The following is a 57,671-nucleotide window of genomic DNA, read 5'->3' on the forward strand; positions in this document are numbered from 1 at the left end:
TAAAGGAAGGAGGCAGCAGATTGACTATCGCCTGTTGCTGACTGTTAAGGGCATTCTCATTCAGGATATTCTGTACGCTCAATGCGGACTCTTTGAAATACTCCGTCAGTTTAATGGCTCTCTCCACGGTCAGCAGGTCGATACACGTCTTGTCGCACTCTCCGCAAGTCCATCGTGCCAGTTGGATAATCAGGCAGAAGCGGATGATGTATATCTCCAGCTTGCAATAGATACTTACGATGGTGTCGTTTGTTTCCCGGTCGCACAATTCAGAGAAATGATGCTGCCACTCGTAAAGCCGTTTCTTTGCATCCTCTGAGAAAAGAAGAATTTGCGGTTCAATCTCTCCATGTTCATTGTGGCTACATTCCGATTGCATCAGTTTGTCAATGATGGCATTCCATTCTTGCTCTATATCTTCTGGTAGTTCTTTGTCATTCCACCGTGCTTTTTGTTGCAGATTAGGCATCACAAACAGGATGCGGTCAATAAATCCGTTGCTGGAGCGTTCACCTTTAGCCAACTCGTTCAGGATTTTCTTTTGGATAGTACCAATGACCGATATATACGGACGCTTGATGAAGATGGAACTCTTGGCATTCTTGCGGTCGGACATGGTAGTCTTGGCACTGAACACTGAGAGCCAAAATTGTTCTTCCGAACCGTTGTTATAGCGGTTGAAGTTCTTGAACCAAGCGGACAATTCATCAGCCCACAAGCATAGTCCACGTTTATTCTGTGCATGAATGAGGCTCAAACCTTCGGGCGTTACATCCGAAACCAAGAAGCGTTTGCGGATAGGCTCTTGTAGAAATTGCTCTCCACCGCTTTCCTCACGTTCCTTGCGGCTCATGCTCATCAGTTCATCGTACTTAGTAAGAGCCTTTTCAAATTCCTGATTCTGTCGGTAGTCATAATCAAGAAACGGCTTCATCGCAAAACTGAGCGGATGGCTTTTGTTAGCTCCCGGTCTTCCAATCAATGCCATATACAGGATGGGGCTTTCCGTCCAGCCTTGCTTGATTTGGGCAAGGTGCGTATTGCCTATGCCGACTGCTATTGCCGTAAGGATGGCTGCGGCAATGTAGTCGGTAGGGTAGTTATGGCATTCGTGTACCTCATGGATGATGCGTTGGATTTTTGTCGGGAATATGCTGACGGGGAATGCCGTACCAGACAACCTTGTGCTTAAATCAATCGCTTCATCAATGATGGATGCCGGATTAATAGAATATGTATCCATAACCCAATCCATTAAAATTGTACCGATGATTTGGGCTTGTGGCGGACACCGCTTTGCATATTGGCAAGCATCTCCTCGTATGTCTGCTCGGCAGTTTTTCTCCGTCCGTTCTCAATCCAAGCAAGAAGCTCGTCTTCATAGAAATAGAGTTTCTTGCCTTTCTTGTAAGCCGGAAGCAGCCCTTTGCGTACCAATGTATATATGGTAGGCTTGGCTTTTCGGATGATGCGGCAAGCATCATCAATTTCCACCAATACATGTTTGTCAGATGGCTGTGGCTGGAGTTCCGCTACCATCTTTTTCAACTCGATGACCTGTTCGGTCAGATAACCTACCGCTTCGGGCAGCTTATCAAATGTTACTGTTTCTTTTTGCATACGCCAATCGTTTTTAATTGTTCGACGGCAAAGGAAACAGGTGTTTCAATGGTGGAATCATTCACCAAAATATAACTGATGAATAACTTTTTGATGGTAATAAGTGATGATTACGAGTAATTTAAGTACCTTTGTGTCATGGAATACTAGTGGTTATTGAAGATATAAATTACTTTGATTAAATATATTAGAAGAGTAGATGCTGAGGACTTTGTAAAAACTGACATATAATGAAGAAAGTGGGTGATAATTATAATTTTCTAGATGCTTATCTGAAGATGATGGTGGCAAAAGAATATCATCGAACAATTGAGGAAATTGTCTACGATCTTAAGAAGGAACTTGTGCCAGTAAATGAGGAATCCTTCTTGATTCACGCTATGCGACTGATTATTGAACTGGATGCTAAAAAGGATTCGCCTCTATATATACATCTGCAATCACCTATGAGGCAGACCCTTTACCTAATAGATGTGTATTACTCAATTGATATGCGGGAAGCATCTGTTGATATGGATGGTGAACGTTGGGAGAGAATTGCCATTTTGCTAGATGAAATAGAAATGACTTATTTTGTTAATGTCGGCTTCCCAAATGATGGAGATTTGTACCATGATGAGCGCGATGAAAAGATAGAAGTATCATTACCAACATTCATGGGCTATTTTAGTAATGCAGTGTTAAGTTATGAGGAACAGACGTTAGATAGAATTGTCAGATATCTCAAGCCATATGACGAATATGTCAAATCACGTTGCGGTTTTGGACTAGATGAGGCAGTGAAATTTATTCTGCATGTGAGAGAATTGAATAATGGTAAATTAAATAGTATTTGCCAACCGTTTGCTGATAACTTACGTTTTTACAGTGCTCATCCAGAGGAGTGGTGCAAATTGACTCAAAAGTTTAAGGAAAGAGGATTGGATGACCCACGTGATTGGTGGTATCAACCTGAATTAAGGGGTATGCTGGATAGTTTAACTACAAATCCAGGAGAAGTTGCAGTCCATGAATCAAAGGAATTGATGAATGTAGATATAGCTGCTGAAAGCTTGTGCCAGATCCTGAAGTTCTTTTCTTATGACAAGGATTCACAGAAAGGTAAGACTATTTATTATGCCGGCAAACATCACTCGGAATCAAATCCACTTATTTCTGTGAGTGGAAAATATGTTTGTCCTTGTAGTAAGTTTTTGTTTGAGGGGTTGTTCTTCAGACTGGATGATATGCTAATTAAAGATGGATCTACGAAAAAATATAAGCAGAACAAGGATTTTGCCTTTGAAAAGAAGGTTGCAGAAGTGTTTCGAACTTTCTTCCCAGAAAAGGCAAAGATTTTTGCCAACTATAGCCTTGATGGTATTGCTGAGAATGATTTGTTGATTATCATCGGAAACACGTGCGTTATAGTAGAGATAAAGGATTGTAAATTTCGTGAACCATTTCGAGACCCATTAAAGGCATATGATAGGATAAAAAGAGATTATCAGAATGCTATCCAGTTAGGCTATGACCAATGTAGACGTGTTGAAAAAGTGCTCTTGGATGGTAAGGATGTTGATATTCTTGATGCAGATGACAAGAAAAAGGTGCTATATCATTTGAAAAATGGAAATATCGGTGAGATATGGTCTATTGTTGTTACGGATTTTAAGTATGGAACAATTCAAACCAATCTTGGGAACTTGCTGGAGAAAGATGAAGAAGCCTTATATCCTTGGTCGGTTTGTATTGATGATTTGGAGGCGTTTTTCTTATTGATGAAGAAGATACTTAAGGGTATTGCACCATCACGTTTCTTGGAGTTTCTTGATTACAGGGAAAGGTTACAAGAGCATATTGTGTGTGGTGATGAATTGGAAATTTGTGGTTGGTATTTGAATGATCGTGAACAATTCAAGGAATATGCGGATAAAGACACGATGATTAGTACGGATTGCAATATGGGAGCTATCTTTGATGCTTACTATCATATTGGACTTGGCTTTAAAAACGAATTGGATTTGGAGTATAAAAAGTATTATAAGATGCCAAACTATCCACGAAGTTTTGAATTGAATGAATTAAATGGCGATATCATTGAAAGGTGGGAGTAAAATTGCGAGAGTTCGGTGAAATACATAAAGGTTATTTTTTAGAGCTTATAGATGATATATTGTTCTATTTGGGGCATAAGATAAAGTCTGAGCCAGAGACTCTCAAACAATGGACCACGGGGATTCAATGGATAATGCCTAATAGTATTGCTGCTATGCAATTTTTCTATCAAGTTTAATCTTGTATTTAGATTCCGTATGTGACATTTTGCGTTCGATGGTAGATATTTCCGAATCACGGAGGGTATGAGCAAATACCCTCTTTATAAATGTGGCAGTCTGTAAACGTGGCTTGCCGAAAGCCTTACCAATATTCCATCCAAAGTGCATGATGTCAATGGTCTTTAACTGAGAATCAACCTTTATTGGTTCGATTTTAGGCAACGAGTCTGACAAGTAATATTCTGTCACATATCCACACAAGCGATTAAGTGTAGCTTCATCAAGATAGAGAACTAAGGTTTGTTTTGTGTAAGCAATGACCTTATCAAGTTTTTCTTGCGATGCTCGTTCTTTTTCAGCCATAGCGGTAGCATGGTATATCTCGTATTCTGTTGGCTGGCTGGATTCTTCTATGGGAGTATTATTGATAATAGAAGGGGTGGCTTCATTCTTTGGAAGCTCTGTACTGTTTTCATTGGATTCTGAAAGCGAGAGAGTAGAAACTTCTTCTGTGGTGTCAGATGTAGTTTCGATTTCTGGTTCAGATTCGGAAACGATAGGTTCTGTATCTATGGTGCTTTCAATAAGTTCCTGATGCACTATTGAGGGTTCAACTGCCACTGCCTTATTGCGGTAACACTCAAATCTCATAAAGCATCTTTCTATTGTTGGGGAAAGGAGTTGTCTGAATGCAATTTGCAGATTGAGATAGATTGCTCCAATGACAATAGAGCATACTACAAGAATAAGGTAGCTGCTGAACTCGTCCCAACCATAGTGAAGTACGGTCTGACGGGCTAAAACACCAATGATTGCGATTGTACCAAAAACAATCAGATGCAATGTTATATGTTCTATCTTTCTCTGTTCCATAGTGAGATGTATTAATCGTTTGTGTGCAAATATATAGGATTAATTTTTGAGAAAATCCATAGTTTTGCTTGTTAATGGGCTTTTGACGATATATTTCATCACTTTTCACCACGTTACACTCCTAATAATAAGCGTATTGCAAATTTCTTGTTTTTGAATGAAAATAGTTGGGTAAATAGACTTGTGTATCTTAAAAACAGAAATTATCTGCATCATTTGGGGTGAAACAATGCAGATAATCAATAGGGTATAGAGATATAGCTTATTAGCAATACAATGTATGGTTTGTACCCTTGTTGAGATATAAAAGGATGTTGTAATCTTGATTACGAGCGACTTTGTTTATTAGCCATTCTCTGAATACTATGGAATGTCCGGTGTCTATTTGATAAGATAAGGCTACAACCATATCGAGATTATACACATCGGCGTTGTTCCCATTCTCCAATTTGATGTACTTACAAACTTCGTGGCTCTTCAAAATATTGGTTTTCAAGATTCTCTTGATTGCTGTATGGATAGCTCCAGCCGTTGTATAAAACAAGTCTGCAAGTTCCCAAGTGGTCATCCATACTTCGCCATCAGAAATATGGATACCTTGCCCTTTGTTGGTTATGATTCCTCGTTTCATAGTTACAATTTACTTGAGTGATATTTTATTGGCTGTTTCTCGCTTCTTGGAATTGACCAAATCGGCATATATTTGAGTTGTGGACACGTTCTTATGCGTTAGCATCTTTGATACTGTGTAAATATCTGTACCTAAGGATATTTGTATGACCGCATACGAATGTCTGAATCCGTGGAAGGTTATCGGTTTCGTTATTCCTGCCTTTTTGAGCCAGCTTTTCAGTGGGTAATTAATCATACTTCGCTTCAAATCCTTGAAAACCTTGCCTGTTCCGGGTGTGCCGCATAGTTCGTAGGCTTCGTAACTGATGGGGAGTGTCGCTTCCGTCTGGGTTTTCTGTGTCCTGATACGCAAGCAATAGCCTTGGTCGGGAGCGATGGTAAAGTCTTCCCATTGCAGGTTGAGAATATCACTGATGCGTAAACCTGTCAGACAAGCGAATAGAGAAGCGGATTTCAGAACGGGGATGTCACAAGGAGTGGCTGCGAGTTGCTTCACTTCATCCAATGTCAGATACTCTTTCTTTACATCTTGTGGTTCAATCTTTTCAAGATAATCGTTGATGTTCTCACGAAACCATTTGTCCCGATAGGCAATCTTCAGCAATCCTCTGAAAGTAGAGTAGTAGCCGGATGCCGAATTGAGGGATATGGGGCGGTTGCTGTGTTTGAGTTGTTTGGCGTTCAACAGGTACTCACGGAACTTCTTGCATAAATCCACATTCACATCGCCAAAGGTACATTGCCCTTTAACGAAGTTGTAGAAATGCTGATAGACAAATTGCCATTTCTGGTCTTTATTCCGGCACATCTTCTTGAAGTAGGTAAGAAAGTCGGCTTTCTGTTTGGTCTTATCCAAGAAGCCAAACTCTTCATTGATGAGCGATTGCACTCTGATACAGCGGATAGCCTCTGCCTTGTTCAACATATCGTTGTTGAACTCACGCTCCATTTCGTTTTTCGGATGGGCATAGATGTAGATGCCGAGGTATTCCCTGCGGCTCATCTGCATCGTTTCGGGGTTGCGGACTGCCGGATAATAATCCAGATACAAGGAGATGCGATTATTCCGAATCGCTCTCTGACGAACTGTTACTTTTGTACATGTGTGTGACATACTGTTTAATATTTAGAGTTTTACATTTGTTTGGTGCAAAGGAATACGGTGATTCAATGGTGGGTACATTCACCGATAAATAACTTATTCAATCTTTGGGGCTGCAAGTAGTTTATCCAATTCAGACTTGGAGATAAGTGTGTATTTACCTTTCTTGCCCTTTGGGATATTATGATATTTTGCATAGTGATAGAGTTGGTCACGAGTGAGGTTGAACTTCTCCATTGCTTCGGCTACCGTATAATATTGCGGTTCTTCGGGTGCTGCAATGCCCTTCGCTATATCCACATGCTTCTTGGAATAGTACACCATGATTCCCTCTTTCTTCTTCGGAATGGCATTCTTAGAAGCGAAACAGTAGATGGCGGATAAGGTCATACCGAATTTCTCCTGCATATTCTGAGTACTATACCATTCGGTAATGTTTGGATTCGGGGCTTTCTTGGTAAAGTAAGCGTCTATATGTTTCTTGCTCCAGTAAGTTTTGCCACGATTGAAAGTCCGAGGGATATTGTTCTTCTTGGCTACTAAGAATATCCATGACTCGTTTACATGGTATTTCTCTTTCACTTCTGTTGTGGTATAGAAGTCGGTGATAGGAGCTTTCTCTTTTGTTGGTGTATGGAATTCTGTTGGATTATTGAATAACACATCAATATCCTCTTTCTTCAAAAAATATTTGAAGCCCAAGCGAATGACTTTTAATTCTCCTCGTTTAATGTAGCCGTAAACGGTTGGTCGGGTTACTCCGAGATAGATTGCTGTTTCGGTGATTGTAAGAAAAGGCTTGTCTTTGATTCTTTCAATAGGTTTTTCTTCAATCTTCTTTTCTACGACTTGATTGTTTGCTTTGATGGCTTCATCACGCTTCCTCTTTTTATAGAGTGCGTTGGCGCATTGCTTGGAACAACACGCAGTAGTTGTTTTCTGGGCGATAAACTCTTTACCGCACCAAGCGCAAATTCGTTTAATTTTCAAGTTGCTGCTCATTTTAATTCATCTTTATTTCTCCGTTATTTCTGTAAATTCCCGTAAAACCGTGTAAAATGGCGTATAGTTTCTCTACTACCTTTCCACTCGATTTTCAGACTTTAACAAGCGAGCAACAAATGCGGTACGAAAATGAGCTGAAAAAACCCTATAAACGATAACCATCGCTTATAAGGCTAAAAAGAAAGGCGCTCAAAATGAACGCCTTAATAATCGTTGATGATATATGCTAATCGTTGGTAATCACCACTTATTTGCCGATGCAGAAGTGCTGAAATATATTCTGTAATATCATATCATTCGTTACTTCTCCTGCAATATCACTCAAATGGAAAATACATTCCCGAATATCTTGTGATACGAAATCCCCAGAAATATTATTTGCCAAACCTTTCTGTACTCGGTGGATAGATTCCAATGCATTGTTTAACGCTTCATAATGGCGAACATTGGTAACTATAACATCATTTTGAGTAACAGTAGGAAGATGAGCAGATGTTATCAACATTTGTTGAAGTTCTTCAATATGTTCTCTATTTTTTGCGGATAGGATGATTGATTTTACATTGTCAGGAAAATCATTAGGAATACTATTTTGTATATTATCCACCAAATCGGCTTTGTTGTAAACGAGGATAAGCTGCTTTCTTTCACAACGAGGAAGAAGTTGACCGGCTAATTGGGTAATTTGAGTTTGGGCATCCGTAGCGTCAATTATCCAAAGAACGATTTCTGCTTGATCTAATTTTTGGAAAGTACGTTCAATACCGATACTTTCAATCGTATCGCTGGTTTCACGGATACCTGCCGTATCAATAAATCTGAAAGTGATTCCACCTATATTAACAGTATCTTCGATGATATCTCGTGTAGTACCATGAATATCACTGACAATGGCTTTCTCTTCATTAAGCAAAACATTGAGTAACGTAGATTTTCCTGCATTCGTTTCACCAACGATAGCTACAGGAACACCGTTTTTAATGGCATTACCTACACTGAATGAATTTACCAAACGAGCTATGACTTTTTCAATGTTATTCGCTAGTTGGCAAAGCTCGGAACGGTCGGCAAATTCCAGCTCCTCATGATCACTAAAGTCTAATTCCAATTCGATAAGTGAGGTAAAATGAAGCAATTGATCGCGTAAAGCAGTAAGTTCTTTACTGAAACCGCCCCGCATTTGGCTCATGGCAAGACGATGGGTCGCTGCAGAAGATGAGGCGATTAGATCGGCAACTGCCTCAGCCTGACTTAAGTCCATTTTCCCATTTAGGAACGCACGTTGAGTATACTCACCCGGGGCGGCCATACGACAACCGCTCTTGATAAGTAGTTGTAATACTTTTTGAAGAATATAGGCCGAACCATGGCAAGTGATTTCTGTGCTATTTTCACCGGTATAGGAGTGAGGTGCGCGAAATAAACTGACAAGTACTTCATCTATAATTTCAAGACCGTCATAAATGCGCCCAAAAGTAAGTGTATAGGGTTTGCCGTTCTCTAATTTTTTATTGGTAGCGGCGGGGATAAAAATGCGAGATGTGATCTCAATAGCTTCCGGTCCGGAAACACGAATACATCCAATAGCCCCTCCTTGGGCGGTCGCTATGGCGCAAATAGTATCTTGGTTCATTATTTCCAGTTTATTTTATTTGGCAAAGATAGTGGTTTCTCTTAATTTAATGTTTAATGCTATTAAAAATACTTCAAAAAGGACGTATTACATTGAGAAGGATTATTTGAAGGAAATACGTAATGGTAGAGTAGAAGAACTTAGCACCAGATGAATCAGAAATCGCAGTATTACAAATAGATGTCTTGCTGTAAAAAATGTGAGTAGCTATGGGTAAAGAATAACGAGAAAATGTAAATATAATCTTTATGCTTCCCTCTGATTTAGTATTGGCTAATCTGAAACCATCCCCAACAAATAGTATACAAATAATAGCCCTCCATAGCTATGCCTGCTGCTACTGTGACAAGACGCCCACGCATGCAAAACAACAGCAGGCATATCATGCAGGATGTAATAAATATAACAAAGCCTTATTCATTGTACTATCTGATAGAAATGATTAAAACTTTGTTATAAGATACTTAAATACGTTCGAGTACTTTAAGAATAAGCTGGTCTATTGTATTCTTATATCCGGTATTGGCTTCTTTAATTAAGCGGTTGGCAATTACCATGCAAACGGTCATAGCTTTATGCCCCATTAAACGGCTTAAACCGGCTAATGCTGAACTTTCCATTTCAAAATTAGTAATCCTATAATCGTTGTATTCGAATTTCTCAATTTTATCATTTTGATGTGGGTCTGCCAGAGGGACACGCAGTTCCCGCCCTTGCGGGCCGAAGAATCCTCCGGCGGCAATAGTGACGCCTCGTACCATATCATCTTCGGCTATACGATCTATCAATTCTGTATCTGCATCAATTACGTAAGGAGCAGGAGCACACATATTTCCCGACCATCCCATGTGATTAAGGAAAGCACGTTCGAAAGGCAAATCACAAACAGTATTACGTCCGGCATAGAAGTTCAGTAAGCCGTCGAAACCGATGGATTTGGCAGAGCAGACAAAAGTTCCTACGGGAGTGTAAGGCTGCAGACCGCCGCACGTACCGATACGAACCAATTCCAATTGGCGTAGCTGAGGCTTTTCCTCTCTCGTCTGAAAGTCGATGTTGGCAAGGGCATCCAACTCATTCATAACAATATCAATGTTATCACAACCGATACCGGTAGAAACAACAGTGATACGTTTACCTTTGTAAGTACCTGTAATCGTCTTAAATTCGCGGCTTTCTACTTCACATTCTTTAGTCTCAAAATGGGAAGCGACCAATGCTACCCGGCCGGGGTCGCCTACGAGGATTACTTTATCTGCCAGCCATTCAGGCTTTACGTGTAAATGAAAAACGGAACCGTCTTCATTGATAATAAGTTCGGAAGATGCAAAATACTTTTTCATGTTACGGGGTATTATAAGTTCGTTTATAAAGAGAAAACGCCGGTAACCGATTTCTGTTCACCGATTCCGACGTTTATATCGGCTGCTTTACCGGGTTATTTGCTCAATGGCTGGTTGGATGTACCGGTTGTCGGCTTGGCAATGTTCTCGCGCATTGAAGTGTCGGCCTCAATGTTTTTCATCCGGTAATAATCCATTATACCCAGATTACCGCTACGGAATGCTTCTGCCATAGCCTTAGGTACTTCAGCCTCGGCTTCGATAACTTTAGCACGCGCCTCTTGTGCTTTTGCTTTCATTTCCTGTTCACTGGCAACGGCCATAGCACGACGCTCTTCAGCTTTTGCTTGAGCGATATTTTTGTCCGCATTAGCCTGGTCTATCTGTAAGGCAGCACCGATATTCTTACCTATATCGATGTCGGCAATATCAATAGACAGGATTTCAAAAGCCGTACCGGCATCCAATCCTTTACGAAGCACTAACTTGGAAATGGAATCGGGATTTTCCAAAACCGATTTATGGTTTTCAGAAGAACCGATGGATGATACGATACCTTCGCCTACACGAGCAAGAATAGTATCTTCTCCGGCACCACCTACCAGCTGACGGATGTTGGCACGTACTGTTACGCGGGCTTTGGCAATCAGCTGGATACCGTCTTTTGCCACAGCTGTAACAGGCGGGGTGTCAATAACCTTTGGATTTACCGACATTTGAACAGCTTCAAACACATCACGTCCGGCAAGGTCGATGGCAGTTGCCATTTGGAAAGGTAATTCGATGTTGGCCTTAGAAGCCGATACTAAGGCATGCACTACTTTCTCGACGTGTCCGCCGGCCAGATAGTGTGCTTCCAGTTCATCGCGGGTGATGTTACTCAAACCGGCTTTATGTGCTTCAATCAGGCCCGGCACAATGATATAAGGCGGTACATTACGAATACGCATCAGGAATAGTTGAACCAGTGATATGTTAACCCCTGAAACTTTGGCAGACAGCCATAGGAAGAATGGTACATAGTGGAAAAACAGTACCAGAAAAATGATACCGCCTATGATAATAAAGGCGGTGAGATACATCGTGCTTGGATCCATGATTTTAGTTATTAATGATTACTTATTAGTGATTTGTAATTTACGATTTGTTCTTCTCCACAAGTATTACTCCGTCTGTAATGCGATTTACTATAACGGGAGTTTTTTCATTCAGAAAACCGTCTGTGGATTTTACTTCTACGATGTCACCGTTTATCTCGGCATATCCGATGAGAGCAAGACGGGTAGTGGTAATACCGGTATCACCTATCTTTACCTTCTCTTCGGCACTACGGTCTACTTTTGAAGTGATGTTTTTTTTCAAAGCTATCTTATCCAGGGTTTGGGAACGCATGAACCACACTAATGAACCAACGCAGGTTATAGCGGATATGGCGAGTGTGATAAATCCTGCTGTTGTTCCTAAATTGGCAAAAGCGTAGTAATTGGCGTAAATGATACAACCGCCCGCTAAAAAGCCGGCAATGCTGATACCCGGTATTATGAATAGTTCTACGAGGAACAGTATAACTGCTGCAACGATTAAAACTGCGATGATGAATATGTCCATGGCTGTTCTATTTAATGATTTGCTTTTCTAACTTCCGTACTTGGATAGCAGCACGGTCTATTTCGGTTACCAACTGTTGCACTCGTTTTTCTAAATCAAGTATGGCCGGAGCCATTTTATTTTTTTCGTTTTGATTGACACGTGAATATTGAGTACGCATATTTTCCAGTTTACCCAGTTGCAGATTATAGCTTTCTTCCAGTTGCAGATATTTTTTAAATTGCGCTTTTGCCTGCGGAGAGCGGAAATCGGCAGCATAATGATAAGTATTTCGATCATCAATCACGAACTCGAATTCATGGCGTTTTTTTGTTTCCGGCTTTTCCTGCATTATTTCCCGCAGGCGTTTTCTTGCATCAGTTACCAAACTTTCATCTGTCCAAGTATCTCTAATGGAATGGAGCCGGGCAAGCTTTATAAGCTTGTTTTTATCCATGCTTTCGTAGTTGTATACTTGTTTGGATGAGGCAGGAATGAATACATATACACAGACTTTACCATCCGGCTGATAGCGGTCAGATGCAAACCAACCGAGATTGTTGAACTCATCTATAACGTACATATAATCGTTGTAAGGCGAGTTGAACGGCATGCCTACGTTCTCCGGAGTTAAGTAAGTGTCTGCATTCGTGTTGTAGCGTGTTACGAAAATATCGTATCCGCCCATTGATGAAGGACCGTCTGCTGCGTAATAGATCGTGATGCCGTCTGCCAATACGTATGGATAACTGGCATTCACGGACTCGTTGATACTGCCGGGGAGCATACTGCCTTTCCCCCATTCGTCCATCATTTTGTTGCGCGACAGGATATTGAGCGTACTATCTTTCTGTAACTCGCTATAATAAATCTTATTTCCCAGCTCCGTTTCGTATACGGTACCGCCTGTACCATTGGAATTCTCAAAGTAGGCATCGTACATAAACAATTTCCCGGATTCGGGACTGATTTTATATGCTTCGAGAAAATCTTTCTTATCTACAACAAAACTGTCGATGAAGCACACTTCTTCTACGCCTTTCAGCAGACGAAGATTTGCTTTACTCTTTTCCAGAAGTTTTTCGGCCTCGGTGGTAGAACGTTTCCTTTTTGCCAGTTCGGCAATATAATCTTCATAGGTGTTAACGGCGTCTTCAAATCGGTAAGTGGCATTATAAGCTTGTGCCAGAAAAAGCTGCCCGCTGGTAGCCCGGCGCTTTACGGCTGTTTCCAAATACTTTATGGCTTCTTCCGCTTCTCCCGTATTCAGACAACATACTCCATACCACAAATTGTAATTTCCGTTATTGGGCTGTGATTTCACAAATTTCTTAAAAGCGGGCTTTGCTTGTTCATATTGGCCTTTTTCATAGAGCGCTTTAGCCTGGGCAAGGGCTTGCGCTGAAGCATGTATTCCCCAAAAAACAAAAAGTAAAAGCAGTATATATTTATTCTTCATACTAAAAATCTTTTTAATGAGTTCAAAAATACAAATTAATCGGGAATAAAGCTGTTTTCCGTGATTCTATTATGTTAATTCTTCTTTAAATGATTCTTTTCAGTTACTTTTGCAGCCGACTTTTAACTGATTTTTATGGCACGGTTTACAGAGGAAGAAAAGACATTGCGACGTATTGAAAAACGGTTCAGTAAAGGTATGGTGGAATACGGACTGATTGAAGACGGCGACAGGATTCTCATCGGGCTTTCCGGTGGGAAAGATTCTTTGGCGTTGGTTGAACTGCTGGCTCGTCGCGCCCGGGTTTTTAAACCGAAGTTTTCGGTGGTTGCCGTGCACGTAGTCATGAAGAATATTCCTTATCAGAGCGATGCGGAGTATCTTAGAAATTTTGCAGAATCATGGGGCGTACCTTTTGTTTTGTATGAAACAGAGTTTGATGCGAGTACTGATACTCGTAAATCCCCTTGTTTTTTATGTTCTTGGAATCGGCGAAAGGCTTTATTTACTGTAGCTAAAGAGCAGGGATGCAACAAAATTGCATTGGGACATCATATGGATGATATTTTGGAGACTCTGCTGATGAATATTACTTATCAGGGGGCATTCAGTTCAATGCCACCGCGGTTGGTAATGAAGAAGTTCGATATGACGATTATACGGCCGATGTGTCTTGTACACGAAGCGGACTTGATAGAATTGGCGAGGATAAGGGATTATCGGAAACAAATGAAGAACTGTCCTTATGAATCGCAGTCGGGTCGAAGCACGATGAAAGGTATTTTACATCAGTTGGAAGAGATGAATCCTGAAGCCCGGTATAGTTTATGGGGGAGCATGAGTAATGTACAAGATGAATTGTTGCCGAAAAGAACAGAGATAGGATAGACCATTAATAAGTAATTTCTAAATATTCAATTATTATATGAAAGCTTTTTATACCATTTTACTTTTAATTGTATCTAATGTCTTTATGACATTTGCCTGGTACGGACATTTGAAACTGCAAGAAATGAAAGTTATCTCTAATTGGCCGCTTTATGCCGTTATCTTGTTTTCATGGATGATAGCGCTGGCAGAGTATGCTTTTCAAATTCCGGCAAATCGTATCGGTTTTATCGGTAACGGCGGTCCTTTCTCATTAATGCAGTTAAAGGTTATTCAGGAAGTGGTAACGCTTATTATCTTTACTATATTTACTACTGTGCTGTTTAAAGGAGAATCTTTGCATTGGAACCATTTTGCGGCATTCGTATGCCTGGTCTTGGCAGTATATTTCGTTTTCTATAAATAATAAATTAGCGGGTTTTACCCGCTAATTTATTATTTTCCTGTCATATACTTTTCCATTCCTTTCGTATAGAACATCTGGAATTCTCCGTTTTCATCAGTATATATAAAACATGCGTCAAGGTCGGGATGGGCGTCGGCAAAACGTTCGGCTTCCTCCAATCCCATCACCATGAAGGCGGTGGCGTAAGCATCTGCGCTCATACAATCGCGGGCCACTACGGTGGCCGACAGAATGTTATGCTGTACCGGATATCCTGTACGCGGGTCGATGGTATGGGCGTATTTCTTGCCGTCTTTATAATAATAGTTTCGATAGTTGCCTGAAGTCGCTATACCCACATCGGTGACCTGTAATACCGTTTGCAATTCCTGATTTACGGCAAGCGAATCATCTATCGGTTTGTTGATACCGATTCGCCATAAACTTTTTTTCGGGTTTTCTCCGCGAACTACTACTTCTCCGCCTATATCTACCATAAAATTCCTGATACCTTTCTTTTCCAACAGCTGTGCAACGACATCTACTGCATACCCTTTGGCTACAGCACTGCACGAAAGCATGATACGAGGGTCTTGTTTGATTACCTTTCCGTCGGCGGATAATGAAACTTTTGTGTAGCCTGTAATATCCAATAGGCTGTCTATCATGGTGGAGTCGGGAAATGCCCCTTTCTTGAATCCGAATCCCCAAGCATTGGCTAATGGGGCTACTGTGATGTCAAAAGCTCCTTCGGTCTCCTGGGATATTTCCATACTGCGGTGGAATACGTTGACAAAGAATGTGTCGGGAATAATATTTTCGTTCCGGTTGATACGAGTAATGGTAGCTGTGTCATTGAATGGCGACAGCGAACCGTCAAATCGTTTGAGCTCGGTTTCTATTTCTGCTTTTAAATCACCGTCGTACTGGTAAGTTATGTTGTAGACGGTTCCAAAAATCAGTCCGCTGGCAGTCTGATAAGGAGCCGTGCGATTGTGACGCGCAAGTATTCCGATAGTACCTAATACGAGTAAGGCAATCCATAAAAAGTTCCGTTGTACTTTCTTATCCATAATGTCTGATACTAAAATAAATGAATCAAATTTTTCTTTCTCCGGTTTGCAACTCTTAACTCAAGAATAAGTGCTCTATCAATATCTTTGTACCGATAATGATAAGGATAATACCTCCCCAAAGTTCTGCACGCAGCTTGCGGGCAATACCACATCCGAATCGGATACCGAACATCAGTCCGATAAATGATAAAGCAAAAGACACAAACCCTATGATGCCGATAGGCGGCAGAATGGCTGCAAAATTACGGACACCCAGAAATGCAAACGAAATGCCTACCGCCAAAGCGTCGATACTGGTGGCTACCGCTAATGTGGAGACTACTTTCAGACTGGTTGGGTCGAATTCATGCCTGCAGCCTTCATCTTTAAAAGATTCCATGACCATGCGTCCACCAAGAAAAGCTAAAATGGCAAAAGCTACCCAATGGTCTATACTTTCAATGAGATGGCTGAAAAAACTGGCTCCTATCCAGCCAAGCAATGGCATGAGCGCCTGAAAAAAGCCGAAAGCCAACGCCATTATCAGCATCGGACGCAGCTGAACACGTTTTAATATAATCCCACTGGCTATAGATACGGCGAAACAGTCCATCGCAAGCCCTATAGCAAGCAGCCAGATTTCTAATCCTGTCATTGTCTCAGAATGGTAGTTTATAAGTTATTGTATAGGTAACCCCGGTTGTGTTTCCGTTGTATTTGCCGTAGCCCGGTACATACCACGGATCTCCGTGCCCGGCAACGGAAGAACTCAGACGGAATTTAAATCGTAGGGCCCAACCCATATACAGGTCTTTCCATACGTGCGCCCGTATGCCGACGCAAAATTCAGCCCACTGCATCGAGCCTTTCATTCCTTTATAATTAAAAGGCAGGCTGTTTCCCCAAATGCCGTCTACTAAATTCGGATTACCCAAACTACCGCCGTATTCAGGATCGTTGACTGCTAACGCTTCTACATCATATTTAAAACTGGTTGCCGCATAGCGCAGACCGACGAGAATCATATGCCCGTGTTTCTTGTTATAAAGTGCGTTATAGTCCATGCCGATGCGGAAATAGGGAGCGCCGGTTTTATAATGTACTCCTTTGTCACTCCAAGTATCGGTATTGCCGTATCCTAATTCTACAATGGGGAAAAAACGGTTTTTAAGATTTACATCGACAGCCACTTCACTGCTGAAGAAGTCGCTTCCAAGCAGTTTGCTTCCGGGACCCCATAAATCTACGCTGACAGAAATACCATTGTATAGCGGATAGTACACTTCCTCTTTGGCTTCCTTTTTCTCCTTTTTGGGCGGGTTGTTTGCCAGTGGGGAAGAAAGGTTGCTGTTTTGCGCCTGCAAGGGAAGAGACAACAGTAAACAGAGTGCCAGACTAATAGAATAGCTTAAGATTTTCTGCTCCATAAATTCCGGCTTCTTTATTTGCAATGCGAATAGAATCAAGGCTGTGACGACTATAACGGACACCTGTTATGGCTTGTTTCATTTGATAACCGCAATCCATTGACAGGAAGTAAGGCGTATTGGTCTGGTGGACTACAAGTGTGTCTGTCAATGTTTCGCTGTAACGAAATACCAGTACAGTGGAGTCGGCGGTATATCTCAATGGCAATGATAGGTCGTGCACTTTCTTTTGGTTGTTGATGATAATGGAATCCGTACCAAAGGCAGTAACCGTCAACGAATCCAGTGTATCATTAGATACCACTTTGGTCTCAGGATCTAATGTATATAGGTAACATTGCATCATGGCTCGTGTCGCCATTGAGCAGTCTGCTTCTTCCGAACAGGATATTACTACGCTGAAAACAGGGAAAAGAATAGCCCCGAATATTATGAATTTGACTAATGCTTTCATGGTTAAATCATTTTCTCAATTTGGTACTTGTTGCGCTCCGGTGCATTGCGGGATATCAGTTCTCCGAGGAAACCGGCCACAAATAACTGCGTACCGATAATCATGGATGTTAGTGACAGGTAGAAGTAAGGGGAGTCTGTCACAAGGCGGTATGGCATACCCTGATTCATGTAATACAGCTTGCTGGCGCCGACTATAATGACAGCGACGAATCCGATAAAGAACATCAGCGAACCCAATATGCCGAAGAAGTGCATAGGTTTGATGCCGAACGTGGAAAGGAACCAAAGCGATATTAAGTCCAGATATCCGTTGAAGAAACGATTCCACCCGCCGAATTTTGTTTTGCCGAATTTCCGTGCCTGATGATGTACGACTTTCTCGCCAATTTTCTTGAATCCGGCATTTTTCGCGAGATAGGGGATATAACGGTGCATTTCACCGTACACTTCTATGTTTTTTATAACGTCTCTGCGGTAGGCTTTCAGGCCGCAGTTAAAATCATGCAGGTTCTTTATGCCAGACACCTTGCGTGCCGTGGCGTTGAACAGCTTTGTCGGTATGGTCTTTGACAGCGGATCATATCTCTTTTGTTTCCAGCCGGATACCAGGTCGTAACCATCTTCCGTAATCATGCGGTATAGTTCCGGTATTTCGTCAGGACTGTCTTGCAGGTCGGCATCCATTGTAATCACGACATTGCCTTGGGCCTGTTCAAAACCGCAATAGAGCGCCGGTGATTTACCGTAATTGCGACGGAATTTTATTCCGCGCACTTTATCGGACTCTGCTTGTAATTGCTCGATTATTTGCCAGGAACGGTCGGTACTTCCGTCGTTGACGAAAATAACTTCATAAGAAAAGTTATGGGTTTTCATTACCCGCTCAATCCATGCAAACAATTCCGGAAGAGACTCCTCTTCATTATATAAAGGAACGACAACTGAAATATCCATTTGCTTATTTACGATTTTACTATTTACACTATACCTGAATTTATCTGAAATCCGTCTTTGCTTGTCATTCCTTCTTACGTCTCATTACAAATAAGGCGGTGGGAAGAGCAAGTAATGAGCCGCAAAATACATTCCATGACACCAATTGCATGGTGATGTCTATGGGAGTGAGCGATTTCACAGTCTCCAGTGTTTCTTGAAACATGTTTGCGTAGGCTTCTATGCCCGGTACGCCACTTTGATTTAAAATATCGATTTGCGACTCGTAGGCATTGATAACGAAACCATGATCGATGAAACGGAAATAAATGTAATGTGCCACAGCCGTCAGCAATGCGGCAAACATATACATAAATACTGTGAATATCCATGCATGCAGGAAGCTGATACCGCCACCGCATACAGTGTTACGATATATTCGTACATAATAATACCCCATGAAAGGAACACATAACGTGAGCCCTACGAAAAGGAAAGATAAAAACGGAATTGTCAGCCCCAGAGGAAAGAGAATGAATTTTAAAATCCAATATCCGCCCAAATAGGTGCCGAACAACATTGCGTATTGCATGTAACCTTTATTTTCTGCCATTTTTCTTAGAAATATGGCGCAAAGTTATAAATAATATTGGTTGTAGACCCTGTATTCTTGTTAAAGTTGAAAAAAGTTAGGGTAAGGTATTGCGGATTTAAAATTTTTATCTACCTTTGCACCCGCAAACATGGGTAAGTCCTATACGGCCAGCTCCCTTCAAATCCTCCAGGGCTTGATCGCAGCAAAGGTAGTTGGTTGTAGCGGCGCGATATAGAAAGCTTACCCGCCTGCCTCTTTAGCTCAGTTGGCCAGAGCACGTGATTTGTAATCTCGGGGTCGTTGGTTCGAATCCGACAAGAGGCTCAGAAAAGAGATGCATCAGTAATGACGCATCTCTTTTTTCTTTATAATATTGCTATAAAAGATGAGGGAGTACACTGTTTGGTGTACTCCCTTTAACTTTTTAATACCTGTCATTTACTGACTTTTACATGTACTTATTTTATTCTTCTGTATCCGTATACGGCGTTGTTTCCTAGCTCTTCTTCGATGCGTAACAGCTGATTGTATTTGGCCATACGGTCTGAGCGGCTTAAAGAACCGGTTTTGATTTGACCGCTGTTGGTCGCTACGGCAATGTCCGCAATCGTAGCATCTTCCGTTTCACCGGAACGGTGGGAAGTAACGGTTGTGTAGCCATGACGGTGCGCCATTTCGATGGCATTCAGCGTTTCTGTCAAGGAGCCGATTTGGTTTACCTTTATCAGTATGGAGTTTGCGCAACCTTTTTCGATACCCATGGCGAGGAAGTCCACATTGGTGACAAACAAGTCGTCACCTACCAGTTGGCAGCGGTTTCCGATGCGGTCGGTCAGTTTCTTCCAGCCTTCCCAGTCGTTTTCGCTCATTCCGTCTTCGATAGAATCAATAGGATATTTGTTAATCAGTTCTTCCAGATAATCAACTTGCTCGTTGGCTGTGCGTTTCTTGCCTTTCTCGCCTTCGAATTTACTGTAATCGTAAATGCCGTCGTGATAGAATTCGGAAGAGGCGCAGTCCATAGCAATCATTACGTCCTTACCCGGTTCGTAGCCGGCAGCCTTAATGGCGGCAATAATCGAGTCCAAAGCGTCTTCCGTTCCTGCCAGACCGGGAGCGAAACCGCCCTCATCGCCAACGGCGGTACTGAGGCCGCGGTCGTGCAATACTTTCTTCAGGGCGTGGAACACTTCTGCACCCATGCGCAGGCCTTCGCGGAAAGAATTGGCGCCTACCGGGCGTATCATAAATTCCTGAAAAGCGATAGGGGCATCACTGTGCGAACCGCCATTGATGATATTCATCATCGGAACCGGCATTACATACGTATTTGTTCCACCGATATAGCGGTAAAGGGGAACGTCGAGGTAGGCCGCCGCCGCTTTGGCTACGGCAAGTGAAACACCCAGAATGGCATTGGCGCCCAGATTGGATTTGGTCTTTGTGCCGTCCAGCGCCAGCATGGCATGGTCGATGCTCATCTGTTCGAGAGCAGACATGCCAATCAGTTTGGGAGCGATGATATTATTAATATTGTCAACGGCTTTCAGCACGCCTTTGCCGCCGTAACGTTTCTTATCGCCGTCGCGCAATTCCAGAGCCTCATGTTCGCCGGTGGATGCGCCGGAGGGTACGGAAGCGCGGCCGATAAAGCCTGACTCCAATATTACATCAACTTCTACAGTAGGGTTTCCTCTTGAATCGAGAATCTCACGTCCGATAATCTTTTCTATTTTCATCTTATTTTATTTTAAATGTAAATTCTATGACTATAACAAGCGAAAACGGAAAATTGTTCGGGCTTTCAGTCTTTTATTACGAGTCCCAACAGGCTGGTCAGGTCCATGGCTTGGTGGGTACTGACGATAGCTCCCCGTATGTCCGGCAGATTGACATGTATGCCCTCGATATGCGAATCACTCAAATCGATGCCTCTTAGCGGAGTATGCGAAAATTCCGCTTCCACCAGTTCGCAATCTGTAAAGGCGACGGAAGTCAGTTTGCAGTCGTTGAGGTCGCTGTTGCGCAAATCACAGGTGGCGAATTCCGCCTGGTTGATTTTACTCATGGACAGATTGAGATATCTTGCATTGCAATCCCGCATCCTGCAATGATTCAGAATCGTTTCGGGCAGGTTTGTCCCGACCAGCTTGCAGGAAATGAATTCTATCCGGAAAAGGGAGCTCTCCGCAAACGATATATTGGACAAATCGCAATGCTCGAAACGGACATCCGTAAAGTGGGTCGCCTTCAGTTTGCAGTTGTTGAACTGTACATGACTGAAAGTACAGTTGGTGATACTCTTATAAGAGCAATCGATAGACTCTTCCGTCTGTTTGTTGAAGCGCAACCCTCTGACGGTTTCTTCTGTCACGAACCATTCCTTGAGTGATTTGGAGCTCTCGGCCTGTCCTTCAAGAGTGGGCGAGACAATCCGTACGGGCGGCATGCTGAAAGGTTTGCTCGGTTTCATGGCTGCCATTTTAAAAGGTCTTTCCTAAAATACTTCCGCCCAATACCGCAAAAAATCCCAATAAAATACTTAATAAGGTATATAGGGCGAATAACCCGTAGAATCCTTGTTTTATCAGCATCAATCCGTCATTGGAGAATGTGGAAAAGGTGGTGAAGCCGCCGCACAAGCCGGTAGTCAGCAGCATTCTTACTTCCGTGGATAAGTTGAAGCGCGCGGACAAGGCATAGAACAATCCTATCAGGAAACTTCCGATGATGTTTACGGCAAATGTGGCCCAGGGAAAGGAGTAGGGTACTATCCGTTCGTGGAGCGCCATTTGCGCGCAATAGCGCAATACGCTGCCGGTGCCGCCGCCAAGAAATATGGCTATCAGTATTTTAGTCATAATAATCGAAGTCTGGTATTTGGTTGGCAAAGATAATGTTTTCATCCCATTTGTATTTTCGACTGGGCGTCTTTTCTTTAAAAAACAGGTTTATAATCACTTATGCAAACGTTTGCTTTTATTTCATATCTATTTTCATTTGATAACTTTAAATCAGGAGACTTTCCTGCTTATATTTGCATCAAATAAATTATAAACCATAGCATGAGAAACATGAAAGCAATTTGCACTAAACTAACCTGCTTCCTGCTCGCCCTTTTTATGGGTAGCACAGCAATGGCCGGGAGCATAACCTCGCCCAACGGCCAACTTCAATTAAACTTCTCCGTCAATCCTCAAGGTGAACCTGTCTATGAACTTTTCTATAAAGGAAAGGCCGTTATTAAACCTTCAAAGCTCGGTTTGGAACTGAAGAACGATCCGGGACTGATGAACGGATTCACTCTGACCGATACCCAAACTTCCACATTCGATGAAACATGGGAACCGGTGTGGGGTGAAGTGAAACAAATCCGCAATCACTATAATGAAATGGCCGTAACGCTGAACCAGAAAGCGCAAGACCGTAATATCATTATCCGTTTCCGTCTTTTCGACGATGGTCTCGGGTTCCGTTATGAGTTCCCCTTGCAGAAGAATCTGAATTACTTCGTTATCAAAGAAGAGCGTACCCAGTTTGCCATGGCGGGTGACCATAAGGCATTCTGGATTCCGGGTGACTACGATACGCAGGAGTATGACTTTACAGAGTCCAAACTCTCTGAAATCCGCGGCCTGATGAAAGGAGCCATTACCGGTAATGCGTCGCAGACGCAGTTCTCTCCGACAGGCGTACAGACTTCTCTTCAAATGAAAACGGCCGACGGCCTGTATATCAATCTGCACGAAGCCGCTTTGGTAGACTACTCTTGCATGCACCTGAACCTGGATGATAAGAACTTGATTTTTGAATCTTGGCTGACACCCGATGCGGTAGGTGATAAAGGTTATATGCAGGCTCCCTGCAAGTCACCGTGGCGTACGGTGATTGTAAGTGACGATGCGCGCGATATCCTCGCTTCCAAGCTGACTTTGAATCTGAACGAGCCTTGCGCTTATGAAGATGTTTCCTGGATTAAACCGGTGAAGTATGTAGGCGTATGGTGGGAAATGATTGCCGGTAAGAGCACATGGGCATATACGGACGATCTCCCTTCCGTTAAGTTGGGCGAAACGGACTATTCCAAAACAAAACCCAACGGACGTCATGGCGCCAATAATGAGAATGTGAAGAGATACATAGACTTTGCGGCCGCCAACGGTTTCGACCAGGTGCTGGTAGAGGGCTGGAACGAAGGTTGGGAAGACTGGTTCGGGCATTCCAAAGATTATGTTTTCGATTTTGTAACTCCGTATCCCGATTTCGATGTAAAGATGCTGAATGCATACGCCAAGAGCAAAGGTGTTAAGCTGATGATGCACCATGAAACCTCTTCTTCCGTCCGCAATTACGAACGCCATATGGATAAAGCCTATCAGTTTATGGTGGACAACGGTTATAACGCCGTGAAGAGCGGCTACGTAGGCGATATCATTCCCCGCGGCGAACATCACTACGGACAGTGGATGAACAATCACTATCTCCATGCCGTAAAGAAAGCCGCCGACTATAAAATCTGTGTCAACGGCCACGAAGCCGTACGTCCTACCGGGCTGTGCCGTACTTATCCGAACCTGATTGGCAACGAGTCCGCCCGCGGTACCGAATACGAGGCATTTGGCGGTAGCAAGCCGTTCCACACTACACTGCTTCCGTTCAACCGTCTTATCGGCGGTCCGATGGACTATACTCCGGGTATTTTCGATACAAAACTGGATTTCATGGGCGACCTGCCTCACGGACAGGTGCAAACCACGCTTGCCAAACAATTGGCTCTTTACGTAACCCTTTACAGTCCGCTGCAAATGGCTGCCGACCTGGTGGAGAATTACGAGAAGCACATGGATGCGTTCCAGTTCATCAAGGATGTAGCCGTAGATTGGGATGATAGCAAATATATCGAGGCCGAACCGGGAGATTACATTACCGTAGCCCGTAAGGCGAAAGGTACCGATAACTGGTTTGTAGGCGGTATTACAGATGAAAACGCCCGTACGGCCGACTTTACGCTTGATTTCTTGACATCGGGCAAGCAATATGTGGCTACCCTGTATGCCGACGGTAAGGATGCCGACTACAAAGAGAACCCCACTTCCTACCGGATAAAGAAAGGCATCGTAACCGCCAAAACCAAAATGTCCGTTAAGGAAGCGCGTAGCGGTGGCTTTGCGCTGAGCTTGATTGAAGCTACTCCGGCTGACAAGAAAGCTGTGAAGAAGTGGAAATAATCAGGGTAAAAAGAGTTTCCGATTAGGTATTGGTTGGCTCCCCGCCGGATTTTCGTTCGGCGGGGAGTCTTTTTATTATTTTTTTAGAGGTGGAAAATGGCGCTAACAAGGAAACTTCTTTGTACCTTTGCGGCCGTTAATAAAATAACTAATAACACAAGGAACTTATGGGAGGTTTTTTCGGAACAGTCGCCAAAGCAAGTTGCGTGGCAGATTTGTTTTACGGCACAGATTATAATTCGCACTTAGGGACAAAACGTGGCGGTATGGCTACTTACGATCAGGAAGAAGCGACTTTCAAGCGCTCTATCCACAATTTGGAAAGTACCTATTTTCGTACGAAGTTTGAAGATGAGCTGGATAAATTCAAAGGAAATTCCGGCATCGGCATCATCAGCGACACAGACCCTCAACCTCTTATCTTAAATTCCCATCTCGGTCGTTTTGCCATCGTCACAGTTGCCAAGATTGTGAATCTGGAAGAACTGGAAGCCGAACTTCTGGAGCAAAACATGCACTTTGCCGAATTAAGCTCCGGCAAAACCAACCAAACAGAACTTATCGCTTTGCTGCTGATACAGGGCAAGAATTTTGTAGACGGCATTGAGAATGTATATAAGCATATTAAAGGCTCATGCTCCATGCTTCTGCTCACTGAAGACGGCATTATCGCCGCACGCGACCGTTGGGGGCGTACTCCTGTTGTCATCGGTAAGAAAAACGGCGCTTATGCGGCCACCAGCGAGTCGAGCAGTTTCCCGAATCTGGGTTACGAGGTAGACCGCTATTTGGGTCCGGGCGAAATTGTCCGCCTGCATGCCGATGGAGTAGAGCAGATGCGCAAGCCCGATGAGGAGATGCAGATATGCTCGTTCCTGTGGGTTTATTACGGTTTTCCCACTTCCTGTTATGAGGGAAAGAATGTGGAAGACGTACGTTTCTCTTCCGGATTGAAAATGGGACAAACCGATACTTCGGAAGTGGATTGCACTTGCGGTATTCCTGATTCCGGTGTAGGCATGGCATTGGGATATGCCGAAGGAAAGGGAGTGCCTTATCATCGCGCCATTTCAAAATACACTCCGACATGGCCGCGCAGCTTCACGCCCAGCAGACAGGAAATGCGTTCGCTGGTGGCGAAGATGAAACTCATTCCCAACCGCGCCATGCTGGAAGGCAAGCGCCTGTTGTTCTGTGACGACTCCATAGTCCGCGGAACCCAGTTGCGCGATAATGTAAAGGTGCTTTATGAGTATGGAGCGAAAGAGGTACACATCCGTATCGCCTGTCCGCCGTTGATATATAGCTGCCCGTTTGTCGGCTTCACGGCATCCAAAGGCGATTTGGAGTTGATTACCCGTCGTGTCATTAAGGAGCTGGAAGGCGATGAAAACAAAAATCTTGAGAAATACGCCACTACCGGTTCGCCGGAGTACGAGAAAATGGTAGAAGTTATCCGCGAGCGTTTCGGTCTGTCTTCATTAAAGTTCAATACGCTGGAGACACTGGTTGAGGCTATCGGCCTGCCTAAATGTAAACTTTGTACCCACTGCTTTGACGGTAGCAGCCACTTTTGATTGACAAAATAGTTATCAAGGAATAAAAAAGGGTCGTGAATTGCTTGGCAGTTCACGACCCTTTTTTTAACTTTACGGCAGGAAAACAGTAAAATAGCGATTAGGGTTTAGTGATTAGTGATTAATGCCGTTCGGATAAAGAGGGAGGGCGCGGTTGCAGCCTACCGACCGTTAATCGTTCATCGCTAATCACTAATCACTAAACCCTAATCACTAATCATTATGACTTTAGTAGAACGTTTTTTAAAGTATGTAAGTTTCGATACGCAATCGAATGAGGAGAGTGGAGTAACTCCGAGTACTCCGGGGCAAATGGTATTTGCCAGGTTCTTGAAAGAAGAATTGGAATCTTTGGGTTTGGAAGATATTACGTTGGATGAAAACGGTTATCTGTTTGCCACCCTTCCTGCCAATACAGATAAGCCTGTGCCTGTTGTCGGCTTCATCGCGCACATGGATACAAGTCCCGATATGAGCGGAAAAGATGTTTCTCCGCGCATTGTGGAGAATTACGACGGTAAGGATATCGTTCTTTGCGCAGAAGGGAAAGTGGTTCTTTCTCCCGCCCAGTTCCCGGAACTGCTCGACCATAAGGGAGAAGATTTGATTGTCACCGACGGAAAGACTTTGCTGGGTGCCGATGACAAAGCGGGTATCGCGGAGATTGTTTCGGCGATAGCCTATCTGAAAGAGCATCCTGAAATCAAACACGGTAAAATCCGTATCGGTTTCAATCCCGACGAGGAAATAGGTTTGGGAGCGCATAAGTTCAATGTCGAGCAGTTCGGCTGCGAATGGGCCTATACCATGGATGGCGGTGAAGTGGGCGAGTTGGAGTTCGAGAATTTCAATGCGGCTTCCGCCAAGATTGTGTTCAAGGGACGCAATGTACATCCGGGATATGCCAAAAACAAGATGATAAACTCTATCCGCGTAGCCAACCGTTTTATTTCCATGCTTCCCGGCCACGAAACGCCGGAACATACCGAAGGTTATGAAGGATTCTATCACCTCATCGGCATTACGGGTGAAGTGGAGCGGACTACGGTTTCCTACATCATTCGCGACCACGACCGTGTTCGTTTTGAGAACCGCAAGAAAGAGTTTGAACACCTTGTCCGCAAGATTAACGCCGAATATGGCGAGGGTACGGCCGTACTGGAGCTGCACGACCAATATTATAATATGCGTGAGAAGATTGAACCGGTGATGCACATCATCGATACCGCTTTCAAGGCTATGGAAGCTGTCGGCGTAGAGCCTCACGTAAAAGCTATTCGCGGCGGTACGGACGGTGCGCAACTTTCGTTCAAAGGGTTGCCTTGTCCCAACATCTTTGCCGGCGGTCTGAATTTCCACGGACGTTACGAGTTCGTTCCCATTCAGAACATGGAGAAGGCCATGAATGTTATCATCAAGATCGCCGAACTCGTTGCCGCCCAATATAACTCATAACTTATAACTCATAACTCATTCCTCATACCATGAAAACCACTCCGTTTACAGAAACACACATCTCGCTGGGCGCTAAGATGCACGAATTTGCGGGATACAATATGCCTATCGAATATTCCGGTATCATCGACGAACATCTCACCGTTTGCAAGGGCGTCGGCGTATTCGATGTCTCCCACATGGGAGAGTTTTGGGTGAAAGGCCCGCATGCTTTGGACTTTTTGCAGAAAGTCACTTCTAACAATGTGGCCGCCCTTACGCCCGGTAAAGTACAGTACACTTGCTTTCCCAATGAGGATGGCGGTATTGTAGACGATTTGCTGGTCTATCAGTACGAACAGGAGAAATATCTGCTGGTTGTCAACGCTTCCAATATCGAGAAGGACTGGAACTGGTGTGTGTCTCATAATACGGAGGGGGCTGAATTGGAGAATGCTTCCGACCGTATGGCGCAGCTTGCGGTACAAGGACCGAAAGCTGTCGAGGCATTGCAGAAGCTGACGCCTGTCAATCTTTCCGAGCTTCCGTATTACACCTTTACGCATGGGGAGTTTGCAGGCGAGCCGGATGTCATAATCTCCAATACCGGCTATACCGGAGCCGGAGGTTTTGAGCTTTATTTCTATCCCGAAGCGGCGATGAAGATATGGAATGCCGTGTTCGAGGCAGGTGCGGAGTTCGGTATCAAGCCTATCGGTTTGGGTGCCCGTGATACGCTTCGTCTTGAGATGGGGTTCTGCCTGTATGGAAATGACCTGGATGATACCACGTCGCCCATCGAAGCCGGGCTGGGATGGATTACCAAGTTTGCGGAGGGTAAGAACTTTACCAACTGTCCGATGCTGGAGAAACAGAAAGCGGAGGGTACGGCGCGTAAATTGGTTGGCTTTGAAATGGTGGATCGCGGTATTCCCCGTCACGGTTATGAACTGCAGAACCCGGAAGGAACTCCCATTGGCGTGGTTACGTCGGGTACCATGTCGCCTACCCGTAAAATCGGTATCGGTATGGGATATGTGAAGCCCGAATACTGCAAGGTTGGTACGGAAATCTGTATCGATATGCGCGGGCGCAAGCTGAAAGCGGTGGTGGTACGTCCGCCGTTCCGGGGCAAAGTATAGGATTATGAAATAAAGATACCTTATTTTATTTCAAACAATAAAGGCTGAATTTTAATTCAGCCTTTATTGTTTGATAGCGGTAGGCCTGAATTTCTAAAACTCAATATTATTACATATCGGGAGTTAAAATGCTAAAATTGCTCTGACACAAAGACGCCCGTCATCGTTTTTGTAGGTTTGATTAATGTAGCTGTCAAGAAAATCACCATACCATGCGCGATTGAAATAATCTTGATTAGGATTTGCAGTGTGTTTCTCCGGAGCTTCCGAGCTCGACCAATAGCCTAAGTAGTTATTGGAAGGGTCATTGTTCCTGCGTATTGAAAAGTTCTCGGCACTACCGGCTGCTTGGGTGTTTAATGTACTGAACTTTTTCTCGATTAAGGTTTTGTTGGATGTGTTTGCAGGAATATCATACCCAAGATCCCAGATACTTCCGTTGATAACCCCCGAGTATATAAGGGAAAGTTCCTTGATGGAGGGAAGATACCACCCGCTACTCTTACCGGGAGCCGTATTGCTTGCCGCATAAGTATCTATGGATTGCAGGATGGTAGCTTTACTGCCGCTATTGCTTTTGTTGTATTTTTTGATAACTTCCGTATTGTTATATCCTAACATCATATTCAGATTGCCGTCAGGGTCTTCATCTTTGGTCTTTGCGATAAGGATGCTGACATAAGGCTCGGAAAGGCCGGCATCACCGATAGCTGCATCGGCTGTCTGCCAAACTACTCCTTTGCCGGCATCTTTCAATGCTACCACAAGTCCGTGGTTACCGGTAGACGTGTCGCCTATCTTTGCTCTTAATACAGCGTCGTCTTTTGCTACATCGCCCACATGAAAGATTACGCCTATGCATGTTTTGGAAGAGATAAGAGAGGCGGAGAAAGTGCCGTCGCTGTAATAATAGTCACCTGTGTTGACTATTGCGGTGTATTTCAAAGCGCGGGTGGCTATTGTTTTCCGGCCGTCTGCGCCTATAATGCTTACTTCGAGCATGGCGGTTTCGCCGTCAGCAATGTCCTCGGGAGCGGTAACCGTTACTTTGGCGTCATTCTTGCAGTTGCCGGTAGCCGGGTCAAATGTAGGATGTTCCACACTCACTGTCCAGGGGAGAGCGGCGGCGCGGGTTTTGATATCCGTGCTTGTACCCCGGTCGCTGGTGATTTGAGCCATGATAGCGGTATAGCTGTCTGCCTTGAGGTCGCTGGGCAGACTGAGAGGAATGTCGGTAGCAAGTTCGGTGAGGGAGATGGCGGCATTGGTGTGTTCCGTATCCGTACCTATTTGGAAAGTCTTGTAGCGGGGAAGCCGGATTTTGGTTGTGCCGTCGGCCAACGTCAGCTCTATATAGTCGTCGTTGTCGGTATCGATACCGTCCGTTGTGAAGATGGCGTCGCCTTGAGGTCCCGTTACTTTTGTCCAATTGGCGCCGTTGTCCACACTGAGATAGGTCGCATCCGCCTCATAAGCGGAACCGCCGCTTTCCGAATTGAGCGTGCTGCCTGTTTTCAGCCGGGGAGTGGGGGCGGTAGCTCCCGGTTCGCCAGTGACACGCAGCCGTTTGCCGTCGACACGGAGATAATCGCCGTTTAAAGTCCAGTAGTAGATGCCGTTATCCTCTTTTGCGCTGATTTGGGGAGTGGCTCCGGCAATACCCTGCTCGCCGTTTCTGATGGTGACGGCTCCGCTTTTCACAAAGTTTATTACGTAGCCCGAGCCATCGGTGAGGGGAGTTACGCTCGTCACATAGTCGTTGTCGCTTTGTGCATTGATGAGGGACTGCAAGCCGGCGATGTTGTCGTTTACCAATGCTTGCCATTTCTCAATAGCCGATATGCGTGCGGCAAGAGTTGCCTGTTCTCTGCGTATCTCGGCTAAATCATTTTGCATACAACCGCTCAGAGCCGCTATGACCGTGAGCAGTAAAACTAAGTTCTTTTTCATAATATATCCGTAAGTATTGTTGTTGTTTGCTTTTCTGCCGATATGCCGGCGTCTGCCGTTGTCTGTGTAAGACGTGTGGGGTGTTGCTTCTTCTTGGAGAACAAGGTGAGAAGTGCAGGGGGTGTCTTGGAGAGTTTGTTTGCTTTGAGCCATGTGTTATATTGTTAAGTTAAACATACAAAAAACGTGAGTTGCTGTATTTGTTTATCCTACAATCAGGCCTTCGCATTGCCCCACCCATGGATAAACAACAGCCACTCACGCCATTTTGTATATAGATACTCCTCTACCGGATACACCGATGGAAAAGTAGGTATATAACACAGACGTGAGCGTTGTTGTTATCATCTTCATGGGTTTCAAAGTTGCGAAGTTTGATTGTAGAAGATAATTTCAATAACGCTTCTTAAAAAATAATTAGTTTCGTTGCGCTCAACGGAACTTTCGCAAAGATAAGTAGTTTTTTGTTAAGAGAGAATGGATTGTCCACTTTTTATTTTGTTTCTTTTAGGCATAAGCTCTCTCCGTTTTCAGTTTGATGATATTTGCCTTCACCTTCCACACGCCTGTTTATGCGGGATAGCGGGTGAAACCTTGTTTTCGGCTTTGAAATGTTTGAAGGGCGCCGGCAAATGTGCACGGAGGTATTGTGTAAGTAAATCCGTCTTGCGAGACGAAAAGAACCATCCCGCAAGACGGATTTATCTATCCCGTAAGACAAAATAATCCGCCTTGCGGGATAAATAATTTCATCTTGCGGGACGGTTTTGTGTACGGTGATAATCGTCTTTGGTGCGCTTGAAAAGTCTGTTTGATAGGCTTGAAAACTTTTTTGGGTGTACATCCTGTCGTTTAGCTGAACCTGAGTATGCGCGGTATAATAAAAAAGGGAATCTGTATCAGACTCCCTTTTTCTGCTTCTTTAAAAAACAGATTATTTCTTACGGTTACCGTAACGGCTCATGAACTTATCAACACGACCGGCTGTGTCAACCAACTTAGACTTACCGGTGTAGAACGGGTGAGAAGTGCTGGAGATTTCCAGCTTTACCAATGGATAAGTTTCGCCTTCGAACTCGATAGTCTCTTTAGTATTTACAGTAGAACGAGACAAGAACACGTCGCCGTTTGACATATCTTTAAATACTACCGGACGGTAATTTTCAGGATGAATACCTTTTTTCATTTCAATATTTGTTTTTTTAATTTATATTCTGTTACTATTTTGGTAATAAATAGTGTAATGGTCTTTTTCAGTGCGCAAAGATAATGCTTTTCTATGAAATGAAAAAAGGTTTTTTGCAAAAAAAGCCGGAAATTGATAGGTTTATAGCTTTTTATTTTAGATTTTTGCAGGAGATTAATACCATATCACCTATGAGAAAACTGATTGTATTCTTTTCTTTCTGGTTTGGCGTTACAATAGTCACGGCCCAGAATACGGAGCGCAAGCTGTACAGCATAGCGTTTTATAATCTTGAGAATCTGTTTGACACCATTCATGACGCAGGCAAGAACGACCATGAGTTTTTGCCCGATGGCAGTTATCGGTGGAGTGCGCGGAAGTACGAAGCCAAATTGCATAATCTCTCGAAAGTACTGAGCTCCCTGTCACGGGATCTGGTTCCAGAGGGGCCGGCGGTAATCGGCGTGGCGGAAGTCGAGAATCGAAGGGCGTTGACAGACCTTGTCAGCCGGCCGGCCATATCCAACTACAAGTTTGTGCATTATGAAGGACCCGACAGACGCGGTATCGACTGCGCGCTCCTGTATGACCCGCAACAGTTTACCGTGACGAACTCCAAACTGGTGCTCTCCACTCCGTTTGAAGGAGATACGGTGCATCTGACACGCGGTTTCCTCATTGTGGACGGCCGAATGGCAGGTGAGCGTGTGTGCTTCATCGTGAATCACTGGCCTTCCCGCGGAGCGAAATCACCGGTGCGTGTGCATGCCGCCAAGCAGGTAAAGGCGCTGACGGACTCCTTGCTGCGTGAGGACAAAAAGCTGAAACTCTTTGTCATGGGAGATATGAACGATGACCCGATGGACGAAAGTATGCAGACTCTGGGAGCCCGTAAATATGTGTCGGGTATGAAAGCGAATCAGTTCTACAATCCCTGGTGGGAGATACTGGAGGATAAGGGCGTGGGAACTCTGCTGTATCGCGGCAAGTGGAACCTGTTCGACCAGATTGTACTGTCCAGGCCGGTGGTGAAAGCGAAGAAAGGATTGCGCTACGACCATAGCGAGGTTTTTATCCGCGACTATCTGATTCAGCAGGACGGCAAGTACAAAGGTGCGCCTTTGCGCACCCATGGCGGGCGTGTATGGCTGAACGGTTACAGCGACCATCTGCCTACGATTGTTTATCTGAAAAAGTAAGCGGGCGCCGGATGTTACACAAGCTCTTGGTTTATATCAGGAGCAACTGTCATTCAGAGCGTACAAGCTGATTACGTGTATTTACTTATTTACTTTATATATAATAATGTGTAAATAATCGGCCGGAACGTAAACTTGCTTTCCGGCTTTTTTGTTTATAGAGGTGAGAACGCAAAAGGCTGAATGAACAGACAGATGCAAGAACTTTGTAATATGGAGATTACAATATTCTGTTAATTCAAGCCAATGGCTTTAAAATAGAACAGATTTGACAGATAAATAGAGATATTTTATTCTTCTCCCGTTCTTCTTTTTAAAGGATAATGCTTACTTTTGCGTAGAATTTTAATTCACTAACAATAAACTTTAAACAAAATGGTTAATTACAAAGATTTAGGCCTTGTAAACACAAGAGAAATGTTTGCTCGCGCTATCAAAGGTGGATATGCAATCCCTGCATTCAACTTCAATAACATGGAACAGATGCAGGCTATCATCAAGGCTGCAGTAGAGACTAAGTCTCCGGTTATCCTTCAGGTATCCAAGGGTGCTCGCCAGTATGCTAACGCTACTTTGCTGCGTTACATGGCTCAGGGCGCTGTGGAATATGCCAAGGAACTGGGCTGCAAACATCCTGAAATTGTTCTTCACCTTGACCACGGAGATACTTTCGAGACTTGCAAAAGCTGTATCGATTCAGGTTTCTCCTCAGTAATGATTGACGGTTCACATCTTCCATACGAAGAAAATGTAGCTCTGACAAAGAAGGTTGTTGACTACGCTCACCAATTCGATGTTACAGTAGAGGGCGAACTCGGCGTATTGGCAGGTGTAGAAGATGAAGTGTCTGCTGAACACCACACATATACTAACCCTGAAGAAGTTATTGACTTCGCTACTCGCACAGGTTGCGACTCTTTGGCTATCTCTATCGGTACTTCTCACGGTGCATACAAGTTCAAACCCGAACAATGCCACGTAGATCCCGCGACAGGTCGCCTGGTTCCTCCTCCTCTGGAATTTGCGGTATTGGATGCCGTAATGGAGAAACTTCCGGGATTCCCTATCGTACTCCACGGTTCTTCTTCAGTTCCTCAGGAAGAAGTTGATACTATCAATAAATTTGGCGGTAAGCTGGAAGCGGCTATCGGTATTCCTGAAGACCAACTGCGTAAAGCTGCCAAGTCCGCTGTTTGCAAAATCAACATCGACTCAGATTCTCGTTTGGCTATGACCGCTGCTGTTCGTAAGGTATTCGCTGAGAAACCGGCTGAATTCGACCCGCGTAAATACCTGGGCCCGGCTCGTGACAACATGGAGAAACTTTACAAGCACAAAATCATCAACGTGCTTGGTTCGGAAAACAAATTGGCTCAATTGGACTGATAGGGTTAATCTGATTATAAAAAAGGGGAGTGCATTGAAATGCACTCCCCTTTTTACTTTTAGGTACGGATTGAACGGAACTTTACGGTGCTCTTTGGATTTCCGTGGTTTTCCGTACAATCCGTGCCTGGCTCATATCAAATCCGGGTCTGTTTACAACTCGATAACCAGTGATTCACGCGCTCCCATCTTCAACTCTTCTCCGAAGGCGATCGTTCTGCCGCTTAGAATGTCTTTACCTTGTTTGGCGTCTTTCAGTATTTCCTTGTAGAACTTCAAAGGAACGGCGGTTGCAGAGTCGGTACCGTTCAGCATTACGAAAACGGTCTTACCTTCGTGCTGACGGGCATAGGCATATACGCCGTTCTGTACCATGAACTGGGTCATGCTGCCTTTGGCAATCACATCGTTTCCTTTACGCCAGTTCAGTATTGTTTTGTAGAAGTTGTAGCAATCGTTTTGAATTTTGCTGCGGCCTTCGGCTGTCAGTGCGGTCTCTTTGTCGTCTGCCCAGCCGCCGGGGAAGTCCTTGCGGACATAACCGTCACTTTTGCTCTTTACGCCGTTCATCATAATTTCCGTTCCGTAGTACAATTGCGGAATACGGCGGGTGGTGAGCAGCAGGGTAGAGGCTTGCTTCAGCATCGGAAGATTGTCGCCCTCGCCCAGGAAGCGGTCGGTGTCGTGATTCTCGATGAAAGCGAGCACCGATTCCGGATTCGGGTAAAGGAAGTCGTATACGAAACTGTTGTACACCCGGTCTAATCCTTTAAACCAGGTTTCCGTCTCTTCCGTTTTGGCGATATTGATTTTGTCGTAGAAACTGAAATCCATTACTGTCTTCAGATTGCTGTTCTTCGGGGCGGACAGTTTGGAGTCTTTTTGCCACCATGCGGTGTATGCCGGTTCGGTTACCCATGTTTCGCCTACGGTATTGTAGTTGGGGTATTCTTCATTCAGTTCTTTCATCCAGTTGCTCATGGCGTCATAGTCGGCGTACGGGTAAGTATCCATGCGGATACCGTCTATGTCGGCATATTCAATCCACCAGAAACTGTTCTGAACGAGATAGCGGTATACATGCGGGTTCTTTTGGTTGAGGTCGGGCATGGCGGTTACGAACCAGCCGTCGTTCATCTGGCTGAAATCGTATTTCGATGCGTACGGGTCTACGTGGGGAGTCAGCTTGAAGGATGTCTGCACAAAGTTGTTTTCATGGTCGGGATTATTGAACCAGTCTTTACAGGGCATGTCCTTTATCCATACGTGCTCTACGCCGCAGTGGTTGAAAATCATATCCATTACGATTTTAATGCCGCGTGCATGAGACTTTTCGATGAGTCGCTTATATTCTTCGTTGGTGCCGAAGCGGGGGTCTACCTTGTAGTAATCGGTGGTGGCATAGCCGTGGTAAGAACCGCCGGTCATGTTGTTTTCCAATACCGGAGTAAACCACAAGGCGGTCACGCCCAAATCGGAAAAATAGTCGAGGTGCTGTTCGATACCCGCGAGGTCGCCGCCATGACGGGCATTCGGGTCGTTGCGGTCTACCTTGTACTCTGCCATGCCTGCTATCTGGTCGTTGTCGGGATTACCGTTGGCGAAACGGTCGGGCATCAGCAGGTAGAGCGCGTCGGACGCGTCGAAACCTTTGTGCTCGCAGCCCTTTTTGGCACGTGCCTTTAGCTCATACTCTTTGACGAGCTTTTTCTTGCCTTGCGTAAAGGTGAGTGTCATTTTACCGGGTTTCACGTCTTTGTCCAGCTTGAGATAGACCAGCAGGTAATTGTTGCTTTCCAACTTGACTGTACTACTCAGCGAGACGCCGGGATAGTTGACGGATACCGCCGCATTGCCGATGCCTTCACCATATACCATTAGCTGAAGTTCGGGGTTTTGCATGCCGGTGTACCAAAACGGAGGGTCGATTTTGTTTACGTTCATGGCTGCATACGTACTGAGGGAAAGTAGGAGCGTTCCCAAAATGAAGAATACTTTTTTCATGATATTAGCTTTTCGTTGTTTTCTGCGCTAAATTAAAAAAAATAGCGGAGAAGGCTGTCGCCTCTCCGCTATTATCCTTTATGCAGGTTATGCAAACGTTTTCACTGCTTACATCAGGAATCCCAACAGGATACCGGCGGCTACCGCCGAACCGATAACACCCGCTACATTCGGACCCATGGCATGCATCAGCAGATAGTTGGTCGGGTCGTATTCCAAACCTACTATTTGAGAGATACGCGCAGAGTCGGGTACTGCAGATACGCCTGCATTACCAATCAGCGGATTAATCTTATTGCCTTTCTTCAGGAAGAGATTGAATATCTTCACGAAGATTACGCCGGAAGCGGTTGCGACGATGAATGAGAATGCGCCCAGACCGAAAATCCATAATGAGTCTGTGGTCAGGAACTCGGATGCTTGCGTGGAAGCACCTACGGTCAGACCCAGCAGGATGGTGATTGTGTCAATCAGCGGACCGCTGGCCGTGTTGGCCAGACGACGGGTTACACCGCTTTCCTTCAACAGGTTACCGAAGAACAGCATACCCAGCAAAGGCAGGCCGGACGGAACGAGGAAACAAGTGAGCAACAGACCGATAATCGGGAACATCACTTTTTCCGTATGAGAAACAACGCGCGGCGGTTTCATGCGGATAAGGCGTTCGTTCTTGCTGGTAAGCAGACGCATGATAGGCGGCTGTATTACCGGTACCAACGCCATGTAGGAATAGGCGGACACCGCGATTGCACCCATCAGGTTGGGAGCCAGCTTGGACGAGAGGAAGATAGCCGTCGGGCCGTCTGCACCACCGATGATGCCGATAGCTCCGGCTTGCATCGGATCGAATCCGATGGCTAAGGCTGTCATGTATGCGCCGAAGATACCGAATTGCGCGGCTGCGCCGACCAGCATCAGCTTCGGGTTCGAAATCAGGGCGGAGAAGTCCGTCATGGCTCCGATACCCAGGAAGATGAGCGGCGGATACCATCCGGAAGTCACTCCTTGATACAGAATGTTGAGCACAGACCCTTCTTCATAGATGCCGACTTTCAATCCGGCTTCCATGTTGAAAGGGATATTACCGATCAGCATACCGAAACCGATAGGTATCAGAAGCATCGGCTCAAATTCCTTGGCTACCGCCAAGTATATGAAGAACAAACCTACCAGAATCATTACTACGTGGCCTGCCGTTGCATTGGCAAAACCCGTATATGTCCAGAAGTCGGCAAGGTTGTTTCCTAAAAATGTGATAAATTCTCCCATATTATTCAATAATTACAAGGTCAGTACCTTCGAGTACGGATTCTCCTTTACTAACATTAATAGCGGTAATCTTACCGTCTTTGTCGGCATTGATGTTGTTCTCCATTTTCATGGCTTCCAGGATGATGATAACCTGGCCTTTCTTCACTGTATCGCCCACATTGACCTTGATGTCAAGGATAACGCCGGGCAGCGGAGACTTCACGCCTGACTTGCCGGTTGATGCGGCGGCCGGCTTAACGACCGGAGTGGCCGGAGCGGCCGGAGCCGTACTTACAGGACGCACTACCGGTTTGACAGCTGCTTTCGGAGTTTTCTCCATTTCAACCTTATAGGGAGTACCGTTCACTTCTACGTGGGCGATATTATCTTCAATATCTCCAATGGTAACCTTATATACGTTACCGTTGATTTTGTATTTATATTCTTTCATCGTTTTATCTTTATTAAAGGTGACTTTACTTTCTCTGAGGAGTTTCACGCAGTGTATAAATCTTGGAGCTCCATGGTGAATAGCTGCGTTTTACACGGGTAATGGTAAGCACGGTGTCTTCCACATCGTGTACATCGCTCTGCATTTCGTGCAAAGCCAGGGAAATGGCGGCGAATACTTCACCGGGGGCTTCTCCCAATAGTTTTTCTTTAGCTTCTTTCTTGTCGGTAATACCCTTGGCGCGCATTGCGTTGCGCTTGCTGAGGTTGACGGAAATCTTGCCTACAATCTTGAAAGAAATATAAAGCAGAATCAAACCAAAGAATACTACACTCATGGCGGAAATAGACATACCTATACCTACGCTGTCGTGCTGCTCGAACTTCTCCATCTTGGCATTGCTGTCGATGGTTTGGTTGTTGGTGCTCGGAGTAACGTACTTATCGGAAGTTTCTCCTTTGACCTCCCATTCCGGAGTAGCGTCGCTGACGCGCGCATAGGACTGGTTGGCCTTTAATACACCGGCAGGAACTACAATCTGATCCAACAGTTTCTTGCCGGAATCGTACAGACCGATCCAGTTGGCATTCAGGCTGTCCAGTTTAAAGTTGGTGTGGAATGTACCGCGATTAGGTTCTCCATCCGCCCAGAATAATGCGTGCTGACGGGGTTTTACCAAAGTCAGGACATCACCTTTCGGGATAAAATAAGTGGCGGTATCGCCCGGCTGGCTGCTAAACTTCAGATAGCAACCTGCAAGGTCGGCGCTGCCGTATGATTTATTGAATATTTCAATCCATGCGCTGTGTACACCGTAGTCATCCTGGAAGTTGCTTTCGTTGTTGATAAGCACTTCATTCAGCAACAGTTTGGAGTTTGCCTTCTTCTCACCGCAAGAAGAACAGAAACCCAGCACCAGCATCAATGAAAGGAATATTCCGATTTTTGTTTTATTCATAAATTTGAGTTTTTATTTTTCAATTCTCAACTTTCAATTCTCAATCTTTAAAGAGGAATATTACCATGCTTCTTGGCCGGGTTGCTCAACTTCTTGGTTTGCAGTTGCTGCAGGGCGCGGATAATGCGGAAACGCGTATTACGCGGTTCGATAACATCGTCGATATAGCCATACTTGGCTGCATTGTAAGGATTGGCAAATAACTTGGTGTATTCCGCTTCTTTCTCTGCCAGGAATTGGGCTGGGTTTTCTTGCTCTTTGGCTTCACGTGCATACAGGACTTCTACGGCGCCTGCACCACCCATTACGGCGATTTCGGCGGTAGGCCATGCGTAGTTCATGTCACCGCGGAGTTGCTTACAGCTCATCACGATGTGTGAACCGCCGTAAGACTTACGCAGCGTGATAGTAACCTTAGGTACGGTGGCTTCACCGTAGGCATACAGCAACTTGGCACCGTGCAGGATAACGCCGTTGTACTCCTGACCTGTTCCGGGAAGGAAGCCCGGTACGTCTACCAAAGATACGATAGGAATATTGAAAGCGTCGCAGAAACGAACGAAACGCGCGCCCTTGCGGGATGCATTACTGTCGAGTACGCCCGCCAGATATTTCGGCTGGTTGGCTACGATACCGACTGATTGTCCGTTGAAACGGGCAAAACCGATAATGATATTCTTGGAGTAATCTTTCTGGATTTCGAGGAACTCGCCGTTATCGACGATAGCGCCGATAACTTCATACATATCGTAAGGCTTGTTCGGATTGTCGGGAATAATGTCGTTCAAAGAATCTTCCAAACGGTCGATAGGGTCTGTACAGTCTATGTAGGGAGCTTCTTCGAGGTTGTTCTGAGGAATATAACCTAAGAGCTTGCGGATTAAAGCCAAACCTTCCTCTTCGGTCTGCGCGGTGAAATGAGTTACACCCGATTTGGTGGAGTGTACGCTTGCGCCACCCAGGTTTTCCTGGCTGACATCTTCACCTGTTACGGTCTTTACAACTTTCGGACCGGTGAGGAACATATAGGAAGTGCCTTCCATCATCAGCGTAAAGTCGGTAAGGGCGGGAGAGTAAACGGCACCGCCGGCGCAAGGACCGAAGATACCGGAAATCTGAGGAATAACGCCGGAAGCAAGAATATTGCGTTGGAAAATCTCGGCATAACCCGCCAAAGCGTTGATACCTTCTTGAATACGGGCACCGCCTGAGTCGTTGATACCGATACAAGGAGCGCCCATCTTCATTGCCTGATCCATGATTTTGCAAATCTTCAAAGACATGGTTTCCGACAAGGAACCGGCGGAAACAGTGAAATCTTGCGCAAAGATGTACACCAAACGGCCTTCGATGGTACCGCAACCGGTAACCACACCGTCACCGGGATAGTGTTTCTTTTCCATACCGAAGTTTGTGCATCTGTGCTCAACGAACATATCCATTTCTTCGAAACTTCCTTCGTCGAGTAACATAGCTATACGCTCGCGAGCTGTATATTTACCTTTCTCATGTTGCTTTGCAATTGCTTTTTCACCACCACCAAGGCGCGCAGCTGCACGGCGGTCAATAAGCTCTTTAATTTTCTCAAGTTGATTACTCATATATTTATAAATTATGAATGGTGAATTATGAATTATGTTGTATGAATTGTGAATTATAAATTATGAATTGAGACGTTATATGACTACAATTCATAATTCTAATTTATAATTCATAATTGTTTATTCTCCTTTTTCGCAGAGTTCCGTCAATACGCCGAGGGTGGATTTCGGGTGCAGGAATGCGATGTTCAAACCTTCCGCACCTTTGCGGGGAGCTTTGTCGATAAGGCGGATGCCTTTTTCTTCAACTTCGGCGAGCGCATCGGCTACTCCGTCTTCCACAGCAAATGCTAAATGGTGCATACCTCCGTTACCGTTATTCTTTTCGATGAATTTGGCAATAGTACTTTCGGGGGAAGTCGGTTCCAGTAACTCAATTTTCACGTCACCTACTTTCAAGAAAGCGGTTCTTACCTTTTGGTCCTCTACGGTTTCAATGTTGTAGCATTTTAAACCTAATACATTTTCGTAGTACGGAAGGGCTTCTTCAATGCTTTTTACGGCAATACCCAAATGTTCAATGTGTGAAATCTTCATAACAGTTTTTATTAATGTTGGTATTCAATTCCTAATTTTTACAATAAGCAGTACAAAGAAAGATATTTCTACTTGAATAAAGAAATTTTTCGCCAATTAATTATAAAGGTATTTCTTCTTAAATTGATTTTATAATTGAGGTTGCCAACCGTTATTTTATCAATTTATAGCGTTCGGTTTTTTGTGAAAAAGAGATTCAAAAGCTTTTTTTGTTATATCTTTGTCAGTAGAAATACAATCAGACAAATATTATGTCACATTTAGCTCCCTTGATTGCCGATTTGGCATTGATACTGATTTGCGCCGGAGTAATGACGCTGCTATTTAAGAAGTTGAAACAACCGTTGGTTTTAGGATATGTTGTGGCGGGCTTTTTAGCCAGTCCCCACATGGCCTATACGCCTTCGGTAATGGATACGGCGAATATACAGACTTGGGCGGATATCGGCGTTATTTTCCTACTGTTTGCTTTGGGGCTGGAGTTTAGTTTTAAGAAAATAGTGAAGGTGGGCGGTGCCGCCATTATTGCTGCTTGCACGATTATATTTTGTATGATATTATTGGGTGTAGCGGTAGGTACGGCGTTCGGATGGAAGCGGATGGACTGCATCTTTCTGGGCGGTATGATCGCCATGTCGTCTACTACTATTATATATAAGGCTTTTGATGATTTGGGCATGCGCAAGAAACAGTTTACGAGTTTGGTGCTCAGCGTTCTGATTCTGGAAGATATTCTGGCTATCGTCCTGATGGTTATGCTGTCCACCATGGCAGTCAGCCATAATTTTGAGGGTACGGAAATGCTGGGTAGCATAGCGAAGCTGCTGTTCTTCCTTATATTGTGGTTTGTGGTCGGTATTTACTTGATTCCTGTCCTGCTGAAAAAATGCCGCAAACTGATGAGTGAGGAAACGTTGTTGATTGTATCGCTCGGCCTTTGTTTCGGTATGGTTGTGCTGGCTGCCCATACGGGATTTTCAGCGGCATTCGGCGCTTTTATTATGGGGTCTATTCTGGCTGAAACGGTAGAAGCGGAGAGTATCGAGCGTCTGGTTAAACCGGTGAAGGATTTGTTCGGCGCCATATTTTTCGTATCCGTAGGTATGATGGTAGACCCTTTGATGATAGTGGAGTATGCCGGACCTATTGTTGTCATTACGTTGGCGGTTATTGCCGGACAGTCCTTGTTCGGAACGTTGGGGGTATTGCTTGCCGGGCAGCCGCTGAAGACGGCTATGCAATGCGGCTTTAGTTTGACGCAGATTGGCGAGTTCGCCTTTATCATCGCCTCTTTGGGAGTGTCTTTGCACGTGACAAGTCATTTTCTGTATCCTATCGTAGTAGCCGTATCGGTTATCACTACTTTTCTTACTCCTTATATGATTCGTTTTGCCGAGCCGGCTTCCAATTTTGTCGATACGCATCTGCCGGAAAGGTGGCAGAAGTTTTTGTTGCATTACGCTTCCGGTTCGCAAACGGTGAACCATGAAAGCTTATGGAAGAAACTGATACTTGCTTTGTTGCGTATTACGGTGGTTTATTCCATTGTAAGCGTGGCGGTGATAGCTATTGCATTCCGTTTTCTTGTACCGTTTTTCAAGGAAAGCTTGCCGGGCGTTTGGGGACCTTTGCTGTCCGCTCTGGTTATTATTCTGTTTATCGCTCCTTTTCTGCGGGCCATTATGATTAAGAAAAACCATTCGGTGGAATTTGTTACTTTGTGGCGCGACAGTCGGGGAAACCGTGCTCCGTTGGTGGCTACTATTGTGCTGCGAATCCTATTGGCGGTTTCTTTCGTGATGTTTGTCATTGCCGGACTGTTTAAGTTGTCGGTCGGCCTTGTTTTTGGTGTTGCGGTGCTGCTGGTTACAGTGATGATACTTTCCCGGCAGTTGAAGCGGCAGTCTATCATGATTGAGCGTACTTTCTTCCAGAATCTGCGCTCGCGGGATATGCGGGCGGAATATTTGGGTGAGAAGAAACCGGAATATGCAGGCCGTTTGCTTTCCCGTGATTTACATCTGACGGATTATGAAATACCCGGCGAATCGGCATGGGCGGGTAAGACGTTGGCGGAGTTGAACTTCGGTAAACGCTATGGAGTGCATGTGGTTTCTATTCTTCGCGGGCGTAAGCGGATAAATATTCCCGGAGCTTCGGTACGTCTTTTCCCTCTGGATAAGATACAGGTTATAGCTACCGATGAGGAGTTGAATGTATTTGGCGAAGAGATGGATAGACTTTCAACGGTAGCTACGGACGTTGTGGAAAAAAGCGAGATGATATTACGTCAGTTGCGCATCGACGCTAATTCTCCTTTTCTGGGTAAAACATTGAAAGACGCGGGCATACGTGAAAAGTACCACTGTCTGATTGTAGGTGTGGAGCGGGGAGAGGAGACTTTGCACGCCCCCGACGTGCACGAGCCTTTTGTAGCAGGGGATGTAGTGTGGATTGTAGGCGAAAATGTTGATGTGTATAAATTAGTCGGCGAAAATGATGAAAATGTAGACCTGTAATATTAAGAGAACGATTATCTTTGTCCTGTAAATATAAACTAAAAAAAGTATATCATGAAAAGCGATCCGAAAGAATGTCTGTATTGCCAGAATAATGAAACGTTGCATAATCTGATGATTGAGATTGCGCAGCTTAGTGTATCACGTGTTTTCCTCTTTAAGGAACAAACTTATCGTGGGCGTTGCCTCGTGGCTTATAAAGACCATGTTAACGATTTGAATGAGTTGAGCGATGAGGAACGTAATGCTTTTATGGCTGATGTAGCCCGTGTAACTCGTGCCATGCAGAAAGCGTTTAATCCGGAGAAGATTAATTACGGTGCATACTCGGATAAATTGTCTCATCTCCACTTCCATTTGGCACCGAAATATGTAGACGGTCCCGATTATGGCGGTACTTTCCAAATGAATCCGGGAAAAGTGTATCTGACGGATGCCGAATATCAGGAGTTGATTGAGGCGGTGAGAAGTAAACTTTAAAAAAATAATGAAGTATAAGGTATAAACTTGCGATGAATCTGATTTATGAATTACGAATGGGTATGTAATATCACGGCGCAGCCGTTTATACCTTATACTTCATTTTATACTTCATATTTTATTTAAAATCTTGTCCATTACCCAGTTTGTCAGTGTTGCGCTTTCGCCATCGCAACTACAGATTGATTTGCCAAGCAGATGGTCTACAACAGCTTGAATAAGTGGTTGCTGCACGTAAACAGGGTTCTCAACCGGGATTTCTTCTCTTCCTCTTTCGGTATGTAAAGCTATGGGATCATAGGTAAATACGGAGAAACATATCATTCCTTTGTCTCCGATAATCTCGATACGGTCTTCTCGTGCCGATTCGTGGGCAACGAAGCACCACGAGCCGCTACCCACCAGTCCGCTGTCAAATTGGAAACAAGCGCTGAGGGTGTCTTCGGCGGGATATAGTCCGCCGCGATTACTTTTGTATCCGTTGGCTTCAAGGATGTAGCCGAACATATCTTGCAGTATATCTATCTGGTGCGGAGCTAAATCATAAAAATAACCGCCGCCGGCAATATCCGGTTGTACGCGCCACGGCAGATTCTCCTTATTATAGTCCAGGTCGCGGGGCGGCTGTGCAAAGCGGATTTGTATGTTGATGATATTTCCTATTGCGCCTTCTTCCACCAATGACTTCACTTTCAGGAAGTAAGGGAGATAACGGCGGTAATAAGCTACAAAACAGGGTATGCCGGTTTCCTTGGAGATGCGGTTGATGCGGCAACACTCTTCATAGGTCACTGCCATAGGCTTTTCTATGTATACGGGCTTGCCGGCCTTCATGGACATGATGGCATACGTAGCGTGAGAAGAGGGTGGGGTAGCGATGTATACGGCATTTACCTCCTCGTCATTAATCAACTCCTGCGCGTCGTTGTACCATTTGGCAATACCTCTCTCTTTGGCGTAAGTTTTGGCTTTGGAAATATCCCGGCTCATTACGGCCACTACTTCGGAGTGCTCAATCTTCTGAAAAGCAGGTCCGCTTTTGTATTTGGTTACTTCTCCGCAGCCAATAAATCCCCATTTTATTATTTTCTCGCTCATACACTTATAATATTATTCTTCAAAGTCGAAATCAAAATCAAAGTCATCCATAAATTCCGGCGCGGTGAAATCTTCCAGTTCGCGGCGATCCTTTTTGGTGGGGCGTCCTGTTCCTTTGGCGCGGTTGATAAAGCCGCTGACCTTACTCATTTCCAATAATTCGTATTGGTCGGGAGTGGTTACGTTTTCCATCATTTCGGGAACGAGCTTGGCGCCTACACGCTTTTCAATGGATTGTAATACTTTAAAGGAATAGGTAACCGGCGGCTTGCGTACTTGTATTACATCTCCCGGCTTTACCATACGGGCTGCCTTTGCAAGCGCGCCGTTAATGCTGATACGTCCTTTCTTGCAGGCTTCGGCCGCAATAGTACGTGTTTTGAATATGCGTACGGCCCACATCCATTTGTCTATTCTTGCTTCGCTCATTTTTTATTAAACTGATTCATTGTAATGTCGATGCCGGCAAGGCAGAAACTTTTGATGATTTCGCCGGCTGTTTTCAGGCGTTCGTCCATTGTTTTCCAATCCTCGTCCGTGAAATGTCCCAATACGAAGTCTATCTGTCCGCCACGGGGAAAATCGTTACCGATGCCAAAGCGCAGGCGGGCGTAGTTTTGAGTTCCCAGTGTTGCTGCGATATGCTTCAGACCATTATGTCCCGCATCGCTTCCCTTTCCTTTCAGCCGTAGAGTTCCAAAAGGCAACGCCAAATCGTCTACTACTATTAATACGTTTTCCAATGGAATGTTTTCTTTTTGCATCCAGTAACGTACGGCGTTTCCGCTCAGGTTCATAAAGGTGGACGGTTTCAGTAATACCAGTTGCCGTCCTTTGACGGATATTGTAGCCGTGAAACCGTAACGTCCGTCGTTAAAGGTCGCTCCGGCTGTTTTGGCTAAAGCATCTACTGCCATGAAACCTATGTTATGGCGGGTTTCGTGGTATTCGGGGCCGATATTACCTAATCCGACAATTAGATATTTCATTCTTTCTATTCTTACTTTGATGATAATTTAGATAAAAGAGGAACGCGGATTATCGCAGCTGTCCGCGGATATGAAATCTGCGTCGTCTGCGTTAATCCGCGTTCCGGAATATCTTGTTTTCTTGCTAAGAAAGCGTTGATTAGTTGTTGGCAGCAGCTGCCGCAGCACCTCTTGCAGCACGAGTCAGCTTAACAGCGCATACAACGGCTTCTTTAGCATTCAACAGTTCCAGACCTTCGTAGCTCAACTCGCCTACTTTCACTGTCTTACCCAATCCCAGGTGAGATACGTTGATAATCAGTTTTTCAGGGATAGCGTTGTACAAGGCTTTCACTTTCAGTTTACGCATTTGCAGAGTCAGCTTACCACCGGCTTTCACACCTTCTGCCAGACCTTCCATCTGTACGGGAACTTCCATAACGATAGGTTTAGCTTCGTCAATCTGATAGAAGTCAACGTGCAGAATAGTATCTTTTACCGGGTGGAATTGGATATCTTTCAAGATAGCGTTTACTTTCTTGCCATCGATGATCAAGTCAACCACGTAGATGTGCGGAGTGTAAACCAAGTTGCGCAGACCTTCTGCCGGTACGGTGAAATGAACGTTTTCGCCCGCTCCGTAGAGTACGCAAGGTACGCCGTTGTCTTTACGAATAGCTTTCAAAGCTCTTGCTTGTTCCGAAGAACGTTCTGCAATAGTTCTTGCAGTTCCTTTTACTTCAATAGATCTCATTTTCTTAAAATTTTTGTGTTACTCTAAATTAAGTAGATTATTGCTTAATTCACCATCACACGATGTGGTTCACCACACGATGTTGCAAAAAAGCGGTGCAAAAGTACAGCTTCTTTTTGAATTATCAAAAGGTTGCCCTTTAAAAATCAATATCTATTTTAATTTCTCCGTCAAGCTGGGACTCTTTTTCCTCCTGTTCTGCAGCCGGCTGTTCATTGGCCGGCAACTCTTCATTGTCGTTGTGACGCGCATAACACCCTTGCTGCTCCTGGATAAAGCCAATAGCTTGTTGCAGGCCGTTCATGAATTTCTCGAAATCTTCTTTGTACAAAAAGATTTTATGTTTCTCAAAACTTACTTGAGAATCATCGCCTTCACCCATTACCACTTTTTTGCTTTCGGTGATGGCAAGGAACATTTCATCCTTTCTGTTTTTCTTAACGTCTAAATAGTAGATGCGCTTACCTGCTTTAATGGATTGGGAGAATACTATCTCTTTATCGTTCACGTCCAGCCCACTTTTCTTTTTAAAGTCTTCCATATTTTAGCTATCTTGTTGTAATCGGGTTCAAAATTGACGATTTTTTTTAAACTGTCAAAAGAAAAAGCCCGGATAATGATTATCTGCATTAAAAAATGTGATTTATTTATGTAAACTCATTAAAAATATCTACTTTTGCCCCTCGTTAAAACACCAGTATTTACTTTAGTTATGATAAACAGAGTTCTTATTCGTCTTAAGATTATACAAATTGTATATGCTTATTATCAGAATGGCAGCAAAAATTTAGATGCCGCGGAAAAAGAGTTGTTCTTTAGCCTTTCCAAAGCCTATGACCTCTACAACTACCTGCTTATGTTGATGATAGCCCTGACGAACTACGCACAAAAGCGCATTGATGCGGCAAAAGCAAAATTGGCTCCCACGGCCGACGAGTTGTATCCGAACATGAAGTTCGTAGAAAACAAATTCATTTCCCAGTTGGAAGTAAACAGCCAGTTGATGGATTTTATCTCCAATCAGAAACGTACTTGGGCGAATGATGAAGATTTTGTCAAAGGATTATTCGAAAAGATTGTAGCTTCCGATATATATAAGGAATATATGGCTTCTTCTGAAAATACGTACGAGGACGATCGCGAATTGTGGAGAAAGCTTTATAAGACCTTTATTTTCAATAATGAGGAACTCGATGTTTTGCTCGAAGATCAAAGTCTTTACTGGAATGATGATAAAGAAATTGTTGATACATTCGTTCTGAAAACAATCAAACGTTTTGATGAGAAGAATGGTGCGAATCAGGCTTTGCTTCCCGAATTTAAGGATGATGAAGACCAGGAGTTCGCCCGTCGCCTGTTCCGTCGCACTATTTTGAATTGCGACTATTACCGCCATCTTATCAGTGAAAATACGCGCAACTGGGATTTGGATCGCGTAGCTTTCATGGACGTGGTTATCATGCAGTGCGCATTGGCGGAAATATTGAGTTTCCCGAACATTCCCGTTAGTGTTTCGTTAAATGAGTATGTAGACATTGCCAAAGTATACAGTACTACTAAGAGCGGTAGTTTTGTCAATGGAACCTTAGACGGAATAGTTAAGGAATTGAAAAAAGAAGGGAAGTTATCGAAAAACTGATACCTTTGTTGAATAATAAAAACTAAAACGGAATATTTATGAATTTAATGACTGTATTCTTCCTGCAAGCTCCTGCTGCAGGCCCGGACGGAAGCATGATGTGGATTTTGCTGATAGCTATGTTTGTTATCATGTATTTCTTTATGATTCGCCCGCAAAATAAAAAGCAAAAAGAAATCGCGAACTTTCGTAAATCACTGCAAGTGAACCAAAAGGTTATTACTGCCGGCGGTATTCACGGTATCATCAAGGAAATTAACGATAATGACGTAGTACTTGAGATTGCTTCTAACGTTAAAATCCATATTGACAAGAATTCTATTTTTGCCGCAGCTGCTGATGCAAACAGCAGTCAGGCTTCTAAATAAATAGATGTGAGCCTATGTTTGAGCGTAGGAACATAAAACGTATTTATTTAAATATAACCGGAAAAACAAAGGACTTTCTGCTCAGTGATAAGAGTAGAGAGTTCTTTGTTTTTTTATTTTTCTTCTTTATAGCCGGTGGTTTTTGGTTGTTGCAGACATTGAACAATGATTACGAAGCGGAGTTTTCCATTCCGGTGCGTCTGCGTGGTGTACCCAATAATACGATGATTACTTCGGAACCGGCTTCCGAACTTCGTATTAAAGTGAAAGATAAGGGAACCGTTCTGCTCAATTACATGTTGGGAAAGAGTTTCTATCCGGTTACGCTCGATTTCTCCGATTATAAAGGTACGGATAATCATGTACGCGTTTATGCCTCTCAATTTGAAAAGAAGATACTAAGTCAGTTGAATGTTTCTACGCGTCTGCTTTCCATGAAGCCGGATACATTGGAGTATATTTATGCAACGGGGATGTCAAAGTTGGTACCTGTCAAATTATCGGGAACGGTCAGCGCCGGTCGCCAGTATTATTTATCGGATACGGTGTTTAAACCGGATTCGGTTTTGGCATATGCGCCGGAAGGAGTATTGGATACGATAACCGCTGCCTATACGCAACAGGTTAAGCTGGAGAATATCTCCGATACATTACGGCAGCAAGTGTCCTTGCTTACCTTGCGGGGAGTGAAGTTTGTACCCGCTTCTATTGAAATGATGCTTCCTGTGGATATTTATACGGAAAAAACGGTGGAAGTGCCGCTGCATGGTGTAAATTTCCCTGCGGATAAAGTGTTGCGCGCTTTTCCGTCTAAGGTTCAAGTGACTTTTCAGGTAGGCCTCAGTCGCTTTCGTCAAATAACCGCAGATGATTTTCATATCAATGTCTCCTATGAGGAGCTGCTGCGTTTGGGCTCGGACAAATATACTGTAAAGTTGAAGAATGTTCCGGAAGGAGTGAATCAGGTGCGCTTTAATCCGGAACAGGTCGATTTTCTCATAGAGCAAATTTCCCCTTCATTATGACCGTCAGGATAGGTATAACCGGTGGTATTGGCAGCGGTAAAAGTGTTGTATCCCGATTGCTGGAAGTGATGGGGATACCTGTCTATATCTCCGATATGGAAACCAAACAACTTATGGTGGCGGATAATCGTATCCGCGGCGAGTTGATTGCTTTGTTGGGTGAGGAGGTATATGCCGGTGGAATATTGAATAAAACTTTGCTTGCTTCTTACCTTTTCAGCAGCCCCGAACATGCCCGGCAAGTTAACGGCATTGTTCATCCGCGTGTAAAAGAGGATTTCAGACAGTGGGTCCGGCAGCATGCGGGTTGTTCGATGGCGGGTATCGAGTCCGCTATTTTGATAGAAGCGGGGTTTGCAGGTGAGGTAGATGCGGTCGTTATGGTGTATGCCCCCGAAGAAGTGCGGGTACAACGTGCCATGAAACGGGATGCTTCCTCGCGTGAACTGATAGAAAGGCGCATCCGTAGCCAGATGAGCGATGAAGAAAAACGTATGCGGGCGGATTTTGTGATAGTGAATGATGGTGAAACACCGTTAATTCCGCAGGTTTTAGCTTTAATCACTTTCCTGTCTCAAAATAATACCTATCTTTGCCCACCGAAAAAATAACTACTAATTACAAAAACAGAATATACTATGTTGAAGACTATTTTGTCTATTTCCGGTAAGCCGGGATTGTATAAGCTCATTTCTCAGGGAAAGAATATGTTGATTGTCGAGTCGTTGGTTGATAAGAAACGTTTTCCGGCTTACGGCAATGAAAAGATTATCTCTTTAGGCGATATTGCCATGTATACGGATGCAGAGGAAGTGCCTTTGAAAGACGTACTTCTTTCAATGAAGAAAAAAGAGAACGGCGCCGCTGTGGCGTTGGATGTGAAAAAGGCTTCCGTGAAAGAACTTCAGGCTTATTTGGCGGAAGTGTTGCCTAACTTTGACCGCGACCGCGTATATGTATCGGATATTAAAAAACTGATTTCCTGGTATAACCTGCTGGTGGCAAGTGGCATGACCGACTTTGAAGAAGCATCTGAAGCTGCTGCCGAAGAGACTAAAGAGGCAACCGCAGAATAATTATACTCCATTTTGAGGTTTAAAAAAGAAAGGTGTATGAGAGGCCGCTTCTCATACACCTTTCTTTTTAAGTCCGATTGGCTGTCAGTTTCTGAACACCAATCCGTCTTTCGTCCTATCGGCATCCACCGTAATCGGTTTGCTGCGGTCAACCTCTTGCGACAACAGCTTCTTGGACAAGTCGTTCAGTAAATAATGCTGGATAGCACGTTTCACCGGACGGGCGCCGAATTCAGGATCGTATCCCGCATTGGCAAGGAAGTCTATGGCGGCATCGGTCAATACCAGTTCCACACCGTTTGCGGACAACATTTTTTGTACGCTCTTGATTTGGAGTACAACAATCTGTTTGATTTCCTTTTCTGTCAACGGCAAGAACATGATTGTCTCGTCGATACGGTTCAGAAACTCCGGACGAATCGTCTTTTTCAGCATATTCATCACTTCTTTCTTGGTTTCTTCTACAATCTCTTCCTTGTTGGAGCCGTTCAGTTTTTCCATCTGGCTTTGAATGTATCCGCTACCCATATTGGAGGTCATGATGATAATGGTATTCTTGAAGTTTACGGTACGTCCTTTATTATCCGTCAAACGCCCGTCGTCCAGTACCTGCAACAGGATGTTGAATACATCCGGGTGCGCTTTCTCGATTTCATCGAACAGTACGACGGAGTAGGGCTTACGGCGTACGGCTTCCGTTAGCTGACCGCCTTCATCGTATCCTACATATCCCGGAGGCGCTCCTACCAGACGGGAAACACTGTGCTTCTCCTGATATTCACTCATGTCGATGCGCGTCATCATCGTTTCATCGTCAAACAGGAACTCGGCGAGTGCCTTGGCAAGTTCCGTCTTACCTACGCCGGTCGTACCGAGAAAGAGGAACGAGCCGATAGGGCGTTTCGGATCCTGTAATCCTGCACGGCTGCGACGCACGGCATCGGCTACCGCCTCAATGGCTTCATCCTGACCTATTACGCGCTGATGCAGTTCGTCTTCCAGATGCAGCAGCTTGTCCTTTTCACTTTGCAGCATCTTGCTTACCGGTATGCCTGTCCAGCGGGAAACCACATCGGCGATGTCCTCGGCATCGACTTCTTCTTTAATCATTGCCTTGTCACCCTGCATCTCGTGCAGTTTCTGCTGCGTTTCTTCAATTTCCTGATTCAACGCTTGCAGTTTGCCGTAACGTATTTCGGCAACCTTTCCGTAATCGCCTTCACGTTCCGCCTTGTCGGCCTCAAACTTCAAATTCTCTATTTCGACCTTGTTCTGTTGAATCTTGTTGACCAGCGTCTTTTCGCTTTGCCACTTCGCCTTGTACGACTTTTCCTGCTCTTTCAGTTCGGCAAGTTCCTTACCGATTTGCTCGAGTTTGGGTTGGTCGTTTTCACGTTTAATGGCTTCCCGCTCAATCTCCAGTTGTTTGATTTTACGTGAAATCTCATCCAGTTCTTCCGGTACGGAGTCTACTTCCATACGGAGCTTGGCGGCTGCTTCATCCATTAGGTCGATAGCCTTATCCGGCAAGAAACGGTCGGTGATGTAACGGTTGCTCAGCTCTACGGCGGCAATGATGGCGTCATCTTTAATCCGTACGTGGTGGTGATTTTCATAACGCTCTTTCAAACCGCGGAGAATGGAAATTGTACTCAACGTATCCGGTTCGTTCACCATGACGATTTGGAAACGGCGCTCCAAAGCCTTGTCCTTTTCAAAATACTTTTGATACTCGTCAAGAGTGGTAGCGCCGATACTTCTCAGTTCGCCACGTGCCAGGGCGGGCTTCAGGATATTGGCGGCATCCATCGCTCCCTCACCTTTGCCGGCGCCTACCAGTGTGTGGATTTCATCGATAAACAGAATAATATCTCCTTCCGACTTCTTCACTTCATTGATAACGGCCTTCAAACGTTCCTCGAATTCACCCTTATATTTGGCTCCTGCAACCAGTGCGCCCATATCCAGTGAATAAACCTGTTTGTTTTTCAGGTTTTCGGGTACGTCACCTCTTAGAATACGGTGTGCAAGCCCCTCTACAATCGCTGTTTTACCGGTACCCGGTTCACCTATTAATATAGGGTTGTTCTTGGTGCGGCGACTCAGGATTTGCAATACCCGGCGGATTTCTTCATCACGGCCGATTACAGGATCCAGCTTGCCGCTTCGTGCCGCTTCGTTCAAATTGATGGCATACTTCTCTAATGACTGATACGTATCTTCGCTGGATTGCGAAGTAACCTTTTCACCTTTCCGCAATTCATTGATTGCATTACGCAATTCTTTTTCCGTCATCCCGGCATCCTTGAGGATAGTGGAGGCGGTACTTTTTACGTTCAGTAAAGCCAGCAGAATCGGTTCCAGCGAAACGAATTCATCACCCATTTCTTTGGAATACTGGGTGGCTTTTTGAAACACTTCATTAGTCTCACGGCTCAGATAAGGCTCTCCACCCGATACTTTCGGCAGTGAGTCGATCTGCTTGTCCAGTACGAGCGCGATTTGTTGCCCGTTCATGCCCAACTTTTGGAAGATGAAGTTGGTGACATTTTCACCTACCTTCATCACGCTCTGAAGCAAGTGTACGGGTTCGATGGCTTGTTGCCCCCGTGCCTGCGTCAGGTTCACGGCCTCTTGTACGGCTTCCTGCGCTTTGATGGTAAAATTGTTAAAGTTCATATCTTGTTCTCCTTTCTATTTTTATCAGATTCATAACACCTCAAAGGGCGCAAAAGATTTGCCAGCTGCAGAAATGAGACAAAATTTCAGTTAATAGAAGAAAATGAATGTCAAAATGGCTGATTTGCGACAAATGGCTTTTATCTGAGAAACTTTTTGTACCTTTACTCCCTCAATAAATATGCGATTATGGAAAATGCCCGAATAAAACTTTCCGAAACGGTAATGGTGATAGACGTTGCCTACCTGAACTTTGTTATAAATGATTTGAAGAAGTATTTTGAACCCCTGTTGGGACGTTCTTTACAGACGGTGGATTTGGCGCTCTTTACCATGTATCTGGCTATGGATGCCGGAGTAAAAGGAAGTGATAACGATGTGCAGATACTGCTGGTGTATGATGAACAGTCCGGAAAATTGGAGCATTGCCTGCCGTCCGACCTGAAAAGCGAATTGGACGGAGTGGCCTTCAAAGCCTCTTTGGGTGAGTTTAGTTTTATGGCTGTGCCTTCAGAGGGTTTTGTGTCCCGCGGAGACTTGTATCTTGATTTGTTGCAGATAGTCTTAAATTCCGCCGAGGTGAAGAAACTGGTTGCAGTTCCTTTTAATGAGGAGTATGGTAAAGAGGTGGAAGACGTATTGAAGGAATTTACGGCAGAAAGCTCCGGGCGCAAAGAGAATGCAAAAGATATTGTTTATTTCCGTATGGAAGAGCCTGAGGCTCCGGCGGTATGTCATTGGGAAATGTTGGGATATCCGCTGATGTCGGTATTGGGTATCAGAAGCGAAGATTTGCAGAATAATTAATCATACTAATTCATTGTGCCGTGAGTGATTTTCGTTTAAAAGTGTTCCAGTCTGTCGCGAAGAACCTGAGTTTTACGAAAGCTTCGCAAGAATTGTTTGTCAGCCAGCCTGCCATAACCAAACATATACAAGAGTTGGAGGCTGCTTATCAGACGCGTTTGTTTGACCGTCAGGGTAGCAGAATCTCATTAACGGATTCGGGTAAGTTGCTCTTGGAATATTGCGAACGGATTCTGGAAGATTACAAACGGTTGGAATACGAAATGCACTTGTTGCATAATGAATATACAGGCGGTTTGAAGCTGGGCGCCAGTACCACCATTGCCCAATATGTGTTACCGCCTTTGCTTGCCAGTTTCATCGGTAAATTTCCACAAGTTAATTTATCGTTGCTGAACGGTAATTCCAGAGAGATAGAAGCCGCTTTGCAGGAGCATCGCATTGATTTGGGTTTTGTCGAAGGGGTATTCCGATTGCCTAACATTAAATATACCACTTTTCTGGAAGACGAACTGGTAGCGGTGGTTCGTACGGGCAGTAGACTTACGGTGGGAGAGGAGATAACCCCCGAAGAGCTGTTGCATCTGCCTCTGGTGCTTCGCGAAAGAGGTTCGGGAACATTGGATGTTTTTGAGCGTGCCTTGCAGCAACATAATATAAAGTTATCCTCTTTACAGGTTTTGATGTATTTGGGAAGTACGGAAAGCATCAAGCTCTTTTTGGAGCACACGGATTGTCTGGGCATTGTCTCTATTCGTTCCATTACACGTGAATTGTATTCAGGACAGTTGCGTGTCGTTGAAATTAAGGGAATGCCTATGTTGCGCGATTTTAGCTTTGCACAACCTCAGGGACAAGAAAGCGGTTTGGCGCAAGTATTCATGCAGTTTGCCATGCACAATAACAATAAGTTATAGTATATAAGTAGAAACAATTGGCGTGATTGGGAAAAGAAGCCTACCTTTGCGGCCGAAAACAAATTAATAAAAATAAAAAAGTATGGCTTCAACTCGAGCATTGGCGAAAAGCATTAATATGCCTTTCTTGCAGAACAACAACAAAATTATTTACGTTTCACTTCTTATCATTCTTTCTGTCTTTTTATTTCTCGATTATATTCCGGGAATGCACGCTTATGCTGCATGGGTTACTCCGCCGGTAGCTTTATTTCTTGGTTTGGCATTTGCCTTGCTTTGCGGGCAGGCGCATCCTAAGTTTAATAAAAAGACATCCAAATATCTGTTGCAGTATTCTGTGGTAGGTTTGGGATTCGGCATGAATTTGCAGGCGTCACTTGCTTCCGGTAAGGAGGGCATGGAATTTACGATTATCTCTGTGGTAGGCACATTGCTTATCGGTTGGGTTATCGGTCGTAAGTTCCTGAAGGTAGACCGGGACACTTCTTATCTGATTAGCTCCGGTACGGCTATTTGCGGTGGTAGCGCTATCGCGGCGGTAGGCCCTGTATTGAAAGCAAAAGATAGTGAGATGTCCGTGGCTTTGGGTACGATTTTTATATTGAATGCGATAGCATTGTTTATATTCCCGATGATAGGTCATGCGCTGAATATGAGTCAGCATGAATTTGGTACGTGGGCTGCCATTGCCATTCATGATACAAGTTCGGTGGTTGGTGCGGGTGCTGCTTATGGCGAAGAAGCGCTAAGAGTTGCCACCACTATCAAGCTGACCCGTGCGCTTTGGATTATCCCGTTGGCAATCGCCACTTCGTTTATCTTTAAGAGTAAGGGACAGAAAATCAGTATCCCCTGGTTTATCTTCTTCTTCGTTCTGGCAATGGTTGTCAACACCTATGTGTTGAATCTTTCCGAAACGGGCGCTTTGATCGGTGCAGGAATCAATAGCATTGCACGTAAGACATTGACGATTACCTTATTCTTTATCGGAGCTTCCCTTTCCCGCAATGTATTGAAAGCGGTGGGCATCAAACCGCTGGTGCAAGGTATACTGCTTTGGGTGGTTATCAGTTGCAGCACGCTGGCCTATATCTATTGGTTTTGATATAAGGCTGTAACGGTTTGTGGAGACAAGACGGTATATTCGTTTTGTATTCCCTGAATATTTTCATCGGTCGCATATATAAATACACATCTCGTTATTACCGGGGTGTGTATTTCTTTTATGCACCCTGCCCAACAACGCCGAACCGAAGTCACCGGAACGTAAGTAATAAAACCTTGTCGTTCCAGCTTCTTTTTAATACTCAGTTCGGCGTGCGGACCAGTTAATACGATATACCACGAATGCGGTTTACCCAAGTGAGTGATAATATGTTGAAAAGTCATAGTTAGTTAGCTTTTGTTACTGTAAAACTGAATGCATGAAAAAATTGCGGCCTGTTTCCGATTGTTATCGGAAGAACGATTGTGACGGAAGTTCTTCCGCCTTTTCTAATATTTCTTTTATTGTATATTTTGTTAATCCCTTTTGGAGTAATCAGGTTGGATGCGGTGATTGTACGGTTTATTCCATGATTGCTTTGAATGCTTTCCGTAGGAACTTTGTCGGTTGTAAAAGGAAAGAGACTGACGCCTGAGGCTTTCCCATTGACGATGAAACCGGCTTTTTCCCAGTTCAGCCATACTACTTCATCAGTATTGTTTTTGATAATTACTTTCCATGCACTGCTGTTCGGGATGAACTGATAAAACACATTATCTTTGATATATTCCAATTTATCTTGATGATTTTCATACGATTTAAATGAGATACGGCAATTTTCATTATCGATATATTGCGCATGCGATAATGTGGGAAACAAAAGTGACAATAAAATAATGAGATGATGTTCCCGTTTGTATTTCCGGTAGTCAAAGTAAGTCCATATAAGGATAGCCAGTATACAGATAGGAATTGCAATGAGAATATAAACTGTCAATGTCATAGCATTATATGTATTATCTTTTTATTCGTATGAATACGTGGCAAAAATATCATAAATTAATTGATAAAACAAATAAATTATGGGATAATTCGAACTTATATACAGATAAATTATTGTTCAAGTAGTTTTCGTGTGGCTAATTAATTCGTATCTTCATAGAAATGGAAAAGAGTAATATATATATTGGCGAGATTATC

Annotated in this window: 56 protein-coding genes and 1 tRNA gene (2 of these 57 cut by a window edge); 21 read left to right on the forward strand and 36 right to left on the reverse strand. The window is 44.3% G+C overall.

Going from position 1 to position 57,671, the window contains the following annotated elements:
• Positions 1–1,243, reverse strand: the 5' portion of a protein-coding gene (locus tag I2F54_RS08565) for a DUF3987 domain-containing protein (RefSeq protein ID WP_195500974.1). The gene continues 134 nt to the left of window position 1, outside the view; only the first 1,243 of its 1,377 coding nucleotides appear in the window; its start codon is at positions 1,241–1,243; its stop codon lies off the left edge, out of view.
• 11 nt (positions 1,244–1,254) lie between these two features.
• Entirely contained in the window at positions 1,255–1,620 is a 366-nt protein-coding gene (locus tag I2F54_RS08570; protein WP_195500975.1) for a helix-turn-helix domain-containing protein, read from the reverse strand.
• Between the two features lie 230 nt (positions 1,621–1,850).
• On the opposite strand from I2F54_RS08570, the gene I2F54_RS08575 reads away from it, so the two are divergent.
• Positions 1,851–3,716: a nuclease-related domain-containing protein gene (locus I2F54_RS08575; protein ID WP_195500976.1), complete on the forward strand. Its 1,866-nt coding sequence runs from the start codon at positions 1,851–1,853 to the stop codon at positions 3,714–3,716.
• 153 nt (positions 3,717–3,869) lie between these two features.
• Here the strand turns inward: I2F54_RS08575 and I2F54_RS08580 are convergent, their stop codons facing one another.
• The 9 genes from I2F54_RS08580 to I2F54_RS08620 form a co-directional block, all read right to left on the reverse strand.
• The gene (locus I2F54_RS08580; RefSeq protein WP_195500977.1) at positions 3,870–4,751 is read right to left on the reverse strand and encodes a mobilization protein; all 882 of its coding nucleotides are present in this window, start codon (positions 4,749–4,751) and stop codon (positions 3,870–3,872) included.
• A 265-nt stretch (positions 4,752–5,016) separates the two neighbouring features.
• Positions 5,017–5,382: a lipofamily protein gene (locus I2F54_RS08585; protein WP_195500978.1), complete on the reverse strand. Its 366-nt coding sequence runs from the start codon at positions 5,380–5,382 to the stop codon at positions 5,017–5,019.
• 9 nt (positions 5,383–5,391) lie between these two features.
• On the reverse strand, positions 5,392–6,498 hold the full coding sequence (locus I2F54_RS08590; RefSeq protein ID WP_195500979.1) for a site-specific integrase: 1,107 nt from the start codon (positions 6,496–6,498) through the stop codon (positions 5,392–5,394).
• Between the two features lie 84 nt (positions 6,499–6,582).
• Positions 6,583–7,488 carry a helix-turn-helix domain-containing protein gene (locus tag I2F54_RS08595; protein ID WP_195500980.1) on the reverse strand — a complete coding sequence of 302 codons (906 nt, stop codon included), beginning with the start codon at positions 7,486–7,488 and terminating at the stop codon, positions 6,583–6,585.
• Between the two features lie 250 nt (positions 7,489–7,738).
• Positions 7,739–9,124 (reverse strand): tRNA uridine-5-carboxymethylaminomethyl(34) synthesis GTPase MnmE, encoded by a 1,386-nt coding sequence (mnmE, locus tag I2F54_RS08600; protein ID WP_195500981.1) that lies wholly within the window; start codon positions 9,122–9,124, stop codon positions 7,739–7,741.
• Between the two features lie 464 nt (positions 9,125–9,588).
• Complete coding sequence (locus tag I2F54_RS08605; protein ID WP_195500982.1) at positions 9,589–10,467, reverse strand: nucleoside phosphorylase; 879 nt, start codon at positions 10,465–10,467, stop codon at positions 9,589–9,591.
• Between the two features lie 95 nt (positions 10,468–10,562).
• On the reverse strand, positions 10,563–11,564 hold the full coding sequence (gene floA / locus I2F54_RS08610; RefSeq protein WP_009121428.1) for a flotillin-like protein FloA: 1,002 nt from the start codon (positions 11,562–11,564) through the stop codon (positions 10,563–10,565).
• Positions 11,565–11,604: 40 nt separating this feature from the next.
• Positions 11,605–12,075 carry an NfeD family protein gene (locus I2F54_RS08615; RefSeq protein WP_087426284.1) on the reverse strand — a complete coding sequence of 157 codons (471 nt, stop codon included), beginning with the start codon at positions 12,073–12,075 and terminating at the stop codon, positions 11,605–11,607.
• A 7-nt stretch (positions 12,076–12,082) separates the two neighbouring features.
• Positions 12,083–13,513, reverse strand: coding sequence for a tetratricopeptide repeat protein (locus I2F54_RS08620; RefSeq protein ID WP_195500983.1), 1,431 nt, complete (start codon positions 13,511–13,513; stop codon positions 12,083–12,085).
• Positions 13,514–13,648: 135 nt separating this feature from the next.
• Here I2F54_RS08620 and I2F54_RS08625 point away from each other — a divergent pair, with 135 nt between their 5' ends.
• Positions 13,649–14,401 carry an ATP-binding protein gene (locus I2F54_RS08625; protein WP_195500984.1) on the forward strand — a complete coding sequence of 251 codons (753 nt, stop codon included), beginning with the start codon at positions 13,649–13,651 and terminating at the stop codon, positions 14,399–14,401.
• Between the two features lie 37 nt (positions 14,402–14,438).
• Complete coding sequence (locus I2F54_RS08630; protein WP_004289767.1) at positions 14,439–14,807, forward strand: DMT family protein; 369 nt, start codon at positions 14,439–14,441, stop codon at positions 14,805–14,807.
• A 29-nt stretch (positions 14,808–14,836) separates the two neighbouring features.
• Here I2F54_RS08630 and I2F54_RS08635 read toward each other — a convergent pair whose 3' ends face one another.
• From I2F54_RS08635 to I2F54_RS08660, 6 genes are all read right to left on the reverse strand, one after another.
• Positions 14,837–15,859: an FAD:protein FMN transferase gene (locus I2F54_RS08635; protein WP_087426281.1), complete on the reverse strand. Its 1,023-nt coding sequence runs from the start codon at positions 15,857–15,859 to the stop codon at positions 14,837–14,839.
• Between the two features lie 55 nt (positions 15,860–15,914).
• Positions 15,915–16,496 (reverse strand): manganese efflux pump MntP, encoded by a 582-nt coding sequence (locus I2F54_RS08640; RefSeq protein WP_195500985.1) that lies wholly within the window; start codon positions 16,494–16,496, stop codon positions 15,915–15,917.
• Positions 16,497–16,500: 4 nt separating this feature from the next.
• A complete protein-coding gene (locus tag I2F54_RS08645) occupies positions 16,501–17,268 on the reverse strand; it encodes a DUF6048 family protein (RefSeq protein ID WP_195500986.1) in 768 nt (255 codons plus the stop codon).
• On the reverse strand, positions 17,237–17,722 hold the full coding sequence (locus tag I2F54_RS08650) for a DUF6452 family protein (protein ID WP_009121435.1): 486 nt from the start codon (positions 17,720–17,722) through the stop codon (positions 17,237–17,239). The genes I2F54_RS08645 and I2F54_RS08650 overlap by 32 nt, the downstream gene beginning before the upstream one ends.
• A 2-nt stretch (positions 17,723–17,724) precedes the next feature.
• The gene (locus I2F54_RS08655) at positions 17,725–18,678 is read right to left on the reverse strand and encodes a glycosyltransferase family 2 protein (RefSeq protein WP_195500987.1); all 954 of its coding nucleotides are present in this window, start codon (positions 18,676–18,678) and stop codon (positions 17,725–17,727) included.
• Between the two features lie 64 nt (positions 18,679–18,742).
• Positions 18,743–19,270 (reverse strand): DUF4199 domain-containing protein, encoded by a 528-nt coding sequence (locus I2F54_RS08660; protein WP_009121437.1) that lies wholly within the window; start codon positions 19,268–19,270, stop codon positions 18,743–18,745.
• Positions 19,271–19,502: 232 nt separating this feature from the next.
• Between I2F54_RS08660 and I2F54_RS08665 the strand changes: the two genes are divergently transcribed.
• Positions 19,503–19,576: transfer RNA gene (locus tag I2F54_RS08665), tRNA-Thr, on the forward strand.
• Positions 19,577–19,710: 134 nt separating this feature from the next.
• Here I2F54_RS08665 and eno read toward each other — a convergent pair.
• The 3 genes from eno to crcB all read right to left on the reverse strand — a co-directional run bounded on the left by eno (position 19,711) and on the right by crcB (position 22,113).
• Positions 19,711–20,991 (reverse strand): phosphopyruvate hydratase, encoded by a 1,281-nt coding sequence (eno, locus tag I2F54_RS08670; protein ID WP_009121438.1) that lies wholly within the window; start codon positions 20,989–20,991, stop codon positions 19,711–19,713.
• A gap of 65 nt (positions 20,992–21,056) precedes the next feature.
• Entirely contained in the window at positions 21,057–21,725 is a 669-nt protein-coding gene (locus I2F54_RS08675) for a pentapeptide repeat-containing protein (protein ID WP_129618207.1), read from the reverse strand.
• Between the two features lie 10 nt (positions 21,726–21,735).
• Positions 21,736–22,113: a fluoride efflux transporter CrcB gene (gene crcB, locus I2F54_RS08680; protein WP_087412585.1), complete on the reverse strand. Its 378-nt coding sequence runs from the start codon at positions 22,111–22,113 to the stop codon at positions 21,736–21,738.
• A gap of 204 nt (positions 22,114–22,317) precedes the next feature.
• Between crcB and I2F54_RS08685 the strand changes: the two genes are divergently transcribed.
• The 4 genes from I2F54_RS08685 (at position 22,318) to gcvT (ending at position 28,633) form a co-directional block, all read left to right on the forward strand.
• A complete protein-coding gene (locus I2F54_RS08685; RefSeq protein WP_195500988.1) occupies positions 22,318–24,480 on the forward strand; it encodes a glycoside hydrolase family 97 protein in 2,163 nt (720 codons plus the stop codon).
• Positions 24,481–24,647: 167 nt separating this feature from the next.
• Entirely contained in the window at positions 24,648–26,057 is a 1,410-nt protein-coding gene (locus I2F54_RS08690; protein ID WP_195500989.1) for an amidophosphoribosyltransferase, read from the forward strand.
• A 222-nt stretch (positions 26,058–26,279) separates the two neighbouring features.
• Positions 26,280–27,512 (forward strand): peptidase T, encoded by a 1,233-nt coding sequence (gene pepT, locus I2F54_RS08695; protein WP_195500990.1) that lies wholly within the window; start codon positions 26,280–26,282, stop codon positions 27,510–27,512.
• 29 nt (positions 27,513–27,541) lie between these two features.
• The gene (gene gcvT / locus I2F54_RS08700; RefSeq protein ID WP_195500991.1) at positions 27,542–28,633 is read left to right on the forward strand and encodes a glycine cleavage system aminomethyltransferase GcvT; all 1,092 of its coding nucleotides are present in this window, start codon (positions 27,542–27,544) and stop codon (positions 28,631–28,633) included.
• Positions 28,634–28,756: 123 nt separating this feature from the next.
• Here gcvT and I2F54_RS08705 read toward each other — a convergent pair whose 3' ends face one another.
• Positions 28,757–30,583, reverse strand: coding sequence for a PL29 family lyase N-terminal domain-containing protein (locus I2F54_RS08705; protein ID WP_195500992.1), 1,827 nt, complete (start codon positions 30,581–30,583; stop codon positions 28,757–28,759).
• Positions 30,584–31,517: 934 nt separating this feature from the next.
• Positions 31,518–31,769, reverse strand: coding sequence for a type B 50S ribosomal protein L31 (locus I2F54_RS08710; protein WP_004289781.1), 252 nt, complete (start codon positions 31,767–31,769; stop codon positions 31,518–31,520).
• Positions 31,770–31,960: 191 nt separating this feature from the next.
• Here I2F54_RS08710 and I2F54_RS08715 point away from each other — a divergent pair, with 191 nt between their 5' ends.
• Complete coding sequence (locus tag I2F54_RS08715) at positions 31,961–32,968, forward strand: endonuclease/exonuclease/phosphatase family protein (protein WP_087426305.1); 1,008 nt, start codon at positions 31,961–31,963, stop codon at positions 32,966–32,968.
• A gap of 375 nt (positions 32,969–33,343) precedes the next feature.
• Positions 33,344–34,354: a class II fructose-bisphosphate aldolase gene (locus tag I2F54_RS08720; RefSeq protein ID WP_009121449.1), complete on the forward strand. Its 1,011-nt coding sequence runs from the start codon at positions 33,344–33,346 to the stop codon at positions 34,352–34,354.
• Positions 34,355–34,507: 153 nt separating this feature from the next.
• Here the strand turns inward: I2F54_RS08720 and I2F54_RS08725 are convergent, their stop codons facing one another.
• From I2F54_RS08725 to mce, 6 genes are all read right to left on the reverse strand, one after another.
• Complete coding sequence (locus I2F54_RS08725; protein ID WP_022219584.1) at positions 34,508–36,358, reverse strand: glycoside hydrolase family 13 protein; 1,851 nt, start codon at positions 36,356–36,358, stop codon at positions 34,508–34,510.
• A gap of 108 nt (positions 36,359–36,466) precedes the next feature.
• Positions 36,467–37,627 (reverse strand): sodium ion-translocating decarboxylase subunit beta, encoded by a 1,161-nt coding sequence (locus I2F54_RS08730; RefSeq protein ID WP_087412555.1) that lies wholly within the window; start codon positions 37,625–37,627, stop codon positions 36,467–36,469.
• Between the two features lies 1 nt (position 37,628).
• Positions 37,629–38,060 (reverse strand): acetyl-CoA carboxylase biotin carboxyl carrier protein, encoded by a 432-nt coding sequence (locus tag I2F54_RS08735; RefSeq protein WP_022219586.1) that lies wholly within the window; start codon positions 38,058–38,060, stop codon positions 37,629–37,631.
• Positions 38,061–38,085: 25 nt separating this feature from the next.
• The gene (locus tag I2F54_RS08740; protein ID WP_009121453.1) at positions 38,086–39,018 is read right to left on the reverse strand and encodes an OadG family transporter subunit; all 933 of its coding nucleotides are present in this window, start codon (positions 39,016–39,018) and stop codon (positions 38,086–38,088) included.
• 47 nt (positions 39,019–39,065) lie between these two features.
• Positions 39,066–40,619: an acyl-CoA carboxylase subunit beta gene (locus I2F54_RS08745; protein ID WP_022219587.1), complete on the reverse strand. Its 1,554-nt coding sequence runs from the start codon at positions 40,617–40,619 to the stop codon at positions 39,066–39,068.
• Positions 40,620–40,739: 120 nt separating this feature from the next.
• Positions 40,740–41,156 (reverse strand): methylmalonyl-CoA epimerase, encoded by a 417-nt coding sequence (mce, locus tag I2F54_RS08750; protein ID WP_087412553.1) that lies wholly within the window; start codon positions 41,154–41,156, stop codon positions 40,740–40,742.
• 251 nt (positions 41,157–41,407) lie between these two features.
• Between mce and I2F54_RS08755 the strand changes: the two genes are divergently transcribed.
• Positions 41,408–43,675: a cation:proton antiporter domain-containing protein gene (locus I2F54_RS08755; protein WP_195500993.1), complete on the forward strand. Its 2,268-nt coding sequence runs from the start codon at positions 41,408–41,410 to the stop codon at positions 43,673–43,675.
• A 54-nt stretch (positions 43,676–43,729) separates the two neighbouring features.
• Entirely contained in the window at positions 43,730–44,155 is a 426-nt protein-coding gene (locus I2F54_RS08760; protein WP_009121457.1) for an HIT family protein, read from the forward strand.
• A gap of 111 nt (positions 44,156–44,266) precedes the next feature.
• On the opposite strand, the gene I2F54_RS08765 is transcribed toward I2F54_RS08760, so the two are convergent.
• The 5 genes from I2F54_RS08765 to I2F54_RS08785 form a co-directional block, all read right to left on the reverse strand.
• Positions 44,267–45,253, reverse strand: coding sequence for a Gfo/Idh/MocA family protein (locus I2F54_RS08765; protein WP_009121458.1), 987 nt, complete (start codon positions 45,251–45,253; stop codon positions 44,267–44,269).
• Between the two features lie 12 nt (positions 45,254–45,265).
• Positions 45,266–45,682 carry an RNA-binding S4 domain-containing protein gene (locus tag I2F54_RS08770; RefSeq protein WP_009121459.1) on the reverse strand — a complete coding sequence of 139 codons (417 nt, stop codon included), beginning with the start codon at positions 45,680–45,682 and terminating at the stop codon, positions 45,266–45,268.
• Positions 45,679–46,242, reverse strand: coding sequence for an aminoacyl-tRNA hydrolase (gene pth, locus I2F54_RS08775; protein WP_009121460.1), 564 nt, complete (start codon positions 46,240–46,242; stop codon positions 45,679–45,681). Before pth ends, I2F54_RS08770 begins: the two co-directional genes overlap by 4 nt.
• A 139-nt stretch (positions 46,243–46,381) precedes the next feature.
• Positions 46,382–46,975 carry a 50S ribosomal protein L25/general stress protein Ctc gene (locus I2F54_RS08780; protein ID WP_009121461.1) on the reverse strand — a complete coding sequence of 198 codons (594 nt, stop codon included), beginning with the start codon at positions 46,973–46,975 and terminating at the stop codon, positions 46,382–46,384.
• Between the two features lie 139 nt (positions 46,976–47,114).
• Complete coding sequence (locus I2F54_RS08785; protein ID WP_087412551.1) at positions 47,115–47,516, reverse strand: PUR family DNA/RNA-binding protein; 402 nt, start codon at positions 47,514–47,516, stop codon at positions 47,115–47,117.
• Positions 47,517–47,687: 171 nt separating this feature from the next.
• Here I2F54_RS08785 and nusB point away from each other — a divergent pair, with 171 nt between their 5' ends.
• Genes nusB through I2F54_RS08810 form a run of 5 tightly spaced genes read left to right on the forward strand, consistent with a single transcriptional unit; the run spans position 47,688 to position 51,083 of the window.
• A complete protein-coding gene (gene nusB / locus I2F54_RS08790; protein ID WP_195500994.1) occupies positions 47,688–48,614 on the forward strand; it encodes a transcription antitermination factor NusB in 927 nt (308 codons plus the stop codon).
• Positions 48,615–48,652: 38 nt separating this feature from the next.
• Positions 48,653–48,982, forward strand: coding sequence for a preprotein translocase subunit YajC (gene yajC / locus I2F54_RS08795; RefSeq protein WP_009121465.1), 330 nt, complete (start codon positions 48,653–48,655; stop codon positions 48,980–48,982).
• Positions 48,983–48,996: 14 nt separating this feature from the next.
• The gene (locus I2F54_RS08800) at positions 48,997–50,007 is read left to right on the forward strand and encodes a CdaR family protein (protein ID WP_087426272.1); all 1,011 of its coding nucleotides are present in this window, start codon (positions 48,997–48,999) and stop codon (positions 50,005–50,007) included.
• Positions 50,004–50,618 carry a dephospho-CoA kinase gene (gene coaE / locus I2F54_RS08805; protein WP_195500995.1) on the forward strand — a complete coding sequence of 205 codons (615 nt, stop codon included), beginning with the start codon at positions 50,004–50,006 and terminating at the stop codon, positions 50,616–50,618. The genes I2F54_RS08800 and coaE overlap by 4 nt, the downstream gene beginning before the upstream one ends.
• Before the next feature lie 27 nt (positions 50,619–50,645).
• Positions 50,646–51,083, forward strand: coding sequence for a DUF5606 family protein (locus I2F54_RS08810; protein WP_009121468.1), 438 nt, complete (start codon positions 50,646–50,648; stop codon positions 51,081–51,083).
• 84 nt (positions 51,084–51,167) lie between these two features.
• Here I2F54_RS08810 and clpB read toward each other — a convergent pair whose 3' ends face one another.
• Complete coding sequence (clpB, locus tag I2F54_RS08815) at positions 51,168–53,762, reverse strand: ATP-dependent chaperone ClpB (protein ID WP_195500996.1); 2,595 nt, start codon at positions 53,760–53,762, stop codon at positions 51,168–51,170.
• A 189-nt stretch (positions 53,763–53,951) separates the two neighbouring features.
• Between clpB and I2F54_RS08820 the strand changes: the two genes are divergently transcribed.
• The 3 genes from I2F54_RS08820 to I2F54_RS08830 all read left to right on the forward strand — a co-directional run bounded on the left by I2F54_RS08820 (position 53,952) and on the right by I2F54_RS08830 (position 56,591).
• A complete protein-coding gene (locus I2F54_RS08820; protein WP_195500997.1) occupies positions 53,952–54,569 on the forward strand; it encodes a DUF6621 family protein in 618 nt (205 codons plus the stop codon).
• 20 nt (positions 54,570–54,589) lie between these two features.
• Positions 54,590–55,486, forward strand: coding sequence for a LysR substrate-binding domain-containing protein (locus I2F54_RS08825; protein WP_195500998.1), 897 nt, complete (start codon positions 54,590–54,592; stop codon positions 55,484–55,486).
• 82 nt (positions 55,487–55,568) lie between these two features.
• Positions 55,569–56,591 (forward strand): YeiH family protein, encoded by a 1,023-nt coding sequence (locus tag I2F54_RS08830; protein WP_195500999.1) that lies wholly within the window; start codon positions 55,569–55,571, stop codon positions 56,589–56,591.
• Here the strand turns inward: I2F54_RS08830 and I2F54_RS08835 are convergent.
• A complete protein-coding gene (locus I2F54_RS08835) occupies positions 56,579–56,875 on the reverse strand; it encodes a UpxY family transcription antiterminator (protein WP_009121473.1) in 297 nt (98 codons plus the stop codon). The two genes, I2F54_RS08830 and I2F54_RS08835, sit on opposite strands and share 13 nt — an antisense overlap.
• A gap of 2 nt (positions 56,876–56,877) precedes the next feature.
• Positions 56,878–57,474: a hypothetical protein gene (locus I2F54_RS08840; RefSeq protein ID WP_009121474.1), complete on the reverse strand. Its 597-nt coding sequence runs from the start codon at positions 57,472–57,474 to the stop codon at positions 56,878–56,880.
• A 161-nt stretch (positions 57,475–57,635) separates the two neighbouring features.
• On the opposite strand from I2F54_RS08840, the gene I2F54_RS08845 reads away from it, so the two are divergent.
• Positions 57,636–57,671, forward strand: the beginning of a protein-coding gene (locus I2F54_RS08845) for a helix-turn-helix domain-containing protein (protein WP_009121475.1). Its footprint extends 309 nt past the window's final position; 36 of the gene's 345 nt are visible here — the first part of the coding sequence; it begins with the start codon at positions 57,636–57,638; its stop codon lies beyond the right edge, outside the window.

The sequence above is a fragment of the Bacteroides clarus genome (assembly GCF_015555825.1).
GTDB lineage: Bacteria > Bacteroidota > Bacteroidia > Bacteroidales > Bacteroidaceae > Bacteroides > Bacteroides clarus.

Excerpts from the sequence above, each read along its gene's own strand:
- I2F54_RS08570 (WP_195500975.1), bottom strand. The coding sequence starts at position 1,620 with ATGCAAAAAGAAACAGTAACATTTGATAAGCTGCCCGAAGCGGTAGGT.
- I2F54_RS08575 (WP_195500976.1), top strand. The coding sequence starts at position 1,851 with ATGAAGAAAGTGGGTGATAATTATAATTTTCTAGATGCTTATCTGAAG.
- I2F54_RS08580 (WP_195500977.1), bottom strand. The coding sequence starts at position 4,751 with ATGGAACAGAGAAAGATAGAACATATAACATTGCATCTGATTGTTTTT.
- I2F54_RS08585 (WP_195500978.1), bottom strand. The coding sequence starts at position 5,382 with ATGAAACGAGGAATCATAACCAACAAAGGGCAAGGTATCCATATTTCT.
- I2F54_RS08590 (WP_195500979.1), bottom strand. The coding sequence starts at position 6,498 with ATGTCACACACATGTACAAAAGTAACAGTTCGTCAGAGAGCGATTCGG.
- I2F54_RS08595 (WP_195500980.1), bottom strand. The coding sequence starts at position 7,488 with ATGAGCAGCAACTTGAAAATTAAACGAATTTGCGCTTGGTGCGGTAAA.
- mnmE (WP_195500981.1), bottom strand. The coding sequence starts at position 9,124 with ATGAACCAAGATACTATTTGCGCCATAGCGACCGCCCAAGGAGGGGCT.
- I2F54_RS08605 (WP_195500982.1), bottom strand. The coding sequence starts at position 10,467 with ATGAAAAAGTATTTTGCATCTTCCGAACTTATTATCAATGAAGACGGT.
- floA (WP_009121428.1), bottom strand. The coding sequence starts at position 11,564 with ATGGATCCAAGCACGATGTATCTCACCGCCTTTATTATCATAGGCGGT.
- I2F54_RS08615 (WP_087426284.1), bottom strand. The coding sequence starts at position 12,075 with ATGGACATATTCATCATCGCAGTTTTAATCGTTGCAGCAGTTATACTG.
- I2F54_RS08620 (WP_195500983.1), bottom strand. The coding sequence starts at position 13,513 with ATGAAGAATAAATATATACTGCTTTTACTTTTTGTTTTTTGGGGAATA.
- I2F54_RS08625 (WP_195500984.1), top strand. The coding sequence starts at position 13,649 with ATGGCACGGTTTACAGAGGAAGAAAAGACATTGCGACGTATTGAAAAA.
- I2F54_RS08630 (WP_004289767.1), top strand. The coding sequence starts at position 14,439 with ATGAAAGCTTTTTATACCATTTTACTTTTAATTGTATCTAATGTCTTT.
- I2F54_RS08635 (WP_087426281.1), bottom strand. The coding sequence starts at position 15,859 with ATGGATAAGAAAGTACAACGGAACTTTTTATGGATTGCCTTACTCGTA.
- I2F54_RS08640 (WP_195500985.1), bottom strand. The coding sequence starts at position 16,496 with ATGACAGGATTAGAAATCTGGCTGCTTGCTATAGGGCTTGCGATGGAC.
- I2F54_RS08645 (WP_195500986.1), bottom strand. The coding sequence starts at position 17,268 with ATGGAGCAGAAAATCTTAAGCTATTCTATTAGTCTGGCACTCTGTTTA.
- I2F54_RS08650 (WP_009121435.1), bottom strand. The coding sequence starts at position 17,722 with ATGAAAGCATTAGTCAAATTCATAATATTCGGGGCTATTCTTTTCCCT.
- I2F54_RS08655 (WP_195500987.1), bottom strand. The coding sequence starts at position 18,678 with ATGGATATTTCAGTTGTCGTTCCTTTATATAATGAAGAGGAGTCTCTT.
- I2F54_RS08660 (WP_009121437.1), bottom strand. The coding sequence starts at position 19,270 with ATGGCAGAAAATAAAGGTTACATGCAATACGCAATGTTGTTCGGCACC.
- eno (WP_009121438.1), bottom strand. The coding sequence starts at position 20,991 with ATGAAAATAGAAAAGATTATCGGACGTGAGATTCTCGATTCAAGAGGA.
- I2F54_RS08675 (WP_129618207.1), bottom strand. The coding sequence starts at position 21,725 with ATGAAACCGAGCAAACCTTTCAGCATGCCGCCCGTACGGATTGTCTCG.
- crcB (WP_087412585.1), bottom strand. The coding sequence starts at position 22,113 with ATGACTAAAATACTGATAGCCATATTTCTTGGCGGCGGCACCGGCAGC.
- I2F54_RS08685 (WP_195500988.1), top strand. The coding sequence starts at position 22,318 with ATGAGAAACATGAAAGCAATTTGCACTAAACTAACCTGCTTCCTGCTC.
- I2F54_RS08690 (WP_195500989.1), top strand. The coding sequence starts at position 24,648 with ATGGGAGGTTTTTTCGGAACAGTCGCCAAAGCAAGTTGCGTGGCAGAT.
- pepT (WP_195500990.1), top strand. The coding sequence starts at position 26,280 with ATGACTTTAGTAGAACGTTTTTTAAAGTATGTAAGTTTCGATACGCAA.
- gcvT (WP_195500991.1), top strand. The coding sequence starts at position 27,542 with ATGAAAACCACTCCGTTTACAGAAACACACATCTCGCTGGGCGCTAAG.
- I2F54_RS08705 (WP_195500992.1), bottom strand. The coding sequence starts at position 30,583 with ATGAAAAAGAACTTAGTTTTACTGCTCACGGTCATAGCGGCTCTGAGC.
- I2F54_RS08710 (WP_004289781.1), bottom strand. The coding sequence starts at position 31,769 with ATGAAAAAAGGTATTCATCCTGAAAATTACCGTCCGGTAGTATTTAAA.
- I2F54_RS08715 (WP_087426305.1), top strand. The coding sequence starts at position 31,961 with ATGAGAAAACTGATTGTATTCTTTTCTTTCTGGTTTGGCGTTACAATA.
- I2F54_RS08720 (WP_009121449.1), top strand. The coding sequence starts at position 33,344 with ATGGTTAATTACAAAGATTTAGGCCTTGTAAACACAAGAGAAATGTTT.
- I2F54_RS08725 (WP_022219584.1), bottom strand. The coding sequence starts at position 36,358 with ATGAAAAAAGTATTCTTCATTTTGGGAACGCTCCTACTTTCCCTCAGT.
- I2F54_RS08730 (WP_087412555.1), bottom strand. The coding sequence starts at position 37,627 with ATGGGAGAATTTATCACATTTTTAGGAAACAACCTTGCCGACTTCTGG.
- I2F54_RS08735 (WP_022219586.1), bottom strand. The coding sequence starts at position 38,060 with ATGAAAGAATATAAATACAAAATCAACGGTAACGTATATAAGGTTACC.
- I2F54_RS08740 (WP_009121453.1), bottom strand. The coding sequence starts at position 39,018 with ATGAATAAAACAAAAATCGGAATATTCCTTTCATTGATGCTGGTGCTG.
- I2F54_RS08745 (WP_022219587.1), bottom strand. The coding sequence starts at position 40,619 with ATGAGTAATCAACTTGAGAAAATTAAAGAGCTTATTGACCGCCGTGCA.
- mce (WP_087412553.1), bottom strand. The coding sequence starts at position 41,156 with ATGAAGATTTCACACATTGAACATTTGGGTATTGCCGTAAAAAGCATT.
- I2F54_RS08755 (WP_195500993.1), top strand. The coding sequence starts at position 41,408 with ATGTCACATTTAGCTCCCTTGATTGCCGATTTGGCATTGATACTGATT.
- I2F54_RS08760 (WP_009121457.1), top strand. The coding sequence starts at position 43,730 with ATGAAAAGCGATCCGAAAGAATGTCTGTATTGCCAGAATAATGAAACG.
- I2F54_RS08765 (WP_009121458.1), bottom strand. The coding sequence starts at position 45,253 with ATGAGCGAGAAAATAATAAAATGGGGATTTATTGGCTGCGGAGAAGTA.
- I2F54_RS08770 (WP_009121459.1), bottom strand. The coding sequence starts at position 45,682 with ATGAGCGAAGCAAGAATAGACAAATGGATGTGGGCCGTACGCATATTC.
- pth (WP_009121460.1), bottom strand. The coding sequence starts at position 46,242 with ATGAAATATCTAATTGTCGGATTAGGTAATATCGGCCCCGAATACCAC.
- I2F54_RS08780 (WP_009121461.1), bottom strand. The coding sequence starts at position 46,975 with ATGAGATCTATTGAAGTAAAAGGAACTGCAAGAACTATTGCAGAACGT.
- I2F54_RS08785 (WP_087412551.1), bottom strand. The coding sequence starts at position 47,516 with ATGGAAGACTTTAAAAAGAAAAGTGGGCTGGACGTGAACGATAAAGAG.
- nusB (WP_195500994.1), top strand. The coding sequence starts at position 47,688 with ATGATAAACAGAGTTCTTATTCGTCTTAAGATTATACAAATTGTATAT.
- yajC (WP_009121465.1), top strand. The coding sequence starts at position 48,653 with ATGAATTTAATGACTGTATTCTTCCTGCAAGCTCCTGCTGCAGGCCCG.
- I2F54_RS08800 (WP_087426272.1), top strand. The coding sequence starts at position 48,997 with ATGTTTGAGCGTAGGAACATAAAACGTATTTATTTAAATATAACCGGA.
- coaE (WP_195500995.1), top strand. The coding sequence starts at position 50,004 with ATGACCGTCAGGATAGGTATAACCGGTGGTATTGGCAGCGGTAAAAGT.
- I2F54_RS08810 (WP_009121468.1), top strand. The coding sequence starts at position 50,646 with ATGTTGAAGACTATTTTGTCTATTTCCGGTAAGCCGGGATTGTATAAG.
- clpB (WP_195500996.1), bottom strand. The coding sequence starts at position 53,762 with ATGAACTTTAACAATTTTACCATCAAAGCGCAGGAAGCCGTACAAGAG.
- I2F54_RS08820 (WP_195500997.1), top strand. The coding sequence starts at position 53,952 with ATGGAAAATGCCCGAATAAAACTTTCCGAAACGGTAATGGTGATAGAC.
- I2F54_RS08830 (WP_195500999.1), top strand. The coding sequence starts at position 55,569 with ATGGCTTCAACTCGAGCATTGGCGAAAAGCATTAATATGCCTTTCTTG.
- I2F54_RS08835 (WP_009121473.1), bottom strand. The coding sequence starts at position 56,875 with ATGACTTTTCAACATATTATCACTCACTTGGGTAAACCGCATTCGTGG.
- I2F54_RS08840 (WP_009121474.1), bottom strand. The coding sequence starts at position 57,474 with ATGACATTGACAGTTTATATTCTCATTGCAATTCCTATCTGTATACTG.